Source organism: Desulfosporosinus lacus DSM 15449, from assembly GCF_900129935.1.
Taxonomy (GTDB): Bacteria; Bacillota; Desulfitobacteriia; order Desulfitobacteriales; family Desulfitobacteriaceae; genus Desulfosporosinus; species Desulfosporosinus lacus.
The window spans coordinates 1-57,671 of sequence record NZ_FQXJ01000022.1 but is presented as its reverse complement, the minus strand read 5'-3'; the positions used below and the strand labels follow the sequence as shown (position 1 = coordinate 57,671).

Here is a 57,671-nt window from a genome sequence, read left to right as displayed (position 1 = left end):
GCGCTCTATTAGGTCTGTTATAGCGATTATACCTTCGTTTTTCATTCTTTCAACTGTTTCAGCTGAATTATTTAGATCACTCAAATATTGTTGATCTAGTTCAATAATCTTACCTAACTCCGAAATCTCATTGACGCCGTTTTCTGTTTCTAAAGCCTGGGTGGTTGCACTAGATGCAATTTGTTCGATAGTTTTAGAAATTTCTTCAACAGCTCTGGCTGACTCTTGTGATATGACTGTTAGTTCTTTAGAAGTTATCGTAACCTGGTTCGTTGTTTGCAACAACCGATTCAAGATCTGTTTTTGACTGACATTTGTCGCTTTGATTGCTTGTCCGAGAATACCAAACTCATCTTTTCTATTGACCAAACCCTTGACGATTGTTTCGGTTAGTGTATTTTTGAACCTATTTTTATACAATACGACATCCGTTTGTATTTCTTCAATCTCGTTCAAGACAATGTCTGTAGGAATAACTCCCAGAAACTTACCTTTAAAAATAATCGGCATAACAACACTCGCCATTAAAATCTTCTTGCCTTTAATATTTTCCTCATAAGGCTCAGTTATTGTGATTTTGCGGGTCTTCTTTGGCACACTGTACCATGGCTGATTATAGATATCACCGAGAGTAATGACCTTAATGCCTTCATCCTCATCACGGTAAATATAGGCTGTAAAAGTACCTTTATCATAGCAATCTATATTTTGGAAACTGCTGTCTCTCTGGTCAAAAGCATTGGGTTCCCAAAAAGAACTTAAAGCCATAAATTCGTGATTTTCCATTAACAATTTTTTTTGCATATTTATAAGCATTTCACGGTCAAATTTATTACTTTGAAGAATTGCCATTATTTCGTCATTTAACTGCTCAACCAATTTTACTCCTTTTTCTAAAACCATGTAATCCCCTAGTGATCCCCGCTTCAGATATTCTATAGAGTAATCTAATAACTCGAAGGTTTTTCTTATATGTAATAAGCAAATAGTCATGAAGCCGCCGATACTAACTAAAAGTAATGGAAAAGTAAAATTGCTTTTCCTAAATATGAGCCCTAAGAGAAGCATAACCCCAGAAAATACTATAGGTACAATGTAACGTTTCAACCAATTACTCAAAAAACTCCCCCCTCTTAATCTTTCATAATTAAAAAAGAGCTCTTCATATAACCCCGTCTACCAGGGTTGAATGAAGAGCTCTATTGCCCACTATTCCTTTTTATATTTGTGTAGTTTGACGATCGAAAGTAACCTTTTCAGCTACGTTCCTTGTATACCCATGAATATCTTCGTTAGTTTATAAATTCTTTCGACATGTTTTACGAAATTCCTTCAAATGTTGAAAGTATACACTTTTAAGTGACCACCCTATTGGCAGTACAGCAGTTCTTGACCTAGGGCATTCTCATCGCAATGTTTCAATTGCCTGCTTCGCCCATTGCGAATCCTGAAGTACCGCGCGACCGACGCCGATGAGGTCAGCTTTTTCATCTAACAGCAATTTCTCAGCCGCTTGGGGTTCAGTAATGCCGCCAGTTAGAATGACTGGGATGGATACTACCTTTTTAATCGCTTCAGTCAGAGGGGAGAAATAGCCTTGCTCAGAAATTCCCGGAGATTTATAACCTAAAAAGCTACCGGAAATATCGAGAATGGTGATGCCTGCTTTCTCGAATTCTTTGGCCGCTATCTGGCTATCTTCAATCGTGATTCCGCCTTCCTTATAATCGCAAGACCCTAACCGTAAGAGTAGTGGGAAATCATTGCCCACAACAGCTTTGACTGCTGCGATAACCTCCAGATGGAGGCGAAGGCGATTATGAATAGTTCCACCATACTCATCGGTTCGCTTGTTGCTCAAGGGGGAGAAAAATTGGTTAAGTAGGTAGCCGTGGGCAGAATGGATCTCCACTCCGTCAAAACCTGCTTCCTTTACACGACGAGCAGCATCCTGAAAAGCTTGGACGATACCGGTAATTTCCTGTTTGGTAAGCTCTTTAGGGGTATTTCCATTCCAAGGATGGGGAACTGGGGAGGGAGCAACCGGAATCTCTCCAATGACTTCCTGAGTGGTGGCGCTTCCAGCGTGATTAATTTGCATCACAGCCTTTGAACCATTGCTGTGAATAACCTGGGCTAAACTTCGTAATCCTTCCACCAGATGATCATTAGCGACACAGAGTTGATTCTTGCTAGCTTTACCTTCGGAGCTTATGAAGCTGTGTTCAACTATGATGAGCGAGAAATAGCCGCCCTTCGATTTTTCTTGATAATAGTCGAGGACCGCCTTGCTTACACCACCGTCCGCTTCGGACTTGGCAGTGGCCATGGGAGGCATAATCAGACGATTATGCAGGGTCAACGAGCCCGCGTGCAATGTATCTAGTAAATGAGCCATAAAAAACCCTCCTTAAATTTCAAACTTCATTCCCATTGAGAAGGCCTATCCTATCTGATCTCCTATACGATAATACGATTGATACATTTTTATAATTTCGACTGCAACGGGAATTAATGTGAATGATTAGTGTTCATTAATTCAGTATGAACTGTTTTCAATAATTCTGGAATTTCTAAAGTCTGAGGGCAATTTTCTGTGCAAATTCCACAAGACACACATTGATCCGCGCCGGTACCTGCAGGTACCAAATTACTTTGATATACAATTGCGTCTATTACATGTGATTTCATAAGCTGTTGGCTGTTATATAGCTTAAATATTTCAGGAATTGCTACACCTTGTGGGCAGGGCATACAGTATCTACAACCAGTACAGCCAATGCTGTTTTTGGCTTCATAAGCCTCACGAATCTTTTCAATCAAATTCAAGTCCTCTTCTGACATAACATTTGGAGCTGCATCTTCAAAAATTTTCAGATTATCCTTTAATTGCTGTAGAGTGCTTGTACCGCTCAAAATTACGGATACTTCTGGCATGTTGTAAAGCCACCTAAAACACCATTCTACCAAAGAACGCTTTTCTGGATATTGATTAATTAAATCCTGTGCTTCCTTTGGAACAGTATTTAGGATATAACCCCCTCTAAGCGGTTCCATTATAACTGTAGCTAAGCCTTTATTGGCAGCATATTTTAGGCCTTCGAGACCCACTTGTTGTTTCACATCCAGTATATTAAGCTGAATTTGAGCCATCTCCCATTCATAGCTGTCAACAATTTCTTTAAATGCCTCTAAGGTATTGTGAATAGAAAAAGCTTTATGAGCTATTTTCCCCTTTTCAATCATTTTATCTAAGAAAGTCAGACCATCAAATTTCTTAACCTTCTCCCAATGACCATGATTCATATTATGCAGAAGATACACATCAATATGATCTGTTCCAAGTCGTATTAACTCTTCATCCAGATACTTTTCGAAGTCATTATAGTTCTCGATATTCCAAATAGGGCTTTTAGTCGCTAAATAAATTTTATTTCTATAGCCATCTTTTAAAGCTTTTCCTGTTATGATCTCGCTATCTTTGTAAACAAATGCGGTATCAAGGTAATTCACTCCATTATCGATAGCGTAACGTACCATTTCAATAGCTTCTTTTTCATCAGAAGGAAACCGCATGCAACCAAGTCCAAATCTAGATACTTTCATCCCTGTTTTCCCATATTGTACGTATTCCATCTTTTCAACTTCTTTCCATTTTATTATGTGTATTCGTTTTGAAAATTTATCTGCCGTCATATCCTGACCAAGTATGCAAGACATGCTTTGCAAATCATGTCATTTTTCTTTTAGTTAGTATATCTCCACTTTCCCAGAATTTTAAAAACTCCTGTTAAGATAGTTTGATTGTACATCTTAGAGTTGACTCGAAGTCAACAATTTATTTGTTTCCTAATTGTTTCCTAATTGTTTCCTAATTGTTTCCTAATAACTACATAACTACCCAATTTAACAACCTGAAGTAATTCTTCATAATACTCCAGAAAAATTCTTTCATTTGTATAGTCCTTCAATAAAGCTTTATCATATTCGTAGGTTCCGTTAACCCAGTGGACACCAACTTTGTCTTTCCCAATATAGTGAATAGCTGCCATTACTACATCAAATTTTTCCTTTACAATTTTCTCAAATTCTTTTGGGTAAACGTATGGCTCTCCAAATTCAATTCCTGATAAAACATAGGTTTTATCTCCAACCTTTTCTCTAGTGCGCTCACCGAACGTTAGCCCAAATTAGAAGTATAAGAAATAACCTCACCTTGTGAACGGTAGCTTACTCTTTTACAGACAAGAATTAACTCCCATATAACCCTATATAAAATGCCTATTCCAAATTGGCCTGCGCAGGCTATTTTAGAATAGGCATAACTTATCTTATTTCAAAATGGCCTGGGTTCTGACCTTGGCGTATTGGGCTTTTCCAAGGCCCTACGCGCTACGCCAACTGCTGCCGCTCCCTGTTCAATAAGCAATATCAAAGTTTATTTACAAAGCAGCAAAAACCGGATTAAGATCAATTATCAAGTCAGGTAAAGCGCTCACGGTTATTTTTTCTTCATCTGAATAAACATCTGGCCGTCCATAGCGCTTATTCTTCTGTAAGGTAAATACGCTCACGAACTTACCATCTGGTTCAATGATCCAATACTCTTTAACCCCGGCCTTTTCAAATTTATTAAACTTCAAAAGCTTATCTTTCCTTGCCGTTGAAGGAGATGATATTTCCATAATTAGGGTGGGAGTACCATAATACCCAGTACCTTTTAAACCAGCATGATCACAAATGACGATAAGATCAGGCTGACATACAAACGTTGTTTCTTCGTCTTCTTCATTTAATTCAGGTATCCTTAAATCGAAAGGCGAAGCAAAAATTCTACAGGGCTTATTCCGTAAGTATTCACCAAATTGCAGCACAAGTTCACTGGATATGGCTTGATGCTGCCATGTAGGAGCAGATTGCATATAGGGCACGCCATCAATTATTTCCCATCTTTCTCCATCATTCCAGGTAAGATAATCTGCATAGGTATATTTTTTATCACTACCATGCGGAAATATTGACATTAAAACTCGCCCCCATAAGATCAACTATTCGATTATCTAAATAATTTTAAGCATTACCATATTATAACACATCATCAGTGGAGCCTCAAAGAGCAGTCTGTTCAGAATGGAGTTTAGACTCACCGGGGAGTTAATTCTCTTTGACATAAGGAACTCCCAATTTAGCAGGTACACTAAAGGATTTTCTGGAAATTGTTAAAACAATCGTCATAATATAGGGCAGAGCAATAAATAATTCATTGGGAAATAAGGCACTGTTTCCTGTCGACTGCATATAAATTGCAATTGCTTCGGCAAATCCGAAAGCCAGGGTACCAATAACTGCTCCTTTGGGATTCCAATTGCCTAAGAAGCAAATGGCAAAAGCAATCCAACCACGACCACCAATAATATTCGTCGTAAACATGCCCAGAAAACCAATGGAATAAAAAGCACCGGCTACTCCGCCCATAACCCCAGCTAAAAGCACCGTAAGAAAGCGAACCCTAAGAACATTGATACCTGCCACATCCACCGCTTCAGGATTTTCCCCGGCGGACCGGATGGTTAAACCGATAGAAGTTTTATAGAGCATGAAATAGGAGAGAGGCGCCAACACATAGATAATGTAGGTCAATATGTTTTGATTAAACAGGATTGGCCCAAGCAGCGGAATTTCTGAAAGCAGGGGAATGGGAATCGTTGCTAAAGGATTAACGGTTAGCGGAGTTATAGGAACTCCAAAAATGACCCGGTACAAAAATGAACAAAGGCCTACTACCAAAAGATTGATGGCCACCCCGGTCACCACTTGATGCTGCTTTAAATAGATGCAGATCCAGCCATATAAACTTGCCACCAATAAACCGGCCAGCATGGCCGCTAAAAATCCTACGATCAAACTGCCGCTTAAATACCCTCCCACAAAACCGGCCCAGGCTCCCATTAAAAAGATCCCTTCAATCGCCGTTACCATCATCCCTGTTCGTTCGGCAATGACTTCTGCTAGAGCTCCAAAAAGCAATGGCGTCCCCATCATAATTGTTGCACTTAACAAATAGATCATTTTGCCACCGCCTTTTGTAATTTGCGTTTTTCCCGGTTATTTTCCAACCAGGTCCGAACAAAATACGAGAGAATGACAAACACCATCACAAAGCCTTGCATCAATTCAATGATACTTGAGGGAATCCCTGACATCTGCCCCATAATAGTACCGCCAACCTTCAAGGCACCAAATAAAATAGCGGCAAAAATTATGCCTATGGGGTTGCCATTGGCTAAGATTGCAATTCCAATCCCAGCTGCTCCAAGGTCCGGATTAAAGCCCTGAACCAGCATATGCTGCACCCCGTTAACTTCCGTAAATCCGGCCACTCCGGCTAAGGCTCCACTGATAAAAAACGCCAGCATATAAAGTTTCTTGGCATTGATGCCTGACATTTCCGCAGCTCCCGCATTATACCCGACGGCCCGGATGCGATAACCCAGCGGGGTCTTGTAAAGCAGAACCCAAACCCCAACACAAGCCAGCACTGCCAAAACAAAACCAATGTGCAGCCTGGTACCGGGGATGATACGAGGCAGCCAGACAGAGGCAGCCAGCGCATCCGTTTGAGGGTATTCAGCTTTCCCTTCTATGAGAAAGGTTCGCAGCAAATAATTCATAATGGCCAAAGCCACATAGGTGGACATCATACTCACTAAAAATTCATTGGAATTGTACCTGGCCTTGACAAAACCGATAAATGCCCCCCAGAGGCCGCCGCCAACAATGGTTAGAAGCAAGGTAATAATCAGGACCAGCCAACCGGGCAGGATGTTCTGAAGCAACAAGGATCCAGCGGCGGCAATTACCGCACCAATGTAAAACTGCCCCTGGGCACCGATATTGTATAAATTAGCTTTGTAGGTAAAAGCAAAGGCTAAAGCAGTGAACATTAAGGGGGTTGCTTTCACAAAGATGTCAGCAAAGGTATAGCCGTCGCGCACCACCGAGGTGATTAATACGCTATAGGCGTTAACAGGATTTTTGCCCAAAAAAAGTAGCATCAACCCACTGGCAACGAGTCCTAAGACAATGGCCAGGATATTGGTAATCAGGAGATCTCTTAGCTTAGCCTGCATCATTGCTCACCTCTCCTTCGCGAAATCCTGCCATTAACAGACCAATCTTTTCCGTGGTAAGCTCCGCACTGTTAAATACCCCTTGTATTTCCCCCTTATACAAGATCGCAATCCTGTCAGAAAGGGCAAAAATCTCCGAAAGCTCAGTGGAAACCAGTAAAACACTTTTTCCTTTGGCACGTTCCTTAAGAATAACTTGGTGAATGTGGTTAACCGCACCCAGATCTAACCCTCTGGTCGGTTGATCGAAGACGATGACCTTCTCTCCATTATCCACTTCCCGGGCTAAAACCACTTTTTGTTGATTGCCCCCTGATAAACCACGGGCAATGGTCTCCGGTGAAGGAGCCTTAATTGAATAGTCCCGGATCTCCTGTAAGGCGTATTGATTAAGCTTTTTCTTGTCAATAAACCCACGCTTTTGCCATTTTTTATCGTAACTACTCTTCAGCAGCATATTCTCGGCAATGGACATATCCATAATCATGCCATCACTGCTTCTGTCCGCAGGAACATAGCCAATTCCCAAGTCAATCCTGGCTCTGATTTTTCGTTCAGTAATATCCTCCCCATCCACCAAGACTCTTCCCTTTGTCGGCAAAATAGCACCACACACTATTTCACAGAGTTCCCGCTGGCCATTGCCGCTAACCCCTGCAATCCCCAGAATTTCTCCTTTGTGCAAGGTCAAAGAAATATCCTTCAAGGCCGGAACCCCGGTTTTCTCCTGCAGGGTAACTTGTTTAATTTCCAAGCGAACTTCCTGATCAAGAGATTCCTGCCGGTCATCTTTAGTTACCCAATTTAAATCTCGGCCGATCATCAATTTAGATAATTCCAGTTCATTGGTCTCAGCCCGTTTTATATCTCCATAGACCCTTCCTGCCCTCATGACAATAATCCGATCCGCAACACTCATGACCTCTTTTAACTTGTGGGTGATAAAAATAACCGAATTACCTTGGGCGGTAAAATCTCTGACAAAGCCCATGAGGTTTTCAGCCTCTTGAGGGGTGAGAACTGCCGTTGGTTCATCCATGATTAAAAGATTGGTTTTTTGATACAGGGCCTTTAAAATTTCGACTTTTTGTTGAACACCCACGGCCAAGTCGCGGATATAGTCATTAGGATTAAGCTCAAAGCCATAAAGCTCAGCCAGCTTTTTGATTTCTTCCCGGAACAATTTATAATCAATTACTCCCTGGACATTACCCAGGATAATATTTTCGGTCACAGTGTGAGCAGGCACCAGAGAAAAATGCTGTTGGATCATGGAAATCCCCAGCTCCATGGCCTCCTTGGGCGAATCTATTTTTATCTCTTTCCCATCTTTAAATAGCTTCCCTTCGTCAGCCTTATATAGTCCGTAGAGGATCTTCATAATCGTACTTTTACCCGCTCCGTTTTCTCCCAACAAAGCTAAAACTTCACCTCTTTGAATGGAAAAGGAAACATCTTGATTAGCAATAACTTTGGCAAAGTATTTACTGATCCCCCTAAGTTCAAAAAAAGCTGTCCCCACAATTTCACCACCTATTCAAAAAAATAGAGGCACCTCTCGGAACCGCTATTTTTTGCTTTATTCATTTTATCCCTAAGTCTTTATAACTAAAACCACTTCTACCCTACTCTGAAAAAAGACTCCAAAGACATGCTGAAGTATCCCGAGACCCGCAAGAAGGGCAGATTCGTCCACAGGAGCGAACCCATTGCATGGAGAGGCATTTAAGCCCATAAGCGGCTGCGGGGATTGCGAAGCCATGGTTAACATCAGGTACTACCCGGAGGTTTGGCGTAGCTCCCGTAGCCGTGAGTGGGCGAGCCTCGGAATGCTGCGGTGACGAAGACACTGTCTTCGCACGAATTAGCTTTCTTGCAGGATGTGGCGAAACTGCCCGACCCGCTTGACCCGAAAGAGCGCCCATTTTCATTCATCAGTGGTGCCGCATAGCAGCATAAGGGTCTATTTATTGACAAACATAGCGTTAAAATCAACTTCACCTTTTTTGGCTTTCTCCATACCTGCAGCTACTTTGTCTTGAACATCTTTACTGATGTTGGCTGTATAGACCGGCTTAAAGATATTCTCCGCAATTCCTGCTTCATGGACTTTGTTGCCATCTAAACTGCCATCCAGATATTTTTGAATAGCCCAGACATAAAAGGTTTCAAAATCAAACACCACAGAACTGACTACTGTATTGGGATCAATGGTTGTCTGATCTCCCGAGAAACCGATGAACTTAACCCCTTTTTCTTTGGTAGCCTGGATAGAGCCTAAGCCAACCTGATTGGCATAAACAAACATCACATCGGCGCCATTATCAATCATTGTAGCGGCCATTTGTTTGCCTAAAGCTACATCATCCCAGCTGTTAGCATAGGCACGAACTGCTTTGGCACCTGAAATTCCGCGCTCTTTGGCGAGATCCACAGCAACCTTTTCATAGACATCCAGCAAATGCTCCATAGCCTTATTGGGGAAACCGCCAATTGTGGCAAACTGACCGTTTTTGCTGACTTCTCCAGCCATTAAGGCAGCTATATAACTTGCCTCATATTCTTTGGGGAAAATCGGAGCGACATTTGAACCCTTACTAACCATACCATTGACAACACAAAAGGTTGTTTTCGGGTAGCTCTCCGCAACCTTATTGGCTGCTTCATCAAATTGAGTACCTGCTGCCATAATCAGGTTATACCCGCGCTCGGCATAATTTCTAAAGGTAGACTCATAATCAGCCGCCTGTACGTTTTCCACGTATTCCATTTTTGTGCCCAGAGTTGCATTGGACTTAACCAGCCCGGCGTAGTTTGTGGCATTCCAGCTTTGATCGTTAATAGGACCGGGTAATATCAGAACCATTTTGTAATCGCTTGCACCTTTTTTACCTGAATCTACTGTGGTGGTGCCACATGCTGTCAGCAAAAACAACATTAAGACGGCCAAGACAGCTGCTGTCAATTTGGATCTTTTCTTAATCATTTCTCTTACCCCCCAATATAATCTAGTTGCCTGCCAAAGGATTAGGATCAGCCCTTCAAATCTTAGCCTAATTGTAACAAAAATAAGCCGCTCTGATAGTAACGGTCATGTCGAGTTTCTAGCACTATCTTGCTGCAGTACACCAGCCCTTGTCACTTTCTTAACATTTAGCACTATTTTGCTTTAAGGCTGTTTTTTCTCCGCTCATCCTCCGGAGTAATTCCCATATACTTCTTGTAAAGTCTGGAGAAATAACTTGGGTTCTGGTACCCTACCCTATAGGCTATATCTGTAATTTTAAAATCTGTATTGATTAATAGTTTTCGCGCTTGGGTCAGTCGATAATTAATCAGGTAAATACTAAAGTTTTCGCCGGTTACCTCTTTAAACAAGCGGCTAAAATACTCAGGAGACCTATACACCTGGCCGGCAACATCCGCCAGGGAAATGGCTTTGTCGAAATGTTCATGAATATACATTAAGGCCTTTTCAATAAATTGGTTGTTGGTATCAATATGCTCACCGGAATACTCTATCAAGGTTTTTTGGGCCGCACGTTCTAACTGATCCGCAATTTTTGGTCTGTCATATTGGGTATAACGATCCTCTTCAATCTTAGCCAGTATTTCAATTAATTCCGAGCTTCGTAATTCAGACTTTAAGATGTATTCCTTAGCACCGCAGGTAATTGCTTGTTTAGCGTAGGAAAAATCAGCGTAATTTGTCAAGATAACAAATTCCGTCTGAGGCAGTACTTTCTTAATATTTTTCATCGCCGTAATTCCATCCATTTTCGGCATCCTGATATCCATGATCACCACATCAGGCTTCTCTTTCACAGCCAGCTCTTGGGCCTGCAAACCATCAGAGGCGATTCCAACAATCTTTAACTTGGTATTTCTATCTTTCAGACAATAGTTCAGCCACTCCCGAATGGGCAGTTCATCATCTGCAATGACAATTCTTAACATAATTCCTCCTAAGCATAGTGTAATTTAAGTATCACTTTAGTTCCTTCCGGATCATTCTGTTCAATGGTCAAACCATAGGCACCTCCGTAAAGAATTCTAATTCGTTCATGCACATTTAAAATTCCTACTCTGCTCATTTGAACCTCTTTATTAAAGATCTCGGTAATTTTCTCCTGGCTCATGCCGATTCCATTGTCGGAAATCGTAATATATAAATCATCATCTGCTAATTCAGCTTCCACCTTAATCACAATCAATCGATTGACCTGCAAGCCGTAAAAAATAGCATTTTCAATAATTGGCTGCAGGATAAAGGAGGGGATCTGAGCATTTAAGGTGTTTTCAGCCAGTAAAAATTCTACGAGAAAGGCGTTGGCATATCTCATCTTTTGTAGAACTACATAGTCCTCCAGGTGCTTAACCTCATCCCTTAACAGGACGAATTCATCCCCGCGGGACAGTACCCTGCGCAACAGCTTAGAAAAATGATAAAGCATTTCCTCCGCTTCTTTGTTTTTCCCCATTTCCACATAAAAGCGAATGGAGCTTAAGGTGTTATAGATAAAATGGGGGTTGATTTGAGCTCGCAAAAAATCAAGCTCCAGCAAACGTTTTTGGCGTTCATTGTTGACATTTTCTTTAAGCAAAAAATTCACCCGCTGAATCAGTTCATTAAAGGAAATGGAGATTTCCGAAAACTCCTTATAAGTACTATCCTGAATTTGAATGGAAAGATTACCATCGTTGAATTCAGTCATTTTGTTTCTGAGTAAACTTAAGGGTTCAGCAATCTTTCTTGCAACAACGCATAGTACCACACCCGTTAGTAAAGTGCATAAAATCCCAAAAGTAATTAAAAACAACTCAATTTTTTCGAGAGGGAGCAAGGCACTTGCTAAAGAAACCGACTCCACAAGGTACCAGCCGCAACCGCTGATCGGTTGAGAAATAAAGAGCTTATCCTCTTGCAAATAATAGTTATTCAGCTTGTTTTTGCTGTTAGCTTCCACAAAGCTATTCAGTTTTTCATTGATTTTGCTTTTATCTTTGTGAGAAATGATCAGCCCATCCTGGTCAACGATAAAGAAATCTTTTTCTTCATTGGTCAAGCGAATATAATTATCACCCAGTAGTTTTTCATTGACGTTTAACAAGAGCACCCCATAGTCTTGTTTGGAAATATAGTCTTCAACTTTTCTGGCTACCTGGAAATAATAATTATATCCCCCTGTGGCAGTAAAGTAAGACTTGATGGGGAAAATTCCACTACCCTGTCCATTTTCCAGAGCTTTGTCAAAGGCTGCTAAGTCAGCTTCCTGATTGGAGGACATGGAATAGGAGGTGGAATAGGTATTGCCGCGCTTATCGATCAAATGGGCGTCGATGAGCATGGCCGTACTTCGATAAGACCAGATGTAACCGGACATAATTCCTTCAATTTTCAGAAGCTGTTCCTTGTTGGCACTCTCTCCGCCTGAGCTTTTTTTCAGGGATTCAATAATACTTGTATCATAGGCAATGCGGCTGGCTAGAACTTCAACATCCTTTAATTCCTGATTGATCCTGATGGCAATCTGCTGAAGCATATTCGTGTTCAGCTGAATCACCTCTTTAAGAATCACTGATTCCGCATATTTATAGGTTGAAAAAGCCAAAAAGGCAATGAGGCATTGGAGAATAAGAAACAGCATAATGAATAACTGCAGAATTAGGCTTCTTTTTTTCATCATAATAATTTTCCTTTAACCTGGAATTCTTAGAGTAACACTACTCAAGAAACAAATTCGACAAGGCTTAGAATTACCCTGCACCCCTTGGGGAAAAGCAGTAACTATTTAGGGCTCCTTCATCTTCCATGCAATGCTGACTGGTACTGAAGTAAGTAATCCTTCCCTCTTTGGAGCCTTACCATATGTGGTTCGGTTGCATATTTTACAATCTCTGGATATAATATAAGAAAAGGACTGACGTGTTGCAAGCACGCCAACCCAGCAGATTGTCTAACCGAAGGGTTAGCCCGAATTAGAGGTTATAAGAAATAGCTGCCATCCTGTGAACTGAACCCTGTCCAACGGACAGTATTAAAAAAGCCTATCGTAGAATTTCATTGATTTACGCAATTTGGCATCTTTTTCGAGCGGTGTCAGTTTCGTTTTGAGCTGAATACGTTCATGAATGAAAGAAAATAAGCATGGCCCAGAAACGACAACGTTGTCATTCTGGGCCATGCTTTACTTCTCCCCATCCCCATATGGAACGATACTCTATTCCAACAAAAAGATAAATCATATCTCTGACTATTCACAGGCTCAGGCCGCCTCATAACGAGGCGGCCTGTTTTGTTCCTTACAACAATGTGTTGGGAGTGGACTGTGGCTACGTGCATTACTCCTCTATTTTATCAGTTTAGAGAGTTCCTTGAACAGAGGTGTACCTGATTGCTTAATCAAATCAAATAATACCGTTTCTGTGTTAGTCTCTACTGCTCCCATAGATGTCATCAGGGATAATCCATTTAAGTAATTCTCCTTGGTTCTTGAACACACCGCATCACGCACTACAAAAACCTGATAACCATTGTCAAGTAAATCCCTTACCGTTTGAAAAACACAAACATGGGTTTCCGTTCCGGTAATAATGATTTTCTTTCGTCCCAGGCCCTTAAGTGCCGAAGTTACCTCACCGGTACAGCCTGAAAAGGTAGACTTTTCGTAGGTTAACGATCCCTCGAGATTGTTGCTTACCTCTGAAACGGTCTTCCCTAGGCCTTTGGGGTATTGTTCTGTGACGATGATAGGAGCACCTAATTTCTTGGCAGCGGAAATTAGTGTATTGATGTTTTGAATAACTTGTTCGCCGTATTTCATCACAGGAATTAATTTGTCTTGAATATCAATGACCAATAACACTACTTCGGACTCTTTTAAAAAATATTTGTTCAAGTTGGTACCCTCCACTCTACTTTCTTCAATAACTTCGTTGAAGTAAGTAATTCATCGATTTGCTTTATCTCGGAAATTATTGAGATATTGCCTTTTCAGGGGATGCCGGTATTCTTGAGTATCTTATTCGCCGAACTTTCTACTTTTCCTTCTACCGATCACTGAATATTTCAAAAATAATGTCAAAGGGCACCTGTCAGCACGAAACACACTAGTAAAGGAAATTACAATGGGTATGCATAACATAAGTGTACGCATACCCAGGTGGTCCAAACATTACTTCAGTTCTTTTAGTCCTTCGGTTGCCATAACTATGGCCGCCCGATCTTCCGGTCCACTGTAGGCTTCAGTGTCTATAATCCATCCCGACCGCTGTACCAAACTCTGTTTCCTTCACAAGCAATTTTCCGAACAAAGCACGAGCTAAGCTAAGGGTTGTTGCTATTCGACAACAATAAGGAGTTCTCCAGCCTTGACCTGCTGTCCTTCCTTAATATTTACCGACCTGACAACCCCTGAGATAGAACTCGTTATCCTTGTTTCCATTTTCATAGCTTCGACAACCACTAGGGTTTGATTTTGGGTTACCTGATCTCCTTCTTTTACCATTAACGTAACCACAGTCCCTGGGATAGTGGATCCAATCTCATTCTTATTGTCAGGGTCTGCCATCTCCGTCAAACTATATTCTCCGGACTGGCTAAGAATGTTGATGTCGCTCCAGTTCTTGTCCTTGATTTTGATTTCTCTTCTATTCCTGTTGACTTCAAACACCAGAGTTCTGTATCCTTCCAGATCCGGCTTTCCAATGGAGCGGAGCTTGATCATTAGACTCCTTCCTTCTGCGACCTCAGCCTCGATAATCTCTCCTTCATGTAGACCATGGAAGAACACGTCGCTCCCGAGCCTGCTCAGGTCTCCGTATTCGGCAACAATTTTCAAGAATCCTTCAAACACTTCCGGATACAAGGCATAACTCAGGATATCCTTCTTAGTTGGTTCAAACTCAAATTTATCCCTTAGGTGATTAGAGATTTTGTCAAAATCCTCATCTGGGAGCAGTTCACCCGGACGCTCAGTAATGGGTTTTTCCCCCTTCAGGACCAGCTTCTGAAGTTTCTCTGGGAAACCTCCCATGGGCTGGCCCATCATCCCCTTAAAATAAGCTACGACAGAATCAGGAAAGGTCATATGTTCTGCTTTCTCGTAAATATTTTCTGGAGTGAGGTTATTTTGGACCATAAATATGGCAAAATCTCCTACGACTTTCGAGGACGGAGTGACTTTCACGATATCCCCTAACATCTCGTTAACTGTCTTGTACATTTCCTTAATCTCGGTAAATTTATGCCCAAGCCCGAAGCTTTCCACTTGAGGCTTAAGGTTGGAGTACTGCCCTCCGGGAATCTCATACTTATAAATTTCAGCAGATCCCGATTTCAAGCCCGACTCGTATTTGCCATAAACCGGTCGTACTGCTTCCCAGTAGTCAGACACCTTTTGGATTCCTTTTAAATCAATTCCCGTGTCCCTTTCCATATTTTTAAGAGCTGCTGCGATGGAATTCAGGGCCGGTTGGCTGGTAAGTCCTGACATGCTATTAAACGCAGTGTCCACAATATCTACCCCCGCTTCCACAGCCATGAGTACGGTTGCCACCCCATTACCTGTAGTGTCGTGGGTATGAAGATGAATGGGAATACCGATCTCGTTTTTCAAGGTGCTGACCAGTTTATAGGCCGCATGAGGCTTTAAGAGGGCCGACATGTCTTTTATACACAGAATATGGGCACCGGTTTTTTCTATCTCTTTCGCAAGCTTGATATAGTAATCTAAGTTATACTTTTCCTTCTTACTGTCGAGGATGTCTCCCGTATAACAAATACAGGCTTCAGCGATCTTCCCGTTCTTTAAGACTTCCTCGATAGAAAGTTCCATGCCTCTCAGCTCATTTAGAGAGTCGAAGATTCTAAAGACATCAATGCCCGTGACTGCTGACTCTTTAATAAATTCTCTGATGACATTGTCCGGATAGTTCTTATAGCCTACCCCATTCGCTCCTCTTATGAGCATCTGGAAGAGGATATTGGGGACTCGTTTCCTCAGCAGTTCCAGCCTTGCCCATGGAGACTCTTTGAGGAATCTGTAGGCCACGTCAAAGGTTGCGCCCCCCCACATTTCAAGAGAAAATAGATCTTTGCCGTAGGCTGAAGTTGCCTTGGCAATCTTAACCATATCTTTGGTCCTGATCCTTGTCGCCATCAGCGATTGATGGGCATCCCGCATAGTCGTGTCAGTAAGCAATACCTTCTTCTGAGATTTTATCCAGTTGACAAGCCCTTCAGCACCTTGAGCATCAAGGATCTGCTTGGTCCCACTCAGATCGTTCAGACTGATACCTTCGGTTTTGGGTACCTTGGGAACGTCATAATCCTGCTTTAACCCCCTCGTCTCATTAACTACCACATTGCCGAGGAATTTCAGAAGCCGGCTTTCATCATCCGATTTCTGGGTAAGGGAGATTAAGTCAGGATTTTCCTCGATGAAACCGGTATGGCATTCTCCGTTCAGAAACTGCGGGTGATTGAGAACGTTGATCAAAAATCCCATATTGGTCTTGACCCCGGTAATCTGTGTCTCCGTTATAGATCGGATGGATTTCTTGATGGCATCCTGAAAACTCCTGGACCAGGAGATGTTCTTGACGAGGAGGCTATCATAATAGGGACTGATTTCAGCGCCATTGAATCCGCTTCCGCCGTCCAATCTGATCCCGAATCCCGAGCCCGTTTTGTAGGATTCGATCTTCCCAGTGTCAGGAGCGAAATTAGTCGCGGGATCCTCTGTCGTGATTCTGCATTGAATGGAATACCCATTGAGCATGATATCCTCCTGAGAGTTTATCCCAATCTCAGGAGAATTCAAGGCGTATCCTTGGGCGATCAGGATCTGTGCCTGGACGATATCTATTCCCGTAACCATCTCTGTAACCGTGTGCTCAACCTGGATCCGCGGATTCATTTCAATGAAATAATAATTTCCCTGGTTGTCTACCAGAAATTCAAGGGTTCCGGCGTTTCTGTATTTTACAGCCTTCGCAATCTTCAGAGCGTCCTGATAGATATTATTTCTAATTTCCTGAGGGATGGAAAAGGCAGGTGTGAACTCCACGACCTTCTGATGCCGTCTCTGGATTGAACAGTCCCTTTCAAACATGTGTACTATATTGCCATACTTGTCCCCGAGGACTTGTACTTCGATATGTTTGGGTTTTTCAATGAATTTTTCCATAAAAATATGATCAATGCCAAAGGCTTTTTTCGCCTCGCTTTTAGCGCCTAAGAAGCCAGACTCCAGCTCACTTTCGTCTCTGACGATCCGCATTCCCCTTCCGCCGCCTCCGGCAGTCGCCTTAAGCATCAGAGGATAACCGCATTCTTTCGCGTGCCTTCTTGCCTCAGCCACAGTTTTAATATCCTTCTCATAACCCGGAATAATCGGGACTCCGACTTTCTTAGCGACAATCTTTGACTTGATCTTGTCGCCCAGCGAGTCCATCATCTCTGCAGTCGGTCCAATGAATTCGATACCTTCCTGTTCGCAACGTTTGGCAAATTCGGGGTTTTCTGACAAAAAGCCGTATCCTGGATGGATTGCATCTACGCCCTTTTTGATTGCCAGACTGATGATTTCCTCAATATTTAGATAAGCGTCAACAGGACTTCTTCCTTCACCGATGAGATAAGCCTCATCGGCTTTGCTTCTGAAGAGGGAGTATTTGTCTTCGTTGGAATATATCGCGACAGTCCTTACTCCCAGCTCATTACAAGCTCTAAATACCCTAATCGCGATTTCGCCTCTATTGGCTACCATCACTCTTTTAAAACTACTCATAAATTTCTTCCTCCATACTTTTTTAAACACTCGACTTTGCCAAAGGTACTTGATACCAAGGGCTTTTCTTTGTGTTAAAAACAAATTTAATGTATTTATTATACTTTATTTTTCCGTTCTTCTTGCCATATTAACAAATGTATACACGAATACTTGCCAGCATCCCGAATATTCTCTTTTTGGCACCTCGGCTGCCCCATATTAGTGTTGTCTTTTGAGTGAAGATCGAACATGACCCTAACTAAGTTTGGTTTAGCTTTAACTTTAGGCTATATTTAAGAACTGTGTTGATAAAGGAACAATTTTAAATGGACCCCATTCTGGAGTCCATTAATTCACAATTTATTGTTTTCCATTGATTCCGCTATTGCTTCTTTTCAACGGGCAGCCAGACTTCGCATCGGTAATCCTCCGCCTGTTGATTCCCTTCAAAATAGACTTCGATATCGGGAGCATTGGCGTATTCGTAACCGGAATTGGGCAGCCATTCGCTCACAATACGCTTTTGCAGATTTTGTATAGCTTCGGGCATGGCCCCGATACATTCAAAGATAGCCCATGTGCATTCCGGGATATGATACTCCGCCATTTCTTCTGGAGTTTCCTGATCGGTAGCCACGGCAATGTAATAATCGAAATCCTTACCGTTCATGCACGTGCTTACTCCAAGGATGCCCTTCGGCTCTCGGTTCATCAGGGTGCAGAGTCTCGGGATAACGCCGCTTTGCGCAGTCTTTTGCCAAAACAGTGGCACCTTGGCGAAGGAGTCTTCAATGTTCATTGAATAATGCTCTCTGACACCTGCAATTTTGAATGGGCTCTTTTTCTCGATTCGGTAGTTCATCTCAGCCTCTCCTTTGATCGTTATTTTGAAGCTGATGGGTGGATAGGCTTTCAGCGTAACGCCTTCTGCCCTTGCCACGGACGGGGCCATACCGTGAACGCTCTGAAAAGCACGGTTAAAAGCCGTCGGCGATTCGTATCCATATTTGAGCCCAATGTGGATAATTTTTTCATCACTGTTTTGCAAATCGAATACCGCTCTCGTCATCTTTCTCCTGCGAATATACTCTGAAAGAGGTAGGTCCGCAAGATAAGAAAACATACGCTGAAAATGAAACGAGGAACAGCGAGCGATCTGCGCGACGCGCTCCAAATCGATTTCATCTTCCAGGTGTTCCTCCATATAGTTTATCGCTTCATTCAGGCAACTGAGCCATTCCATACCATCACCTCACAATCAAAGTATATTAAAACCCGTATCGGCCGTCCTCTCTTTTCCTGCACGGATATCAGAGGCCTGCAACATTGGAGTCCAACTAAACAGGATCAGAACTCATTCCCAATTCTCCACACTGAGCCGGCCAATTTTCCGAATTGTGGACCGTTTCGATTCCTATAGAGGAAAGCACTACTATTATTTATTGTACTGGTACGATAATCTTCTGCCCTGGAAAAATTAAGTGAGGATTTTTTAATTTATTAAGTTCCTGAAGTTTTTGCCAAGTCGTACCGAATTGCTTGGCAATCCGATAAAGTACATCACCAGGCTTAACGATATAAATGGTTGGATCTATAGTAGGCCCTATGCCAATGGCTTGTTTCTCGACAAATCTTCCCTCCACTAGGGGTTCTACGACTTGCTTAGCCTGAATGTAGTTTATTACAATCTCGTCTAAAGCTGGATATTCATTAACAATTGCGTCATCAGCTAGCATTGTATAGCCATCTCCGCCGCTGGCCATGAAATCATTGATAGCCAATATATAGTCTTGATTCAAATCTAAGGGGTTCCCTTTAAAAATAATCCCAGTCACTTTCTCTCCAGCCGACTTCGAGGGGTCAATAGTATACTTAATGCCAGATACGTGGGGGAAGCCGCCGCTAAGCTCAGGATAACTCTTTAGACCATTCTCCAAAGCAGCCTTGATATCCGCACCTTTCACTTTCTTGGTTACGATAAAATTACCAAAGGGTAATACGTTAATAATTTGACCCTTAGTAATAGTTCCTGCTTCAATGCTGGCACGTATCCCTCCACCATTGACAATTGCCACGTCCGCTCCAGACTCACTTATTATTGCATCAGCAATGAGGTTACCTAAATTAGTCTCACCCTTGCGGACACGTTCCCGTTCACCCTCTAATTTGACGGCGGTTTTTCCAATAACTTGAGACAGTATTAGTTTATGTTCAGCCAGTATCCCGTTAATAGTCTTTAGAACGTCTTGATCGTCTGAGGTTTGTTTAGCTTCTTCTTTGGTGACCAATTTAGCTTGTTTGCCAATTAATTTATTTCCTTCAAACGTTAGTTGGACAGTGCCCAGGTTCTTATCATATTCTCCTGCACTTACAATCAGAGTGTTGCCGACCATCATGCCCTCATTCAATGTAGTGTGACTGTGACCATCTACAATGAGATCAATCTCAGGTACTGCCTGGGCAAGTTTTATACTCGTGTCCTGGCTAGATGGATCCATACCGAGGTGCCCTAAGACAACCATAACATCCACCTTTTCTTTAAGTTCACTTGCCATCACTCTGGCCTCTTCCACCGGGTCTGTGAACTTAAGACCCGCGACATTCTTAGGATGGGTTTTATAGGCCGTCTCAGGGGTGGACAGACCAACAATACCAATCTTGATACCCTCTACCTCCTTAATGACATAGGGCGGCAGAACTCGCGTGCCATCAACCGTCTTCACATTGGCACTCAAGATTGGAAAGTTGGTGATCTCATCGAGTTCCAGTAAACGCTGATAGCCATAATTGAAATCATGGTTACCTGGGGTCATAGCATCGTAGCCCATGATATTCATAAGTTTAGCGATACTCTCACCTCTTACTAGGGTAGCAACCGTCTGTCCGTGAAAGGTATCCCCCGCATCAAGGACTAATGTATTGGGGTTTTGGGCTTTGAACTGCTTGAACATAGTGGAAAGTTTTGCAAAGCCGATCCCATCATACTCTCCTTCAACCACCCTGGAATGTGTATCGTTGGTATGCAGAATAGTAATCGTCTTCAGGTCCGCCACCCTCGTACCGCTGCTAGCCCCAGCGATTGTGCAAAAATTAATGATCAATAGCATTGAGATAATAATAGAACTAATTAGCCCTTTTGTTTTTTTCACTGAAACCTCTCCTCCTCAAAATTGCCTTCTGGATTATTTCCATATGATTCCTCCATTTCCTTCTATATTTAAATAACATTTTAAGAAACGTAAGATGGGTGAGGCTTACACAGCACCATAACGCTTAAGGCAGACAATATTACAATAGGTTATGGCTTTTCCAGTTATGCAATGTTTGGCGGCTCAAAGGGCGCCAGTCAGTTTTAAATCTGATTGGCGCCCTTCAAATTCGCAAATTAGTCTATTGTATCTTCCTAAGCCATAACCAATTCTTTGGCTTTTACGGCGGCACTACCGGCATCGGGAGCAAAACCATCGGCTCCAGTTGTTGCTGCGAATTCTGAGGATATAGGCGCGCCACCGACGATGACCTTGAATCCTGTCAATCCGCTGGCTTTGATCGTTTGAACGGAATCTTTCATAGCCACCATGGTTGTTGTAAGAAGCCCTGACAGTGCTACTAAGGTGACGTCATTATTTGCCTTGATGGCCTCAATAAATTTAGCGGCCGATACATCTACACCAAGGTCAACCACTTTAAATCCTGCACTTTCGATCATCATGGCAACCAGATTCTTACCGATGTCATGGAGATCGCCTTCAACGGTACCAATAATGCAGGTACCTAAAGTGGAGGCACTCCCGTCAACGAGTAACGGTTTCAATACTTCGACCCCCTTAGACATAGCTTTCGCAGCCATCAGCATTTCAGGCACGTAAACTTCCCCTGCGGAGAATTTGTCACCCACGGCGCCCATGGAAGCAATCATTGCCTGAAGAATGTCTTGCACTCCCTTTCCATCATTTAATGCTTCCTGTACCAAACCTGGTACGAGTTTCGCTTTTCCTGCCTCTAACATTGCTTTTACTTCTTCAATCTTTGACATTTCTTAAGTCCTCCCTATTTGTCTATTTTTACGAGAATATTTCAAATTCATTTGTTTGCAGGATTCTGGTAAAAACTCATTCCATATTTGAAATGTTCTTCTATAAAAGGTTCGGCAAAGGAAGCAAAAGCTACACCCATCGGAAAAGCTATATAGCTTCCTCCCTGAGCTAATAAATCAACCGCTCTTCTGTATTCTGCTTTTATCCCTTCGGGGGTTGAATCCGATCTTTCAAAAGCGTCTTGATTATTAAATCCGCCCACAAACGTTAATTTATTACCATATTTTTTTTTCAATTTCCCCGCATTTATATTGCATGCCTGAATAGGATCAAGGGCATCGACACCGATTTCAACTAGATCCGGAATGATTGGTTCAACAAATCCGCAGCTGTGATGTTCATAGATCATCCCGGCTTCATGGCAAGCTTTGACTATTCTTGCTAGTTCCGGTTTGATTAATTTCCTCCAGGTATCAGGTGACATGAACATTCTGTCATTTGTGCCATAATCATCATGAAACATAATAACATCCAAATCATAATATTTGCCTATTTTCTTAAGATACTCTATTTTCCAATCTGCCATGGCTTTAAAATATTCGCGGCACTCCTCCGGCTCGGCAGCTATCGCCATAAGGGCATTTTGAAATCCCATACAAGCATGCAGTCTTTCAAACGGACCGTTTAAGATCATAGCCAATCGCAGGAGATCTTTTTTATCTTCATCATAAATTGAAGAACCATCTTCATTGGGGGTAATACCTTTTCCTGTCAGCAAACCAAAAAAATCACTATGTACATCAATATCTGCCTGTTTCACCCAGTCAATCCCCTCAAGATCAGGAAATTTAAGTTTATCACGCCACTCGCTGATATCTTCGAATAAATGAACACCAGGTGTCGGCATTGGCGCATTTATGGGTGCCGGTTCAAATGTCCAATCGCATCCCCAATAATCTTTTCCTCTTGTAATACCTGTGTAGCGTTCCAAATCAGGACAACACTGGATCATTGAAAAATCCGTCAAAAAACAAGGAATATAATCTGGGGTTTCATGTCTATACGCCTTTAAAGCATTTTCACGTTTGGTCATCATTACAAATACCTCCTAAAACTAATTTTGTTATTTTCATAATGTTATAAAAATGGTAACATGTTGATATTCGCTAAACTATATTCAAAAGTATAGAATTAGTAAGCACGTATAGACTTCAATTTGTAACAAAGTAACAAATTGATAAAACAAGAGGATAAGTATATGAAATTAAGCATGTGGATTTTGTCTGACTGGCTGAAAGATTATGAGCCAAAAACAAGAATCATCCATGGAGATCCTGTTCTTAAAAATGTAAGATTGTTTTCCTGCGCTAAAGCTACCCAAAAATCAAATGTTTATATTGGCCGCGCCAGGGACATACTGGGCAGCGAGGAAAATAAGGTAATCTGTGTTAACGGACAAGATATGATTTTTCTTGAAACAGAAGACATAGAGCAAGTGTTAACTGATATATTAAACGCATTTGATTATTATAATGACTGGTTTGAAAAACTGCAGGAAAGTATTACGAGTGGTTGTTCACTGCAGTATCTTATAGATTGCGCAAGGAATTTCTTTGACGAAATAATTTCGATGGCTGATCCCGGTTATTCAAATATTACGTTAAGTATACCTGCGAACATGGACATGTCCGGTGATTTTTATAAGGATATGCTGCGTAATAAAGCAATGCAGCAGCTTGACATAATTATGGAGATAAATCGGGACAGCAGGATACGTGAAGTAAACAGAAAGGACGCCTACATCATTGACAGCAAGCTGTTGCCCTGCAGACTTATCTGCGCAAATCTTGTCTGTAATAACCAACATTTAGGCTGGATATCTATGCTGGAACGAAATCATCCTAACACCCAAGGCCGGATGGATATTTTTTCGGCTTATGCCAGGACTCTCGAATCGTGGCTTAGCTGCAACAAAACACAGAACGAATTTAAATCCTATCAACAATTCTTTCTCGATTTACTTAACGGACGCCCCGGAACAGAATCAACCATAAATCAACATTTTCAGGCTATTGGATGGGATCCTTCGGATGATAAAATGATTGTAAGTATCAATTGCATAATAAAAAAAGATATCATGCTAACGCTTACAAGACGTATAGAAAATTGGTTTCCTGCCTGTTTAGGTGTTTTTTATAAAGATTGGATCGTGGTCATTTGCAATCTTGCATTAATGAATAAATCTGATTTTAGGCGAAAATTTAAAGAGATAACCGAACCCAGCGATTGTTTCTGCGGAATCAGTTACATCTTTAATGATACTGCCCAAGCACCACTCTATTTTGAGCAAACAATAGTTGCCGCAAAATACGGAAGTCAGGAATCTGGCAGTCTGAACGAATGTTCCGATCACGCTGTTGCCTATGGGCTTGACATAATTAAACAGAATGTCCAAACTGATATCAAACACCCTGCAATTAAAATACTGCAAAAATACGATAAAGATACGAACTCTGATCTTTCCGGGACACTAAAAAATTTTCTTGAAAATGAACGAAATTACACATTAACAGCAAATATCCTCTCCATCCATAAGAATTCATTAAAATACAGACTTTCAAGGATTAATGACTTAACTGATATTGACTTGGATACTTATGATATAAGGTTACATCTGCTGCTTTCGTTTTATCTTAATTAAAATATACAATCAAACAACTAACCCGTAGACTACAACGTAAAACCGCCCCACAGCAAGGGCGGTTTTCATCTTTTTCATGTAGTTTTTTCATCATAAAAAAGCAAATTCCTAAAAAAAATCGCCGAGGTGCCCTATGACTCAAAATAACTTCAATTTGGATTTCGAAAGCTTTCAGCTATTGCTTCTACAGATGGCACAGCAGCGTTCGGTCGATGAATTGCTACAATTGGTTACATCATCTCTGGCATCGAACTGTAACGTGGCCCTGGCTAGGGTCTGGATGATCACCCCAGGGGATATTTGCAACACCTGCAATGAGTACGCGGTCTGCCAGGACAAAAGCAGCTGCCTCCACCTGATGGCTAGCCGTGGGCTCTCCATAGACAACACAACCAACTGGAACACAAGGTGAAGAGTTATGAGCTATAAAAAATTCTGTTTATCAATTCCGAGACTCCCACTTCTTTAAGTGGGTGTTCCGATTTCTACTTCGGTGGGGGTAGAATCCCCTACCGAAGCCCCGATGTTCAGCTTTAGCTGAACGAGTTCACTGTCCCTGTTTAGTCTAGTCATTTTTAATTATTTTCCGTTTTGTATATAACAAACAGCAACGCCTCCTTCATCTTCCTTGCATTGCTGACCGTTACTGAAGTAAGTAATCGTTCCCTCTTTGTAGCCTTTCCATATGTGAACCGGTTGCATATTTTACAATTCATGGGTATAATATAAGAAAAGGACTGACGTGTTGCAAGCACGCCAGCCCGGCAGATTATCTAACCAAACGGTTAGCCCGAATTAGAGATTATAAGAAATAACCGCCATCCGGCTAGGGGCGGTTATTTCTTCTTCATGATCATAACAATGAGTGTTGCAAATGCAATCATGAGATACATCGCCTCAACCATTGAGATCATCCTACCACCCCCTTTCTCTAAAGGGTGTGGCTATCCGTCCCTTGACAACCTGTTGCAACTATTATAGCATAATCTTCCAGACAAAAGCATGAAACTTATCCCTGACTATTCCAAGGTTCAGGCCGCCTCACAACACGAGGCGGCCTGATTTGTTTCTCATTCCTTGCAGGACTCCATTGTTCTGGCCCCTTGGTGAAAGACAATTTGCCACCTTCCCTCGATAAACTTCCAAATTGACTGGGCTAAAGTCTGTCCCGCGGGGCTGTAAGGGACTTTAATTTAGAAGGGTAGTTCGGGCAATTCTGTAATTGGAATCACCGGTTTGGGATTAGCAGAATGCTCTCCGATAATTTTCTCCATCCAAATCATGTCATACCAGTTTCCAAACTTGTATCCGCATTTTGTGAAATGGGCGACTTTCTTATATCCTAAACGCTCATGAAAATATGTACTGGCATTGCTAAGATAGGCATTCTCAGTCGATGCATAGGCTATACAGGCATTCAAGTTAAGGATATTTTGCCTTTTCAATATTTCTTCCAAAGCTAAATATAATTTTTTGCCTAACCCTTTCCCTTGACAATCCTGACTCATATAGACAGTAGTTTCAACAGCCCAATCATAGGCAACTCGCTCTTTAAATGCGGAAACATAAGCATAACCAATAATCCGATTGCTGTCTAACGCAACTATATAGGGATATTTTTTTAAGGTATTATTAATCCTTTCAGCAAATTCTTCAAGAGAGGGAATATCATATTCAAAAGAGATTGCCGTATTCTTTACATAGGGAGCATATATTTCCAGAATTTCTCGGGCATCCGCCTCAGTTGCCAGACGGATTGTAAGTCTTGTATTCATTAGTTCTACCTTCTTTTATTAAGTGTAAGCTCTATTCATTTATACAAATCTAGAATATCATAATTTAACAATCATCCAAACAATTCAATTAGCTCGACAAAGTTAACTTAAACTCACTCCAATATGTGAGCTGGTTGCATATTTTACAATCTATGGATATAATATTAAATAAGGACTGACGTGTTCGAGCACGCTAGCCCGGCAGATTGTCTAACCGAACGGTTGGCCAGATTTACAGCCTATAAGAAATAACCGCAATCCTGGTCAGGGGCGGTTATTTCTTCTTCATGATCATAACAACGAGTGTAGCAAATGCAATCATGAGATACATCGCCTCAATCATTGAAATCATCCTACCACCCCCATTCTGAAAGGGTGTGGCCAACCGTCCCTCGACAACCTGCTGCAAATATTATAGCATAATCTTCCAGACAAAAGCATGAAACTTATCTCAGGCTATTCCATGGCTCAGGCCGCCTCATAACACGAGGCGGCCTGATTTGTTTCCTTTAAACAACTGTTTAAATTCCACTTCCAAACCACGAATTCAAATTCCCCAACCCTCGCTGAATCAAACGCCGGGAACACTGGAAGTAGAGCACTGCTCTCTTGTTTACACGTCAGAACTTGATGAAGGTCTGATCAAGGAATCAAACTGGCATATCGGCAGCAGCGAGAAGCTAATAGAAGCGAAGTCGGAATCAACCGTAAAAAAGCTTCCTAATCTAATTAAGTTCGACAACCTTGGGACAGTGAGGAACATAAGTTTGAGAGCCAAAATCGAAACGGAAAAGGATAGCTCCTCGAATAATCAAGTCAACGTTTTTTACAGGTACCTTATAAATAAACCTGAAGCAGTACCCCATCTAAAAGTCATCTACAAAGGCCCGGCCACATAGTCTATCTATATAGTTATGGCAACGCCGTTGAGATAGGCCGGTGTCTGACTGAAGCGTATGCTTACTCAGTTACTCCCAAAGCACCGCCGCCAGACTCATGCAAATTATGCAACGTTGCACAATTTAACATACTCCCAACCCTTATCCTCTTAGGTGTTCCGGAAGAAGAGCGAGAGAAAAACTAAAGCTATATTTGGGGTAGCCAAACAATATATGAAAGGGTGAAAAAATTATGGACTTTCAGAACGAAGGTAAAATTAATGACTACCGCGTTAATTTCCATAATGGCGGCAAAATCATCAGCGTTGAAGTAACCTGCTGCGGCAGGCATATCGGGGAAATGCACTTCAAAGACGGTGAACATAAAGAATGCTTGGTTTGCGGGACGCTGCATACTTTAAAGCTGCAGCACAATCACTTTCATATTCGTCAGTCCAAGCCCAAGATCATGGAAACTGAGACTCTATAACCAAGAAGAATGTACAAATAATGGATTTGTGAAGCTATGACAAAATATAATTAATTTTTGCTTCTTTGGGTAGAATTAATAAAAACTCAAGGAGGTAATTTTAGATGAAGATTATTAAAAATGACCTGAAAGAAATCAGGGAAAAACTCATTTGTGAGCATTTGTTAAGCCTTAATGAGAATAACGATACATTTGCAGTTGAATTGGATGATCTTGATATAAGGATTTATTCAACGTCTGAAAATGACGACGCAATTATTTATTTGAAAAAGGAGTTTTTTCACAGAAGTACGTGTGAACCTGTAGGGCTTAATAGTTCTCTGATTATTTTTTACGACCTTAATGAAAGGTATCGACTAATATTCAATGCGGATGATACATTTACTATCAAGACATTGGATTAATAGTTATAGTAATCTTCTTTCCATGAACTTTCTCTTCTCTAAAGCCATTTTTAATTCCGTGTTTTTACAGATTTATCCACAGCAAACCTATACAATGATTATCAGTCTTCATTGAAGAAATCCCTGCCTTAAAAGCAACGCGAGACAAAAGTTGTCCCGCGTTGCTTATTTTTTTATGCTCAATATTAGTCACTATTTCGTTTTACAGCCCGAATTGCATCTGTGAAACTATATGGTGGAAGAAATCACACCGAATATATAATCGATCGGTAATCGGATAAACCTCTAGCTCTCAGGTTTTCTACAATATCATTGACGGTAACCACATTTGCAAACTCGTCATCAGTAATGGTTATCTCGAATTCATCCTCCAGATCTCCAATAATCATCGACATATCTATAGAATCCACAAATAAGTCTTCCCGCAAACGGCTCTCCAGGGTTATCTTTCTCTTCTTCCTTTGTAAAATATGATTTAAAGTGGATAGTACTCTGTCTTCCATTTTTAGTCACACACCTTTCCTCGACGCTTAAGAAACATTGTGTTGGCTGATTCAAATTCTAATTCACCTTTTAAAAACCGACTAGACTATGGTTCCATTTTACAATGAAGGTGTTATTTTTGGAAGAGTAACCATTTTCATATTTTACAATCTAGGATATAATATCAAATAAGGACTGACGTGTTGCGAGCACGCCAACCCGGCAGATTGTCTAACCGAACGGTTAGCCGGATTTAGGGGTTATAAGAAATAACCGCAAACCTTGCCAGGGGCGGTTATTTCTTTTTCATGATCATAACAATGAGTGTCGCAAATGCAATCATAAGATACATCGCCTCAACCATTGAGATCATCCTACCACCCTAACCGTCCCTCGACAACCTGTTGCAACTATTATAGCATAATCTTCCAGGAAAAGATGAAACTTATCCCTGACTATTCACAGGGTTCAGGCCGCCTCTAAAAACGAGGCGGCCTGATTTGTTCCTAGCCAAAGGTTAAACTTCAAGGGCTCTGTTCCTCACAGCGATGCGTATAGTTTCGTCGTTCAGTCTGCATTTCTTTTTTGCTTCAGCCCATTCTGCATCCTTTTTATATTACTGGCCATGCAGTGTTCCTTTCAATTCAACATTCCTTACTGCGCATCTCCGCCGGGACGAGCTTGCCTGAGTTCCTGTTTGGTCATTCCCTCGATATCCATATCGAGGATGAATTGCGCCCGTTCCTCCTTTGGGATCCCTAGAAGAAGCACAGCCTGGCTGTAGTTCAAATTCGGATCCGGATCCGAATTTGAGAAGGTAATCTGTCCGGCTCCCTACTCATTGACGATACGCATCAGTTTATTAGCCCTGCTCTGGGAGAAATCCACCGACTCCTCCAGCCACTTGCCACACTCTCCATATGGAATCAGATCCTTCTTCTCGCCAGTTATAATCCCAATTTCTCAATTGTGACGTTATCAGTTATGCCACCCAAAATTTTATACTTTCTGACTGGTACCCAAAAAATCGCCCCACACTTTTATAGTGTAGGGGATAGCTTTTTCTGATTCGACAGGCACCGGTGCTCCTAGGGCGGTGGGCAATTCGGCACCGGCCAGAGCTGACTGAATGTTGTTGAATAAACCAAAGCTGATCTCTGCCAACTTATACAACACCCTCAAACGTTGTTTTGAGAGTTTAAGTGATTGTAATTTACGAATATTGTATTAACCGCTTCAGCTGAGCAGCTAAGTATATGCCAAGATCGATACAGATCGCGCTCTGCAGCAGGAACTCTATGGAAGGATCGTAAAGGATAGTAGCATTGGCCTTGACTTCGTCATCTCCCTCCCAAACAATAACACACAAAGGTACTTCCGGAAATGCTCTGAACACTACGGATGTATCGCCAAAGGGACCCGCTTGACCGCCCAAGGAGCGTGCTGCTGTCATTAATCGACCAGCCTGATGTCCGAACGCCTCGATGACCACTGAGATAGCCGTTTTATGAAACGCTGTATAAAATATCATTCCGCCCGGTATTTCTTTAACGCTAACCCATCTCGGAGAGGATTCCGGCAACGGCTGCGAAAAAGCCAAGTAATTAAGGATAACAATCGTCGCCACCACATCAGGGACATGTCCGTCTGCTTTGCGGCAAATTGTCTCTTTAACGCTATCCGCGATATACTCCTCGTCAAAGAAGATTACATTGAACTGATGAGTGTCGCTACTGTATGAAACAGCCCGTACAGCGGTGATTTCGTCAGGGTCGCGTTTCTTGATATCCTGCCAATATTTTTCATAAACAACCCGGTAACCGGATTCAGTTTCAGTTTCAGTTTTCGTTTCCTTGTCGCCCATTTTTCCTTCACATCCTCGCCGTCTTTAACATCAATTTTCACCCTAAGCAATTTAATTAAGCATTCAATAATTTTTCTGAATATTCCTGCCCAAAAATATATTATTTTTCAGCTTGAAATATGCCCCTTCTATTTACCGCAACCAACCACCTGCGTCATTCTTAAACCGATAAATCCCCAGGAGCACAAAGCATCATTTACTTTATTAAGACTTGATGGACGGATTTGCCTCTTAACATTTAAACCCTCCAATCGTTGAGATATTGCCATTGCTTATACAATCTTAACAATCTGGTTCGAAGTCTTTAAAATTTCCATGGGCATCTTTTCGTCGAGCTTATAGGTAATGCTGATGGGGGCGGAACCTTGGTGGGAGACGTATTTGGCCAGGCCTAGCAATCGGTAAACTTCAGTGTTGCCGTAGGCGTCTGAGCGTTCTTCACGGACAAATAGGAGCACTCGTGATCCGTTTTCGCGCATGGTGATGTAGCGCTGACCAGTTGGGCTAATGTCTGAGGTACGACTTTGAGATTGCCAGTGAAAGAGTTCTTCATTAATCGCGTAATCTTCATATCTTGTAGACTCTTTATAGTGTTTTTCGGACTTGTTGAGTGTGACAAAAAAAACGTCCAAGTTATGACCGCTGAAATACTTGGCACCTTCTCTGAAAGCTTTTACTGAATTGATGGAATTCTCACCAACGGCTGCAAATACGTGGAGTGTTGAATAGGACGCATGCAGTTCAAGTGGGATGTCAGCTTCTATCGCAACTTGTTTAGGCAAATGGTCTATCTGTTCTAAGTTGTATCTGACCACATCTTGAATCTCTTCAATCATCTCGTGAGTAAACTCATAAACCCCGAGCATAAACTCTTGAATGGTGCCATGCCATTCCGTGTTGAAAAGAGTATAGTAAAACTGCGTTGCAAGACGAATATCTCGTTCCCTAACCAGTTCAAACGGACCATTAAAATAATTCTGGATAAACTGCAAAAGCTCGACAGCATTAAGCTTAGCCACCCTAACCAACGCTCCTTTTAGAGACTTAATGCTAGCGAGCGGACTTCTAGAATCCATGACATAAGCCTGATTTACTAGTTCCGAGAAGGTGGTAAAACGGTAAACCTCAAGCGGCTCAAGATCGTAGCGTTTTAAAAAGTTAAGAAAAGTGCACTCCAGAACGCTATTTACCCTAAAGTCTTTCATTAACAGCTGCAATTTTCTTCTATTAATATACGCCGATTCAACGTTCTTCAAGATTCGTTCTTTAGCCAGTCTTTCCAGTTGGATATGGCAATTATTCGGTAAGGTAGTAAAGCCCTCGTTTATCTCTGTAACAAGGGAGCCGCGGGTACGGCCGATGAGACTTTGGAATTTAATACGATAGTCATACTGCATATGCGCCTGTCCTATAAAGTCGAGAACGGTGAGAACTTCCTTATCTGGATGAAGCCGCAGACCCCTGCCCAACTGTTGGATAAAGACCGTAGCAGATTCAGTTGGTCTCAAGAACAAGACCACGTTGATTTCTGGAATATCGACGCCTTCGTTATAAAGATCCACGACAAAGATGACCTTAATTTCACCTTTGAGTAGCTTGCCTTGAACTATCTGCCTTTCTTCCTTGGAAGAATCGGCATCCAAATGCATCGCAGGGATACCACGCGTATTAAACACTTGGCTCATATAACGAGCATGGTCCTTAGTGACACAAAAGCCAAGCGCCTTCATCTTGACAGTCGAAATGACATACTGATCTATCGCCTTCAAAATCCCACTATTACGCTGCTCGTTGCCAATGAATTTAATACCGAGTTCTGCAAGATCATAGTGCCCACTCTGCCATTTAATTTGACTCAAATCCGTCTCGTCTGAGACTCCAAAATAATGAAAAGGGCATAGCAAGTTTCGATCAATGGCTTCTCTTAGCCTTATTTCATAGGCAATCCGATTATTAAAGTCCGCTAGAATATCCACACCATCCATCCGCTCTGGCGTCGCAGTAAGACCCAATAAAATCCGGGGCATAAAATGCTCAAGAACCTTGCGATAAGAACCGGCGGCGCCGTGGTGCGATTCGTCTAAAACTATGTAATCAAAGTGTTCCGGCTCAAATTTCAAATACTGTCCACTACTATTAAGGGTCTGAATCGAAGCAAAAACATGCTGATAATCTTGAGGTTGATACCCACCTACCCAAAGCTCACCAAAATTCGCATCCCTAAGAACACCTCTAAAAGCTGACAAACTTTGTTTTAATATTTCCTCTCTATGCGCCAAGAACAAAACTTTCGCCCCTGGCTTTTCTTTATAAAACCGCTTGAAATCAAAGGCCGCAACGACTGTTTTCCCAGTGCCCGTAGCCGCTACTATCAAGTTCCGATAAGACCCATAAACCTCACGTTCAATTTGCAAACGATCTAAAATAGTCTGTTGATAGGCATAGGGTATAATATCAAAATAGTACTGTGGACTATCAGAATCTTGTTTATTTGACTCTTCCTCCAGTGCTACTTTGAGTCTTTTGACATCCTCAAGTTTTTTCGGATCAAAGCTTTGAAACTCCCCAATATTCCAGTATGTTTCAAAGGTGATCCGGTATTTTTGAATCAGTTCGACTGAGGAATACTCAGACATCTTAAGATTCCACTCAGTCCCCTCACTAAGTGCTGCCTTTGAAAGATTAGATGAGCCAATATATGCCGTACTAAAACCCGATTCCCTATGAAAATAGTAAGCCTTTGCATGTAACCGTGTGCGGTTAGTGTCATAAGAAATTCGAACCTCTGTATTTGGAAGCTGTGCCAATAGCTGCACCGCCTTAAAATCCGTCGCGCCCATATAGCTTGTGGTAATAACGCGTAAAACTTTGGTCTTCGTATGTTCTACCAAATCATCATAAATCAGCCTTAGACCGCTATGCTTGATGAATGACACCAACAAATCAATCCGATCTGCCGATGCGATTTCTCGCTTTAGCTCCATATAAACAGGCGGTTCATGATCACCACCAGTAAACAAGCTACTTCTAGCAACGGAAGACACCGGCATAAGCTCCTTAAATCTATCCTTTGAAAGTAGTTTCTCGGTAATTCCCCTTAATAAATGATCCTCGATAATCTGAAACTGACTGAGTTCTTTATCTTTAAGAATCCCACCGAGGTGTTCAATCACTTGATTCACCACGTCTATTTGAAATGACAAATGTTCAGGCTTTTTATAATGCCGTAACCCCGATTCGAGGACAGTTTGTATGTACGCAGCTAAAATAGACCCTGAGCTAACAGGATCTAACTTATCTTTATGAACGCCCTTTAAAACTTCTAACTTATTAAGGGTTTCCTCTAAAGTTTTATTAATAATAGATTCGTAGAGTTGGATGTTAGACATAGAAAACTCCTTAGATGATGTGTTTTTTCCGAATTATTTATTAGAACGTCTTTTGCCCGACCATACTTTTTGACCGTTTTAGTATAAAAGTCAAGTTCTAAAGTCACACGAAATGAATAACTGGAATTAAAAGGTTTAATGATACGTTCAAAATATGGGTCTTAACGAATGTTCTATTTGACAGATAAAATATAAAGAATGCATACAAACTTATATATTTTTATACATGAAGATATTGCTTTCTTTTATCCTAAATCCATTGTTTTTGTAAAATATTACACTTGGATATCCACGCTCAGTATTTAGAACCAAACATGAATAACCTTCCTTTTTGAGTTCAATACCTACAAAGTTCATTAACTTGCTACCGTAGCCATTTCTTTGGTGTTTTGAAGATATAAAAAATTCGTCAATAAAAAGTTCTTTAGCCGCCAAAAAGATATTTCTTCTTCCAAATAATCCTCCAACAATAAGACCGTTTTCATCACATATAACATAACAAATTGATATTGGGCTTATTGTTAAGTCTGAAATTCTCTGTCGAACACTTTCAGGATGCCAATCCTCTTTCCAAGGTTCTTGAGCATATGTATCAATATAAACACCAATAATTTCTTTAGTATCTTCAGGCTTAAATTTTCGCACTCTTTCCATTTATCTCCCCCAGACCAAATGCACTCTTCATGGCTAAGTCAAAAATAACAAACTTAATGATGACATAGTGAAGTCTATTACGGTTCAATTTGTCGTTTAATTTCTCCTAGTACAATCCTGTACCCGACATTCGTAAGACAATACGTGTTATTGGTTCTAATGCCTCTTCAAAAGTATCAAACTCCATTTTGCCAGTTACTTTTCCTCTCTCTTGATAATGGAAATACCATTTTCCGTTTTCCTCGTAGAAACGAATTCCATCAAAATATGAATTTCTGGTTAGGAACGTTCCGGTGGGAAAGCCATTTTGCCTAACATAATGTACGACCTCCTCAATGGACACATCAAACACCTCGGAGTAATTGCTATACACCATCGAGGAGACTCCCAATTGTTTGCAAGCATATTTAAGTGGATTTCCTGCTAATAGAATTTTTACTTGTACTTCTTTAGGATCCATTATTACTTCCCCTTACACCACCACCAAATTATCAGTGAGCGGATAATCTGGCATCCTATTTCTAATAACTCGTAAAACTGCAAACACTTTCTATAGCCTGAATTCTCCTTAATTCTGTAAAAACCCTGCCAACAACTGTACCTTTTTACAATATTCTTTAAATTATACTCTATCAGCACAGACCTTCTGCTGATAATCAATCTTGCATAACTTACACTGCGTAAACCATAACACTCAGCTCAGACAATTCTATGTGAAAAGGATTCCATGCATTGCTGACCGTTACTGAAGTAAGTAATCGTTCCCGTTCCCTCTTTGTTGCCTTGCCATATGTGAACTGGTTGCATATTTTACAAGTTGAAGGACTCTGTTCCTCACACGATGCAAATCGTTGAACGGAAATATTGGCTACCATTCAATTTGTTCTGGGTAGCGTCAATCAGTCAATTGCATCGGTATTATTTGATGAAACAAGATGGATTTAATTGGCATTTGAGCAGATTCCCATAAACAGGAATAGTCCTGTTGAACAGATGAATCCTCAAGGATTATTTTGCCAAAAGGAAATATCATTCGCTAAAACGAATTAACTCCTGTCCTACGGATCAAAAATAAGCTGCAATAGAAAGAGAGAGTGACTATTTGAAAAAGAATAAAGGATTCTTCGCACTCATGATCATTGTTTTTATGTTATCTTCACTATTTACTGAACAACCAGTCTATGGAGCTGCCAATAATTTCATCGCGGCATCCGGTGGCTCACAGTCTATGCTGGCTCTTAACTCAGACGGAACCGTCTGGGGTTGGGGAATCAATCAAAATGGACAAATCGGAGACGGCACTACAAATACAATACCCTATCGAGTAAAAGTTACAGGACTGGCAGATGTTAAAGCCATTGCTTCCGGTACCGCACATTCGGTTGCTCTTCAAAAGGACGGTGAAGTTTTTACCTGGGGTTCGAACTTTAGTGGTGAATTAGGAAACGGAACCCTTACCGAAAGCCATCTCCCTGTCCAAGTAACCGGTTTGTCAGACGTAAAAGCGGTTTCTGCCGGCACTTTATTTACTGTGGCATTAAAAAGTGACGGAACCGTCTGGGCCTGGGGAAATAATAGCAGTGGAGAGCTTGGCAATGGCACCACCAAATCTTCAATAACACCCGTACAAATTCCCAGTCTGGCGAATATTAGCGCTGTATCTGCCCAAGGAACTCATGCTCTTGCCCTCACTGATGACGGATCTGTTTGGAGATGGGGAGACACTATTTCTTCTCCTGAAAGAGTTGAAAGTCTCTCAGACATTGTTGCAGTATCTGCAGGATATGATCATTTCGCTGCCCTTAAAGCCGATGGTACCGTCTGGGCTTGGGGAGAAAACCGTAGCGGTCAATTAGGGGATGGAACGATAACTTCTCGAACTAGTCCGATTCAAGTTCCGGGGCTGACTGAGGTCAAAGCGATTTCTGCTGGAGTTCGTAACACAATCGCCTTACGCCAAGACGGTACGGTTTGGGTTTGGGGGATCGATTTCACTAAACCCATGGATCAGCCGACAGATCTAGGTTATCACCTAAATTTAACTCCTGTTAACGTTCCCAACCTAACCAATGTCCAAGGGATTGCCGCCGGTCCAAGCAGTTATCTCATCATAACCACTGAAGGCTCCATGTTAACCTGGGGTTTTAACCACGGGATTTTGGGAGATGGCACTGCCAATAACCGTACAACTCCCAGCCCTGTAGTGGACTCCCTTCTTCCTGACAATATGCGGCTTGCTGGTTATGACTTAATTGATACTTCTATAGCTATTTCTCAAAAAACCTTCCCTGTTACTCACAGCGCAGATGCCGTACTGTTAGCCACCGGTTATAATTTTCCGGATGCTTTAGCCGGAGCAAGCCTGGGAGTGCTGGAAAATGCTCCGCTCTTACTGGTCAACCCTTATACTGATAATCAGAAAACAATCACCGAGATAAGACGAGTTCTAAAACCTGGAGGCACAATCTATATCCTTGGTGGAACAGCAGTGGTATCTTCGGCTCTTGAAGCCAAGTTAAACGATAATTCCTATCATCCCTATAATATTAAGCGTCTGGCAGGTATTACCCACTACGGGACAGCTGCAGAGGTTGCTAAACAAGTCAAGCCTTCCGGAGGCGGAGAAGTCATCATTGCCACCGGCGAAAATTTTCCGGATGCTCTGTCAATCTCCCCTTATGCTTCTGCAAACGGTATTCCAATGATTCTCGTTGAGAAAAACAACCTCCCTGCCGAAAGTCTATCTTATCTTAAAGACGTCAAGCCGACGGAAGTCACCATTGTTGGCGGCGTAGGTGCGGTGAGTGCTGGGTTGGAGGCACAAATCCAGAACCTTTTCCCAGAGTCGAACATCCGACGTTTTGGCGGTTATGACCAGTATGAAACCTCAGCTATGATTGCTAAGGCACTATTCGGCGACTCAAGTCCTAATCTTTTTGTGGCAACCGGAACAAATTTTCCAGATGCCCTCTCCGGCTCAGTAATTGCCGGCTCGACCCAATCCCCTATCGTTTTAGTAAAACCCAACGAGATTCCTGAGAAAGTAAGCTTGATCTACCTCAACTCCCTTTCAAAGAAGACCGTCGTTGTCCTGGGTGGTACAAGCGTCGTTTCCGAGTCTGTCTTTAACACACTTAAGTCCAGACGCGTCCTCGATCCCGGTAATATTCAAAGTAACCTGCATAACTCCGGACTAGCTGCCGCAAGTAATGGATGGATATATTACCGGAGCGGTCAAAATAATTCTCTATTATATAAAATGAAACCTGATGGCTCAGAAGCAACTAAAGTTCTGGACGATAGTTCAGAACATCTGAGTGCCATAGGCGATTCCATTTACTTCTCAAATGTTGTTGGATTATACAAAAAGGTCCTAAGTGAGGACTCCCCTAAACCTAATCTTATTTCGTCTGCAGCTATGCCTTATGTCTTCGCGGACGCTAAACAAATATACTATGCCAATGACGGGGGCCTCTTCATCGACGGCGATGGCTTTATGGCTTCAAAGCAAATTTTGAATAATTCCAGAAACGTCTTTATAAACTCCGGTTATATCTATTATCAGATGGCATCAGCAATGGGTCCTAATCCAATTTACAGAGCAACTATGGATGGGACAGAAGAAACGTTGATCGTTGATGATAATGTAAAATCCTTTAGCATCAGTGACAATAAGCTTTTCTATATCACTTATAACAATGGAAAAATATACACCACAAATATCGACGGTACGGAAAAAAGGGAAGTTACCAGTGATGCTGCCGGAGCTTTAAATGTGCATAATAGCTGGATCTACTACAGCAATAAAACAGATGGGTACAAACTTTACAAAGTTAAACTTGATGGTACCGGTCGGACAAAAATCACGGATAAGGATGAAGTATCGGCTATAACGATTGTAGGTGATTGGGTGTTTTTCACAAGAGGATTATCTGTCATGTCAATGGATCCATCGGTATATATGATGAAACAAGATGGATCTGAGCTTCAAAAGATATAGCCTCACTTAAACTATTCAAGCCACCGTCCATGAACGGTGGCTTGTTGTTCTATGTAGCATTCTCTTACAAAATTTCATTAAGTTTGGGATAAACCCTAAGCACATTTCGATAAAATACAGCTTCGTGATACTCTTCAGGTATAACATGCTTGATAAATTCTACATAAGGCTTAATAGGTACAAGTGGCCAATCTGATCCAAATAGAACTTTATTATAGCAATTCGAAATGACTAAGGCTTGTTGTATATACTCGACGTAAAGCCTTTTATCTTTGATTTTCATCACGTGCTCTTTATTCCCTGCGATGAGTCCGGATAAGTCTGTGTAAACATTATGATTCTTGGCGGTGACCTCTGCTGCATCAATCATCCACGGGACGCCCATATGACAGATCACAAACGTAACGTCCTCTTGTTTTACAGCTAACTCATCAATGGTTAACGGATGGGAATATTTTAAAAGCCCTTTTGGGGATTGTGTATCCCCACAATGAATCGCCACGGGAACTTGGTATTTGCGAGCAAGCTCATAGATGGGATCATAAATCGAATCATACACGTAATATGGAAAATAACCGGGATAGAGTTTAATCCCTGTCACTCCCCTTTTTTTAAGTTCTCCTTCAATATAATCAAGTTCTTTATGATCTTCCTTAAGCCTTTCAGGATTGACGCCTATACAAGAAAGTAAACCTTCTACAGTCCCATCTGCCAAAACAAATTCATCCGGACTTCCCGAAGGTTGGTTGGGCTCCCGACTGGGCGTTGACATGATGATTCCAGCTACAACACCTGCTTGTTCAAACTCTTGTCTTAGCCCTTGAGCACTAAATTCTACTTGTGATATATTTTTCGCCGTTTCATTAAATCCAGGGCGACAAGAAAAATGCAAATGGGCATCAATGATTTTCAAAATACCATCCCCCATATTTGGTTTCCTATCTTAATTTTAAATCTATTTTCTTCATTATATCATATCCTCGTTTTGTTATTGGTCCTGTTTAAATTTCGCTAAAGCATCAGCTAAGGCTGTGTTCACAGGGATATTGGACTTTTGGTTTTGCAATACTTAATGCTCATCGCAATGTTTCGATTGCCTGTTTCGCCCATTGAGAATCCTGTTGTACCGCGCGACCGACGCCGATGAGGTCAGCTTTTTCTGCTAACAGCGATTTCTCAGCCGCTTGGGGGTCAGTAATGCCGCCAGTTAGAATGACTGGGATGGATACGACCTTTTTAATCGCTTCTGTCAGAGGGGAGAAATAGCCTTGCTCAGAACTCCCCGGAGATTTATAACCTAAGAAACTACCGGAAATATCGAGAATGGTGATGCCTGCTTTCTCGAATTCTTTAGCCGCTATCTGGCTATCTTCAATCGTGATGCCGCCTTCCTTATAATCGCAAGCCCCTAACCGTAAGAGTAGTGGGAAATCGTTGCCCACAACAGCTTTGACTGCTGCGATAATCTGCAGATGGAGGCGAAGGCGATTATGAATAGTTCCACCATACTCATCGGTTCGCTTGTTGCTCAAGGGGGAGAAAAATTGGTTAAGTAGGTAGCCGTGGGCAGAATGGATCTCCACTTTAGAAACTGGGAATCCCAAACTGATCCGTCTTTCAATCCAAAAGTTGAAATGGAGCAATTTATTAATTTTTTGGGCGAAGCCTATTTGTTAAAGAAATAGTTTTTAAGACCTTTTTAGGTCTTATTCTGACGAAAATGAAAAATCACCCTGGACACAGAGACAAAGAAAAAACCCGACACAGCCGACAGACCTAAAATTCCTCCCGCTACCATAGCCCTGATCAAAAGGATTCATAGGAAAATCCGTTGCTTTCTCTCGAGAAAATTCATGAAAAGCTGGTAAACCTCGGCATTGCTGGCACTCCCGCCCAAATTACAATTGAAAAATATATCCCCAAGTCACTAGGTTTTCCAAGCGAAAAGCGAATTCCGTCTTGGAAAACCTTTCCAGTTACTCACAGCGCAGATGCCGTACTGTTAGCCACCGGTTATAATTTTCCGGATGCTTTAGCCGGAGCAAGCCTCGGAGTGCTGGATAATGCTCCGCTTTTACTGGTCAACCCTTATACTGATAATCAGAAAACAATCACCGAGATAAGACGAGTTCTCGAACCTGGAGGCACAAATCCAAGACCTTTTCCCAGAGGCAAACATCCGACGTTTTGGAGGTTATGACCAGTATGAAACCTCGGCTATGATTGCTAAGGCACTATTCGGTGACTCAAGTCCTAATCTTTTTGCAACATTTAAACTGTTGCCAGTAGCTGTAAAATAAAGTTCAGGCCGCCTCCAAACAACGAGGCGGCCTGATTTGTTCCTTGCCAAACGTTAAACTTCAAGGGCTCTGTTCCTCACAGCGCTGCTACCTATCTATTTCTTCCGGGTACTCCAAATTCAGACCCTCAACAAGCCACGGAACCCTCTTGCGGCATAGTATGATTCTGCACCGTTGTGATACACGAAGACATTGCCGTAACGGAAATCCGCAAAGATGGCACCACCGAGCTTTCTAATATCAGAAGGCGTTCTTATCCAACTCGATGTCTTAGTGTCGTACTTTCCATGTTTCTGAAAGTTCCGGTATTCTTCCTCTGTTAAAAGCTCGATGCCCATAGCAGCAGCCATATCAATAACGTTGTTTTTTGGTCTATTTTCTTTCCTTGACTCCAAAGCCTCATGGTCATAACAAAGGCTTCTGCGGCCTTTAGGACTTTCTTCAGAACAATCATAAAAAATGTATTGGCCGGTCTTTGTATCACGACCAAGAACATCCGGTTCACCGCCTGTTCTTTCCATTTCATTGAGCGACCATAGTTTTTCTGAATTATCTTCTATCTTTGCTTGTACTTTAGCCCATTCAATTCCTTCATGACGATTCATGTTTTTCTCAAAACGTACTTTTAAAGTTCCGAGTAGTTCTTCACGTTTTTCCGGTGATAAATCCATTTTATTTCTCCTTATCATAAAAATACTTTCCTATTATATATTCCATTTATGGGTCCATTTCAATCAAAAAGGAGTTGATGCTCATTCTATATAACCTCTACGTTGCAACAATTCTTTAGTTTCATTCCAGAGTTTATTTTGCATTGTAATATCTCTGCCAGGGTATGCAGGAATAATAGACTAGCCAGTTCCAACATTAAAATAGTCGCCGGTCACTCCTTGATATTGTGACTCCACAACTAAACGAATAATAATCTCAGCTCCTTTACGTGGATCTCCGATATGCAAAAATTTCAAAATTCGTTCTAGAGCAGAAGCAAACCAGAGCTCACGTCCGAGACCGGTCACATTAAACCCTGGATTTAATGCATTAACAGTGACTCCCGTTCCAGACAATTGAAGTGCCAGTTCTCCAGTAAACATAATATTCAGGAGTTTAGTTTTCCCGTATAGCGCAGAGGAACCTCTTGTAGTTTAATCTCTTTTCCAATCCGCCGGACATCTTCCATTAATGACAGGTCTCCGTAAAAAAAGAACCTCTGTCTTTGGCGCAACATCGTTTAGCATTTTTTTGGTCGTTTCTGCCCTCTGCTTACTCAGGCGATGTCCAAAAACATCAAAAAGTACGAACTGCACATCCATCAATAGTAGAAAGCCAAGAATCCAAACGTTTTAGAAGAGCAGTTTACCACTTATGGGTAAGCTGCTCTTCTTTTTTTGTTTATATATTTACTCTTTTTTCTTATATAGAAGGGAACACCGCACTCAGATCTACCGTTAAATCTGGAAATATTGATACGGTAATTTTTTCCTCTTCTGTGTAGATTTCTGGCCTGCCATACCTATCGTTGCTTTGCAATAAGAATACACTTACAAGCTTACCTTCTGGCTCTACAATCCAGTATTCTACCACTCCAGCTTTCTCATACTGATTAAACTTGGTAACCCTGTCATGTTTTATCGAGGATGGAGAAATTATTTCAATTATCAAGTCAGGTATACCTTTACAGCCTTGTTTATCAATTTTAGATTTATCACATACAATGGTAATGTCAGGCTCAAAAACATTCTTTATGTCTTCATCTCTCTTTTCGTCACCCTTAGGTAACCTAACAGAGAATGGTGCTGCATAAACTTTACAAGGTTTTCCCTTTAAGTAGACTGAAATCTGAGTAGATAAATTCATTGATATCTCCTGATGCTCCGGTGAAGGGGTTGCATGCATATAGGGAACACCATCAATAATTTCTACTCTTTCATCTTCAGGCCAAGCTAGGTAGTCTGCATACGTGTATTGTCTTTCTTCTTGGGGTACTGGCATAATAACACTCTCCTTTATTCAGGATAACTTTGTTCTGCATATAGTTACAAAACTTATATAATCATTAACTGTGACTCACTAGCCACGGAAGCCAGACATTTATCAATTGGACGATACCATTATACCATGAACAGGTAAATATTTCCGTAAGTAAGAAGACCAGAACTACACACGGCGGTCGGCATATTTACCACAATGGCAACTAACAGCAATATACACCTGTTGCATTGAAGAATCAACCCTTCTTAAGAGTCACTATAAAAAATTGAATAATCCCACCAAGCTCATATATTTCATTTGGAAAGTTAATTTGTGTCGAAGAACTGCTCTGCAAAGCGCCTGGCCTCCAAAAAACACAGACGGAAAAATTGCGCTTAGTTATTTGAGATAAGTAAAGTAATGGAGGCTTTCGCATCAACACGCGAAAGCCTCCATTACTTAAGCGGTAAAACATATAACGCAGGAATTATAGTTTCCCTTTATTAACTGGAACCAAGTAAAGCTGTACTCTTACGCGGCTCCTCGAGGATTGTGGGCAACTTAATAGCGCATCCATTTCCACATCTCGGCTACACTGGCTGATTTTCCATACATTAGCATCCCTACTCGAAATAATTTAGCGGCAGCTTTAATCACCAATAATGTCGTCACTAATAAGATGATTGCCGCAACAACAAGTTCCCAGGTAGGAACCTCCGCTAAACCAAGTCGCAGTATAGTAATGGTCGGGCTGGTTAAAGGGAAAAAGGTACCTATTTGAGCCGCCAGACCATTGGGGTTCGAAATCACCGGACCAACAAATATAAATCCCAGCATGGGTAACATAAAGACCATGCCTTGGGTATTACTGGCACTTTGCATATCGGTCATAGTTGAACCAATGCCCACAAAAAGCGCAGCAAATAGCAGATAACCCGTTAAGGCAAAGAATATCAAGATTGGTAATTGACCCAGAGAAATCATTGCCAAGATGGGCATATCCAGAAAATACCAAGCTGCCGACAATCCAATAGAAAGCCAAAGCGCCAGTTGGAAAATTCCCAAGAGAAAGTGACCGATAATCTTTCCTTGCATTAAGTTATCCGAGCTTACCGAGGAAAGGATGATCTCTGCCATTCGATTCTGTTTCTCTTGTAAGGCACTTTGCAAAAGCATGGCGCCTGACGTGAAAATCAAAAACAGAACGATTCCTGCTAGGGCTATTGATACACCAATTCGGTTGGGTTGATCTCCACTGCTCTCACCACCGATTTGAACTGATGACAGAAGGGCGGTCGAGGTTAAGTAGGCGACCTGCTCCCGTTCTATTCCTATTTCTTGAACCCTTAATCCTTGTAATAAATTACTTAATAAACCTTGTAGCTCCTTAAACATGACTCTTTTTTCAGCACTGTGAACTTGAACTTGACCTGTTTTTAGAAAGGCTTGGTTCAAGACAAAATATCCCGCGGCTTCTTCTTCTAAGACTAATTCATCTAATTTTGCTTGTTCCCCTTGATACAGCACAAACTCAAGATTTGTATCCGGTGCTACTTTCGCTAATTGCCCGAACTCAGAGATTTCATCAATGACATAAAAAACTTCCTGTTGAGGCTTATAGCCAGTCTTTCCAGTCGGATATGGCAATTATTCGGTAAAGTAGTAAAGCCCTCGTTTATTTCCGTAACAAGGGAGCCGCGGGTACGGCCGATGATACAGAACTTTTAACTCACGTTTTACGGTTGTTTCATAAGTTCTAAATCATATATATTGTCAAGTTGCTTGTAAGTTTCACAAATTACCCTATCGAATTCTCCCTTGTTGATGTAAGCCTCATTGATCCCTCTAAGTCCTTGGCTAATACCTTCTCTAAAGACAATTCGTGACTGATTCTTATCCTCTACCAAAAAGACTTTACTTTCATCAAAAATGTCGACACGCGGAACTATATCGAAACGTGCCCACATTTCCTGAAGTCCGACCTCTTCGTACTCGGAATCTTTGTAACCGTATAGAACATCATTTAATCTATTAAATAACTCGAACTTACTCAAGTGAAACAGTTCCTCATGTATTCGTTTTCCATTATCACGAATCATATTGTGTAGATGGAACATTACATCCCTCAATGAAGTGCCTAGCTCATAATCACCTATTTGCTTGCCTTTAATAAAATAACAAATTCCTCCAAACATCCATACGCCACCATAATCCGAAGCTAATTCGTATTCAATTGCAAATTCCGATTTGTCACCTATAATCATAAATCCTCCAACTTAAACAATACTTATATAATGCATTTATTTACCCCCAAAACCCTGGCTTTAATTCAATCCTCTCGTGAATCCGCTCTTATGACGCCAGCCCGGCAGATTGTCTAACGAAACCGTTAGCCCGAATTAGAGATTATAAGAAATAACCACATGGGCGGCTCGATCTACTGGTGTCGCCTTCTCTAAAGTTTTATTCTGCCCGCGTCAATTTTCCGGGGATTTTGAGCAATTCAGCCTTTTCCAGCTGCCCGCCGCAGGTATAATAGTAACCATTGACCTGCCAATCGAGCATGTATTTCACACCCGCTAAATCGATCTTGGTGAGTCCTCCGGTTGCTTTCCTGCCGTCAAACTCAAGTTCTACGGGTTCTTGGCTAGCATTTGGAGGTAGATTGGTATGCGGAACCGGCCCTTGGGTAACAATCAACAGCGGGTTCTGCTCACCGAGGACGAAATACATACTGAGCAGAGCACCTTTACCCTCTTTTACTTCAATCCATTGGTGTTTGATCTTATAATTCTGACCAGGCAAAAAATAGGGTACTTGATCAAAACGCTCTGCTGCCTCAGTCAGAGTTATATCCTGAGGAAGATTGAGGACTTGAGTGTTCTCCTCCTCAATAGTTACCCCTTCAGGAAGATCCAGTTCAAACAGGGAATCAGGCAGTCCCTGATTGAGGCGAAGCTCCCTCACTTCCCGGCGGTTTACCAGCTCTCCTTTGACATTATAATATTCCGTTCGTATCGGCATCCAGGTTTCTTTGTCCATCCAGTGATGAGTATTCATTTCCCCCAGCCCGGGAACTTCTTCACTGAATTGCACATGAAGAACCGGCCGACCTTGCAGGTATTCCGTACCTAAGATCCGGCTGGATTTATTCTCGGCCATGGCCTTGAGGCTGTCCGGAAAATTAAAGTTGCCGCGTTCTCTGTACTCCTGGCTTAAGATGAGTTTTCTGACTTGGCGCTTATCGGCAAGCCAACTCAGCATCATTCCGTCTTTCATAATGACCGTTATGGGCCCGGTTGCCCCACTGTCCCCGTCTGTCCGATAGCAATCAGGCTTCTTGAACCAGATATGGGAGGTCATGGTCGTCGGTTTTCCCTGCTCAAAGGACGTAGCATCCACGATTTCCTCGTAATCCTCTGTTTTCTCTATCACCGCCTGCACCTTATCCTTAATCTCGGCCACAGAAAGAGTTATTTTACCGGTCAGGGAATGCAAGAATGTCAAAAAGTCTTTCTGCTTTTTCATCTCCTGTTGCCATGCAGGGTTTTGCGACAGTTCTTGTTCAAAGGCCTTTCTGTCCGCTGCTTCCATGGTTCCTTCCAAATAGTCGCAAATTCGGTCCTTTATATCTGATGACTCTAGCATCATGTCTACTCGCTCCTTTGGCTTTTTTCTATAATCTTTCAGGGTCTCCTGCAGACGGACCCGGGCCCGAAATAACCGGGACTTGACTGTTCCCAATGGAAGATTGTATTCTTCCGCAGCTTCCCGTAAATTCAATCCTCTTAGATCAATGTCAAGCAGGATTTGCTGTTGTTCCAGAGGAAGCCTTTTAATCGCCTGCCCCATTTCCAACCTCAGCGTGACAGCCTCCTCGACAGGCAGTTCCCCGGTGTTCAGCAGTTCAGCTGTTATCCCCGGCATTACCCTGCTGCTGAAACGCAGCAACAGGTACACTTCATTGGTTAATATCCGCCGCCACCAACCGGTAAAAGCAACCTCATCTTTTAAGCCAGACAGGTTATTAAAAACCTTCAGCATCGTGTTTTGTACGGCGTCCTGGGCCAGATCTTTATCTCTCAGCAGGCAGAAAGCCTGTTTGGAAGCCTGGGGATAGATTTCCCGGATTAATTCTTCCCAAGAGTCAAGGTCACCCTGCCGAGCCCTCCCAATCAGATCTTTTTTCACGCTTTGATCCTCACCTCAACTATTTCAATTTGAAATGCATTTCAGTACTTAGGATTCACAATGGGGTTAAAAAGTTCCACTGTTTTAAAAAAATAACAAAGTAATGTATAATAAAAATAGCAAACGCACGTTCGATGGTCAAGCTTAATCTTGGATGCTTGCCCTGGTTAAACAAACCTATTATTGAATTTAGTTGAAGAAAGTGGTGACTAACAGGATGAGTGACATCTTGGCGGGACTTAATGAACAGCAGCGACAAGCAGTAACTGCCACGGAAGGCTTCATACGCGTAATTGCGGGTGCTGGGTCGGGTAAGACCCGCGCACTGTCGCATCGGTTTGCCTATCTTGTCAATGAGATTGGCATTATGCCGTCCAACATCCTCTGCGTCACATTTACCAATAAATCAGCCCATGAGATGAAGCATCGCATCCGCCGGCTCTGTGGCGACAACGATACCGGCTATATCAGCACGTTTCACAGCTTCTGTGTGACTGTTTTGCAGGAGGACATCAACGCTGTCCACTATCCGAAAAGCTTTCTTGTCCTTGACAATTCTGATATCAACGACATGCTGAAGATCATTTATGAAGAACGCGGCCTCACCTTGCGGCATATGACCTTCTCTAAAGCGAGAGACATGATCGAAATCCGCAAGTTGTTTAAAGATCCGGAGTACTACAAATTTATGGTCTCTCTTTCCCTTGAAGAGCTGCACCTCAAGTATCTGAATGCCGCAGAAGCGGAGGACATCATCTTCTGGGGATACCTGTATCAGGAAAAAAAATGTTTCGGCCTGGACTACAACGACCTGATTAAATATGTACTTCACATCTTCAGCGTGGACGAAAGTGTCCGGCTGAAGTGGCAGCAGCGGCTGGAATACATCATGATCGACGAGTATCAAGATATTGACGAGCTGCAGTATCGGCTGATGAAGGTGCTGTGTGATTATCACAAAAACCTTTTTATCGTAGGCGACCCGGATCAGACGATCTACACCTGGCGCGGTGCCAAGCTGAAATATTTACTGGACTTTGACCAGGAATTCCCCCAGGTCCGCACCATCATGATGATGGAGAATTATCGCTCGACACCGCAGATTCTCGCTGCAGCTAATTCTTTAATCGGAAACAACAAAAACCGCATCAACAAGGTCTTGCTTCCTATGTTGCCGGGCGGGGCTCCGGTTGTTTACCATCATGCCAAAACAGCGGAGGAGGAGGCCAAATGGATCGCCCTTCACATCCAGGAACTGGTTGCTCAGGGCGTAAAGCTGAGCGACGTGACAATCCTCTATCGCGCCCATTTCATCTCCCGTACGCTGGAGGAAGTATTTCTGAAAGAAAAGCTCCCCTACACCATCTATAGCGGTGTACAATTTTTTGGCCGGATGGAGATCAAGGATACTCTCTCTTATCTCCGGCTGATTGTCTATAAGGACGATCTGTCCTTCCTGCGGGTTGCTAACGTGCCTAAACGCAATATCGGCCTGCGGCGCATGAAATTTTTGAAAGATTATGCCGCCCAAAATCAATGCTCCCTTTACAGCGCTCTCGAAAGAACCATCGACCAGGAAATTTTTAAGGGCACGAAGGCCAAGGGGTTTCTCGATTTAATCGAGAGTTTTTCCGCAGGTTATCAGAATGTGCCGATTTCCGACTTGTTCAATTCGCTCCTTGACCAAAGCGGCTATGAGGCAATGCTCCGGACGGAAGGAAGTCAGGAGCGGCTGGACAATTTGGCAGAGCTCAAACAATCGGTTTATGAATACGAGACCACAAGCGGAGAGGAAAACACCTTAGAAAACTATTTGTCTCATATAGGGCTGCTGACCAATACTGATACAGCTGCCAACAAAAATACGGTTAAACTGATGACCATCCATACAGCAAAGGGCCTGGAGTTTCCCTATGTCTTTCTTTGCGGTCTTGGGGAAGGCGTGTTCCCCTCTAAAAAGACCGCGACGCTTGAAGCCATGGAAGAAGAGCGGCGGCTGGCCTTTGTTGCCTTCACCCGTGCGGAAAAAGCTTTGTACCTGACTGATGCGGAAGGACGGAACTTGGACGGCTCCTATCGGTATCCCTCCCGTTTCATTTTCAATGTAGACAAGGACCTGCTTGTTTACACGGCAGAACTTGATGAAGGTCTGGTCAAGGAATCAAATTGGCATATCGGCAGCAGCGAGAAGCTAATAGAAGCGAAGTCTTCTGAGTTTACTTTTCGACCCGGCGACCGTATCGTACACGGCATCATGGGCGCCGGCGAAGTCATCGGAATCAACCGTGAGAAAGCTGCCTACTTAATTAAGTTCGACGACCTTGAGACCGTGAGGAACATAAGCCTGAGAGCCAAAATCGAAGCGGAAAACGGGAGGAATTAACTAAAAACTAAACGGCAGCCAATTAGACAAGATACCTCTGCCCTGTCAGAGATTCCACCGTCGTCCGACTCTGAGACTACCAATAGATCAAATCCGAAAGGCTTACTCTAGCCACCTTAGATGTGATCTGATATACTTAATTTGGGCAGTATCATTAGAACTGCACCTCTTCATAGGAATCATTTAAATACTGCCTGTATCCATCGCGGACCGGGACAGAGGGATAAAACAATTCTATGTTTGAAAAGTCCCTTCTGCTAAAGGGACTTTTTTTGATGCCAAGCTTGTTTTGTCACCTCTCCTGAAAAAAGGAGGAAAAACAATGAAATCCACCAAAGACTTCTGGGAACTGAAAAATCAGAGCAAGAAAATTGTAATGGTTACAGCCTACGATTATCCCTCAGCCAAGCAGGTTGAGCAAGCTCAGGCGGACGTGATTCTTGTTGGTGACTCTCTGGGCAATGTTGTGCTGGGTTATGACTCAACAATTTATGTAACAATGGAAGATATGCTTCATCACGCTAAAGCGGTCAGACGCGGGGCTCCCAATACCTTCATCGTCGTAGATATGCCATTTATGAGCTATCACCTTTCAGTCAGAGATACACTTTTAAACGGTGCAAGGCTTATTCAGGAAACAGGAGCTAATGCAGTGAAAGTGGAAGGGGCTGATGAAGTACTCCCGCATATAAAAGCACTTGTCAAAGCAGGTATACCTGTGGTATCCCATCTGGGGCTTACGCCGCAATCCGCTGCTGTTCTCGGCGGATTTAAAGTGCAGGGCAAAGATGCCGAAGCCGCCAAGAAAATGTTAGAAGATGTAAAACGCTGCCAGGAAGCAGGAGCCTTTGCAATTGTTCTTGAATGTATTCCTCAACAGCTTGCCCAGGAAATATCAACGTCCTTATCAATTCCTACTATCGGAATCGGGGCAGGTGTCCATACCGACGGACAAGTTCTTGTTTACCATGACATTCTCACTTATGGCGTGAATCGAGTTCCCAAATTTGTCAAATCCTATGCAAATTCGGATGAACTAATGACTGAGGGCTTACGGACATATGTAAGTGAAGTAAGAAACAAGCTTTTCCCTGGCGACCAGCACAGTTATACGCTGAAAGAAGAAGAATTAAAAACTCTTTACGGAGGCAGGCAATAACATTTACCTCTCCCTAAATTAATTCAATTACTCCTTCATTTTTTATATCTGCGAATATCTAAATGCCCATCCTTTTGTTATCTTCCTCCGGTCTTACCTATATGTGAGCCGGTTGCATATTAACAATCTCTGGGTATAATCTAAGAAAAGGGCTGACGTGTTGCCAGCACGCCAGCCCGGCAGTGCCTCAACCATTGAGATCACCCTGCCACCCCCCCTGACTATTCACAGGGTTCAGGCCGCCTCTAAAAACGAGGCGGCCTGATTTGTTCCTAGCCAAAGGTTAAACTCCAGGGGCTCTGTTCCTTCACTATCAATCCTCCAACTGCTTTTATCCGATTCCTTTTTTAGAATAATAAATCTGGTTTGCTTCCCGCTGTTAGAGGTTATGTCTTTTTTAAATTTAAAATCTATTGTTGCTGCATACTCCACAGCCCCCTTTGGATTACCCAAGCCGCTTACTTCTCGTAAACTAATAAATTTTGCTGATTTTACATTCTCTTCACTGATTCTTTTTGTTGAGTTGAGTTATGCTCTAAAAAAACATACCATCTGGCATAGACATTAATATGTGGGTCCAAGTTAAGGTACAGTTGGTCTTTTCATGAACGTCATCATTATGTGGGTTAAGATTCCTCTTTCGATATAATCAGATTGCTCCAAAGGAAAGGTACATTATAAAAAAATATCCTGCAACATCAAATTTGCAGGTACATGTTTAACTTTTCTAGATCAATGATAAACCCAGCATTTAGCAGCATATCCAATCCTAAAAGTCCATTAATATCTTCGTAAATGTAGCTTGTAAAATCCAAGGAACAATTATTAAGGCAATATTCTCCGACCTCAACTTTGTCCACTTTCTTTACAAAAGAATGTTCTTTCCCCCCTATGCCATAAGAGGTAACAATTTCATCCTCACCACTTACTAGTATACCTATTTCATCAACACAATCTTGGGTTAACAGAGAATGTGAGGCACCTGTATCTATTACAACATTGCTTATTTGCTTCGTTTTCCCTCTATATGTAATTTTAATATTAGTAAAAAGCAATCCATTTCTATATTCAATGCGCATTCCTTAATGCTCTCCTCAATCCAATTCTCGTTCTCAACTTTATCACTGCTACTTCATTTGCAGTATGATAAATCAAAACATTATCCTTAGATTCCAAAAGCTCACGCGTTGCTTTATCATCCGCTATAGGCCCAATTACGGCTATTTCATCCACATACTCCTTGTCATTTTCAATATGTGATTTCAAGACTTCAAACTTTACAAACTGATTGGGATAAATATTTCTTACCTCATTCCACTTCATATAAAAACACCTTCCCAAAATTTAGTATAAATTAGTATATCATAAAAATCAGAGCTTCAATAGCCAACATCCAGGCCAGCATAAATGAGGGTTGTGGTTATTCTGAGCTCGGGTGTCATGATGAAAGACCATTTGCCACCTGCCATCGAGGAACTTCCAAATTGAACTGCGCAATGAATTCCTCATTTCTTCTCTAGATTCATTGGTCTTAACTGCCCGATAGGTAGCTAGTACCACATCCGGCGCTAAGACTTTCACTTGAAAATCCTCAATAATCACTGGAGCTGCAGGAGAATGAGGTAATTCCTCGACAACTTGTAATTTATCTAATGTGCGCCTGGAAACTCCAAATTCAACAAAGTCGTCAGCTAGAAGCAATGAAATTTCCTCTCTAGAGCCACGAATTATTGTGACCGCAAATATATTCCGACCAATAGAGAAATTGTCGAAGTCAAACATAGCATCATAGCCTATTATGACATTCCGGTATATTAATACTACATCCATATGACTATCTCCTTCTAAGTTGGTAAAACTAACCATACAGTATTGAAACAGCATTTGGAAGGTGATATGATATGGACAAGAAGATCGGTATTGATACAGAGATCAAGGCAAATAAAGTAATTAAATTCTTTAGAGGAGGGAATAGACATATGCATGCCGTAAAAGCAAGTCCTATAAAAGCAACTGTCATAGAAGGTCATTACGCTCAAGATGTGATAAAAGAGCTGATGAGTAAGCCCTCTCCTAATGCTATTATTAAAAATAAAAGGGCTTCAGATCTAGTTAAAAAATTAAGGAAGTAAATTTGATGTTGCAAAATATATATAATTTGCAAGACATGATTAAATTGGTTGATTTGTCTAAAGGTTATAGATTGAGTGATTTTGTTTGTGAATTTGAAGAGTATAACGAATTTTTAAGAGATGAAGCATTGGGATTGCAGGAAGCTGAAATTTCAAAACTTCATCTCTTAATTAATAAAGAAAACGCTGATGTTATTGCATTTATGTCGCTGTCGACTGACTCAATCAAGCTTTCTAATTCAGAAAAAGATGTACATAAGATTGGGTTTGTTAATTTTGAAGCAATACCTTCAGTGAAGATTGGTAAGTTAGCCGTTGATATAAATTATAAAAAGAAATATAAGGGCATCGGATCTATAATGGTTGAATTAGCTAGAGGTATAACTGAGGATTTGAGGGAAATCGGAGTTGCATGCCGATTTATTACTGTAGACGCAGATACTAAGAACAATCCTAGTGTTGTTGACTTCTACTTAAAACAAGGATTTAAACTTAATGAGAAATATAAAAGAGACAACACAAGTATGAGATTAGATATTTTCTCAGATATTGAAAATTTAGAAGAGACCGGTACAAAATAGCTTGGCAAATAAGATCTTCGAGAAATCGGGGGTCTTTGCTCGTTCCCAAAAACAGTCATATCCACATTCACAAATTTGCTCATATCTCATATCTCTGGTCATTTTCAGGGTTTCGTCGTTCAAGTCTGCATTTCTTGCTTGCCTGCTCCACGTCTCGTCCTTAAGTCACACATTCAAACGATCGTAAACTTTATTCTTATAAGTGATATACGCCTCCTTGTCATTGGGGGCGATTTGGAGCAGCTCATGCTTTACTTCCTTAATGGTTTTATCCAAGTTTTCACAGAGGAAGGCGATATGGTTGGCCCTGACCTTGAGCGACGTATTAATGAAGTTCGTTTTCATCCTTGACGTTCTCCAATTGGACCTTTAGATTGGCAAGCTCCGTAGTAGCTCGGTGATGATACCTCTTTGGTCTTCCACTGATTTCTGGAGGTCTGCATTCTCCTGCAGGGCCTGGTCTTTTTCTTGCCGGGTCTGCGTCCGTTCATTGACCGCTTGCCTGAGTTCCTGTTTGGTCATTCCCTCGATATCCATATCAAGGATGAATTGCGCCCGTTCCTCCTTTGGGATCCCTAAAAGAAGTACTGCCTGGCTGTAGTTCAAATTCGGATCCGGATCCGAATTTGAGGAAGTAAGCTGTTCGGCTCCGTACTCTTTGAAGATACGCATCAGTTTATTGGCCCTGCTCTGGGAGAAATCCACCGTCTCCTCCAGCCACTTGCCCCACTCTCCAATATGGAATCAGGTCCTTGTCCTCGCCAGTTATAATCCCAATTCCTCAATTGTGACGTTATCACTTATGCCACCCGAAATTTATACTTTCTAACTGGCACAAAAAAAATCGCCCCACACTTTTATAGTGTAGGGGATAGCTTTTTCTGATTCGACAGGCACCGGTGTTCCTAGGGCCGCCTATAGGGGGCAGCCCCCCCTCGATCAGTAGTCTCAATCTTTTAGGACTTTAACTTCGTCTTCCGTCATACCTGTTGCTTTAGCCACCTTAGAAATCTCCATTCCCAAGTCCAGAAGATTCTTCGCAACTTCTGCCTTTCCTTCTGCTCTACCTTCTGCCCTACCTTCTGCCCTACCTTCTGCCATTCCCTTCTGGATTGCTTCCCTCAAACGGAGTTCTGCTTCTCTGACGGCCGCCTTCTCATCTAAAACTGCCTTGCGTCTCGCAAAGTACTCTTCTCTCACATTGGGATCATCACTTGATTTTTCCCAAGCAGCTATGGCCTGGTGCAAAATGGGATCTTGCATTGCAATCTCCTCCAGTGTTTTTAAAATTTCCTGATTTTCTGAACCCTCCAGAAGCAATAACCATCGAACTAAACCATTCTCCCAAGGGCTAACCTCTCTTCGTCGCCACTTGGAGACCAATTTTGGCAATTCCATGAAGTGCATTTCTAAGGCTTCCGTAAGTTGGAATCTCTCTTCGTCTTCGTAAAGATGAAATACACTGTGGTAGTTCTTCGTCTGATTCAAATAGTTAAAATCTAAAATGTTGATTGTGACCGCCTTCGCCAGTTCCTTGTAGGCCATCCCTTCACGCATCTGCCTGGAGTACATTTGCGCCCAATAATACAGCGAGCGTTTCTCTATGTCGTATTGATTGCTTAATTGGATTTCTATGTTAATCTGCATTCCTTCAATCGTCACAGCACGAACATCAAGAATAGACTTCTTATCGTCATGGTATTCTTTGTTCAATTCCGGATTCTTAATCGTTATTCCTTCAATCCTACTTTTCTGTGGCAACATCAGCGCAGCATTAAGAAATGCAATGAGAATTGCTTCATTCCCCTCTTTGCCGAAAATAAGCTTAAAGGCGTAATCGATCTTAAGATTGATAAGCTCTTTCACATTTCTCTCCGTCCTAACTCACACTTCATGGTACCCTGATATTATAATTAGAGTCGGCCATTAAGCTCGCACCTATAGCCATATTATACCATAGGCATTAAGGCCTTTAAACTAGTAATTAGATATTCCCAGCAACCCGTTGAACCTGACTGAGGTCAACATTATCTGTCACACCAAAATAATGAAAGGGACTGAGCAATTTCCGTTCTATGGCTTCCCATAAGCGGATTTCAGCAGCAACCCTGCCCTGGAAATAAGTATAGATGCTTCGTCCGTCCGCTCTCTCAGGCGTTGCCATCAGTCCGAGTAACACCTTCGGTTTATAATACTCTAAAAGTTCTTGGTAGGACCATCATGGAGCCAAAGTTGAGATCCTGCTCAAATGATATGTGTTCAGCAGAAACGATAAATTCTATTAACCCATTCTTATTTCGAAGCATTACATGCAATTCATATTTTCCGTTTGTTTTATATATTCAGAACTCCATTGTTCTGGTTCCTTGATGAAAGACCATTTGCCACCTTCCATCGATGAACTTCCAAATTGAACTGCGCAATGAATTCCTCATTTCTTCTCTAGATTCATTGGATTTAACTGCCCGATAGGTAGCTAGTACCACATCCGGCGCTAAGACTTTCACTTGAAAATCCTCAATAATCACTGGAACTGCAGGAGAATGAGGTAATTCCTCAACAACTTGTAATTTGTCGAATGTGCGCCCGGAAACTCCAAACTCAACAAAGTCGTCAGCTAGAAGCAATGAAATTTCCTCTCTAGATCCACGAATCTCAGGTTGTAACAGCCTATCTTCTAGATTATAAATTTGTTCGAAGAGTGATGATTCCATTTTCAATGTCCACCTTTCATCATGAAAAAAACTAATATAGTTTCTCCGCGTAGGATTTAGCCAATTGCTGATCTTCCGTGAGAAGTTTGGCCGAAGGCCCCCAAACGGCAGCCAATTAGAACATCTTCTGGCTATCATCAAGGCCTTAAAGACGACTTAAGAAAGGCAAGCAAAAAAGAACTGACTGTATTTTTTTACCTTCCTTCAGTTTTTACCCTATGTGAGCTGGTTGCATATTTTACAATCCATGGGTATAATATTATAAAAGGACTGACGTGTTGGAAGCACGCCAGCCCGGCAGGTTGTCTAACCAAACGGTTAGCCCGAATTAGAGGTTATAAGAAATAGCCGCCATCCTGGCCGGGGGCGGTTATTTCATCTTTATGATCATAACAACGAGTGTAGCAAATGCAATCATTAAATACATCGCCTCAACCATTGAGATCATCCGACCACCCCCTTTCTAAAAGGGTGTGGCTAACCGTCCCACGACAACCTGTTACAAGTATTATAGCATAATCTTCCAGACAAAAGGATGAAACTTATCCCTGACTATTCCAGGGTTCAGGCCGCCTCATTGAAACGAGGCGGCCTGATTTCTTTCCTTTAAACAACTAGTTTCTTTTCAATCAAAGATTTCTTCAGTTGGTAGTAGAAGGTCAACGTTTACAACTGCCGGCGGCAATACGTTTTCCATCACCATCCCTGATCCGAGGGAAGACCTGGATAAGGCTGAAGCCGAGGCTGTTATGGACACGATCATTCAGAAGAATGTATTCCTTACGTCCAGCGATGAGCTGACCGGAAAGCGGGATATAAGGTTGTTGGAACCACGACCAACGACTTATAAGACCCGCCGCAAGCTTAGGTGGAACAAAAAAAGAAAGGCGGCCTCTTGGCCGCCACTTCTCGCCTAACTTAACTATAATTCCTCATAAATATGCCCATTCTGCCTGAGATAATCATACAGGGGAAGTGCAAATTTATAAACATCATCCGGAGTTCTAACTATAAAAGACAGTCCACATACCTCACTTCAAATTTTAAATTTAAACTTTTATAACATTATCTCACTGGTTGTGATGTCACCCAATGTTTCCCATAAACCTTGTTCTTTCCGAATGTGGACGATTCACAATGCCAAGATTTATTTACATAGAAGGGACTTGAGAAATAAAGGATTGTTACAATGGGTAATCCAAAATATCCCATAGATAAATTCCCTGCCTTTTTAATCATCATCAAATTTAAAAAGCAAAAGAGTACCACTCGCAAGTTGGTCACTCTTTTGCTTTGATACACTTATAAGAACTCAGATTAATGCTTTCCACCAATCCGCGTTTGCTGTAATTTTCTACAATTGGACATGCGTTCATCCCCTTGGAATTGGCTGATTGCCGCACTAAATGCGATCAATTTGTTATGGGTACACCAAATTAAGACGATTATCCATAGTGACTTTGAAAATCAGCAAGGGGCATCAATAGGCCATCTGTATGGTCTAAAATCTTCACCTTCCCTGGCCCGGCCACATATTTTATAAATAAAGTTATAAAAAGGACGGGCAGACAACATGAATAACTCAATTGCTGAACGCACGCCGCTCGTTATCGCGGCTGAAATCAACACCATTAAGCAACAAACTTCCAAAGTCCTGCTT

Annotated in this window: 49 protein-coding genes and 6 pseudogenes (1 of these 55 running past the window's edge); 12 read left to right on the top strand and 43 right to left on the bottom strand. The window is 41.9% G+C overall.

Annotated features, from left to right (window positions below; genetic code table 11):
• The 19 genes and pseudogenes from BUB11_RS22105 to BUB11_RS22020 all read right to left on the bottom strand — a co-directional run.
• Positions 1-1,119 carry the 5' portion of a methyl-accepting chemotaxis protein gene (locus tag BUB11_RS22105; RefSeq protein ID WP_073032324.1) on the bottom strand. Its footprint begins 627 nt before the window's first position, so the window shows 1,119 of its 1,746 coding nt (coding positions 1-1,119); it begins with the start codon at positions 1,117-1,119; its stop codon lies beyond the left edge, outside the window.
• 286 nt (positions 1,120-1,405) lie between these two features.
• On the bottom strand, positions 1,406-2,398 hold the full coding sequence (locus tag BUB11_RS22100) for an oxidoreductase (RefSeq protein ID WP_073032322.1): 993 nt from the start codon (positions 2,396-2,398) through the stop codon (positions 1,406-1,408).
• A 113-nt stretch (positions 2,399-2,511) separates the two neighbouring features.
• Positions 2,512-3,636 carry an aldo/keto reductase gene (locus tag BUB11_RS22095; RefSeq protein ID WP_073032320.1) on the bottom strand — a complete coding sequence of 375 codons (1,125 nt, stop codon included), beginning with the start codon at positions 3,634-3,636 and terminating at the stop codon, positions 2,512-2,514.
• 224 nt (positions 3,637-3,860) lie between these two features.
• Positions 3,861-4,052 (bottom strand): hypothetical protein, encoded by a 192-nt coding sequence (locus BUB11_RS22090; protein ID WP_073032318.1) that lies wholly within the window; start codon positions 4,050-4,052, stop codon positions 3,861-3,863.
• Positions 4,053-4,442: 390 nt separating this feature from the next.
• Positions 4,443-5,024 (bottom strand): Uma2 family endonuclease, encoded by a 582-nt coding sequence (locus tag BUB11_RS22085; RefSeq protein ID WP_073032316.1) that lies wholly within the window; start codon positions 5,022-5,024, stop codon positions 4,443-4,445.
• Between the two features lie 130 nt (positions 5,025-5,154).
• Positions 5,155-6,069, bottom strand: a complete 915-nt coding sequence (locus BUB11_RS22080) for an ABC transporter permease (RefSeq protein ID WP_073032314.1) — start codon at positions 6,067-6,069, stop codon at positions 5,155-5,157.
• On the bottom strand, positions 6,066-7,133 hold the full coding sequence (locus tag BUB11_RS22075) for an ABC transporter permease (protein ID WP_345788594.1): 1,068 nt from the start codon (positions 7,131-7,133) through the stop codon (positions 6,066-6,068). The genes BUB11_RS22080 and BUB11_RS22075 overlap by 4 nt, the downstream gene beginning before the upstream one ends.
• Complete coding sequence (locus BUB11_RS22070) at positions 7,120-8,652, bottom strand: ABC transporter ATP-binding protein (protein ID WP_073032312.1); 1,533 nt, start codon at positions 8,650-8,652, stop codon at positions 7,120-7,122. Before BUB11_RS22070 ends, BUB11_RS22075 begins: the two co-directional genes overlap by 14 nt.
• 103 nt (positions 8,653-8,755) lie before the next feature.
• A complete protein-coding gene (locus tag BUB11_RS27225; RefSeq protein ID WP_143187691.1) occupies positions 8,756-9,061 on the bottom strand; it encodes a hypothetical protein in 306 nt (101 codons plus the stop codon).
• Positions 9,062-9,093: 32 nt separating this feature from the next.
• A complete protein-coding gene (locus BUB11_RS22065; protein WP_073032310.1) occupies positions 9,094-10,116 on the bottom strand; it encodes a BMP family protein in 1,023 nt (340 codons plus the stop codon).
• A 173-nt stretch (positions 10,117-10,289) separates the two neighbouring features.
• Positions 10,290-11,087, bottom strand: a complete 798-nt coding sequence (locus BUB11_RS22060; protein ID WP_073032309.1) for a response regulator transcription factor — start codon at positions 11,085-11,087, stop codon at positions 10,290-10,292.
• A gap of 8 nt (positions 11,088-11,095) precedes the next feature.
• Positions 11,096-12,817: a cache domain-containing sensor histidine kinase gene (locus BUB11_RS22055; RefSeq protein ID WP_242947658.1), complete on the bottom strand. Its 1,722-nt coding sequence runs from the start codon at positions 12,815-12,817 to the stop codon at positions 11,096-11,098.
• A gap of 663 nt (positions 12,818-13,480) precedes the next feature.
• Positions 13,481-14,029: a hydrolase gene (locus BUB11_RS22050; RefSeq protein WP_073032307.1), complete on the bottom strand. Its 549-nt coding sequence runs from the start codon at positions 14,027-14,029 to the stop codon at positions 13,481-13,483.
• Between the two features lie 211 nt (positions 14,030-14,240).
• Positions 14,241-14,309 (bottom strand): annotated as a pseudogene (locus BUB11_RS28510) (hypothetical protein); the annotation flags it as partial.
• Positions 14,310-14,470: 161 nt separating this feature from the next.
• Complete coding sequence (locus BUB11_RS22040) at positions 14,471-17,923, bottom strand: pyruvate carboxylase (RefSeq protein ID WP_073032305.1); 3,453 nt, start codon at positions 17,921-17,923, stop codon at positions 14,471-14,473.
• Between the two features lie 364 nt (positions 17,924-18,287).
• Positions 18,288-19,148 (bottom strand): AraC family transcriptional regulator, encoded by an 861-nt coding sequence (locus tag BUB11_RS22035; protein ID WP_073032303.1) that lies wholly within the window; start codon positions 19,146-19,148, stop codon positions 18,288-18,290.
• Between the two features lie 196 nt (positions 19,149-19,344).
• Entirely contained in the window at positions 19,345-21,054 is a 1,710-nt protein-coding gene (locus BUB11_RS22030) for a 5'-nucleotidase C-terminal domain-containing protein (protein ID WP_200797971.1), read from the bottom strand.
• Positions 21,055-21,308: 254 nt separating this feature from the next.
• Entirely contained in the window at positions 21,309-21,941 is a 633-nt protein-coding gene (locus tag BUB11_RS22025) for a cobalamin-dependent protein (protein ID WP_073032301.1), read from the bottom strand.
• Positions 21,942-21,988: 47 nt separating this feature from the next.
• A complete protein-coding gene (locus BUB11_RS22020) occupies positions 21,989-23,038 on the bottom strand; it encodes a uroporphyrinogen decarboxylase family protein (protein WP_073032299.1) in 1,050 nt (349 codons plus the stop codon).
• A 162-nt stretch (positions 23,039-23,200) separates the two neighbouring features.
• On the opposite strand from BUB11_RS22020, the gene BUB11_RS22015 reads away from it, so the two are divergent.
• On the top strand, positions 23,201-24,643 hold the full coding sequence (locus BUB11_RS22015) for a PucR family transcriptional regulator (RefSeq protein ID WP_073032298.1): 1,443 nt from the start codon (positions 23,201-23,203) through the stop codon (positions 24,641-24,643).
• A gap of 1,193 nt (positions 24,644-25,836) precedes the next feature.
• Here BUB11_RS22015 and BUB11_RS22005 read toward each other — a convergent pair.
• Positions 25,837-26,418, bottom strand: a complete 582-nt coding sequence (locus BUB11_RS22005; RefSeq protein ID WP_073032296.1) for a GNAT family N-acetyltransferase — start codon at positions 26,416-26,418, stop codon at positions 25,837-25,839.
• A 500-nt stretch (positions 26,419-26,918) separates the two neighbouring features.
• Between BUB11_RS22005 and BUB11_RS28505 the strand changes: the two genes are divergently transcribed.
• The 3 genes from BUB11_RS28505 (at position 26,919) to BUB11_RS21990 (ending at position 28,190) form a co-directional block, all read left to right on the top strand.
• Positions 26,919-27,317, top strand: coding sequence for a hypothetical protein (locus BUB11_RS28505; protein ID WP_073032294.1), 399 nt, complete (start codon positions 26,919-26,921; stop codon positions 27,315-27,317).
• Positions 27,318-27,549: 232 nt separating this feature from the next.
• Positions 27,550-27,786, top strand: coding sequence for a hypothetical protein (locus tag BUB11_RS21995; protein ID WP_073032292.1), 237 nt, complete (start codon positions 27,550-27,552; stop codon positions 27,784-27,786).
• 104 nt (positions 27,787-27,890) lie between these two features.
• Complete coding sequence (locus tag BUB11_RS21990) at positions 27,891-28,190, top strand: hypothetical protein (RefSeq protein WP_073032290.1); 300 nt, start codon at positions 27,891-27,893, stop codon at positions 28,188-28,190.
• A 245-nt stretch (positions 28,191-28,435) separates the two neighbouring features.
• Here BUB11_RS21990 and BUB11_RS21985 read toward each other — a convergent pair whose 3' ends face one another.
• The 7 genes and pseudogenes from BUB11_RS21985 to BUB11_RS21960 form a co-directional block, all read right to left on the bottom strand.
• Entirely contained in the window at positions 28,436-28,693 is a 258-nt protein-coding gene (locus BUB11_RS21985) for an acyl carrier protein (protein WP_073032288.1), read from the bottom strand.
• A 658-nt stretch (positions 28,694-29,351) separates the two neighbouring features.
• Positions 29,352-29,633 (bottom strand): annotated as a pseudogene (locus BUB11_RS21980) (DUF3102 domain-containing protein); the annotation flags it as partial.
• Positions 29,634-29,672: 39 nt separating this feature from the next.
• Positions 29,673-29,837 carry a hypothetical protein gene (locus BUB11_RS27660; RefSeq protein WP_159436963.1) on the bottom strand — a complete coding sequence of 55 codons (165 nt, stop codon included), beginning with the start codon at positions 29,835-29,837 and terminating at the stop codon, positions 29,673-29,675.
• 49 nt (positions 29,838-29,886) lie between these two features.
• The gene (locus tag BUB11_RS21975; RefSeq protein ID WP_073032286.1) at positions 29,887-30,537 is read right to left on the bottom strand and encodes a DUF3786 domain-containing protein; all 651 of its coding nucleotides are present in this window, start codon (positions 30,535-30,537) and stop codon (positions 29,887-29,889) included.
• Positions 30,538-30,809: 272 nt separating this feature from the next.
• Positions 30,810-33,926, bottom strand: a complete 3,117-nt coding sequence (locus BUB11_RS21970) for a DUF3427 domain-containing protein (protein WP_073032285.1) — start codon at positions 33,924-33,926, stop codon at positions 30,810-30,812.
• A 210-nt stretch (positions 33,927-34,136) separates the two neighbouring features.
• Positions 34,137-34,580: a GNAT family N-acetyltransferase gene (locus BUB11_RS21965; RefSeq protein WP_073032283.1), complete on the bottom strand. Its 444-nt coding sequence runs from the start codon at positions 34,578-34,580 to the stop codon at positions 34,137-34,139.
• 106 nt (positions 34,581-34,686) lie between these two features.
• Complete coding sequence (locus BUB11_RS21960) at positions 34,687-35,040, bottom strand: hypothetical protein (RefSeq protein WP_073032281.1); 354 nt, start codon at positions 35,038-35,040, stop codon at positions 34,687-34,689.
• 642 nt (positions 35,041-35,682) lie between these two features.
• Between BUB11_RS21960 and BUB11_RS21955 the strand changes: the two genes are divergently transcribed.
• Positions 35,683-38,580, top strand: a complete 2,898-nt coding sequence (locus tag BUB11_RS21955) for a cell wall-binding repeat-containing protein (protein WP_073032279.1) — start codon at positions 35,683-35,685, stop codon at positions 38,578-38,580.
• Between the two features lie 64 nt (positions 38,581-38,644).
• On the opposite strand, the gene BUB11_RS21950 is transcribed toward BUB11_RS21955, so the two are convergent.
• Together BUB11_RS21950 and BUB11_RS21945 are read right to left on the bottom strand one after the other, a co-directional pair.
• A complete protein-coding gene (locus tag BUB11_RS21950) occupies positions 38,645-39,493 on the bottom strand; it encodes an amidohydrolase family protein (RefSeq protein WP_073032347.1) in 849 nt (282 codons plus the stop codon).
• Between the two features lie 163 nt (positions 39,494-39,656).
• Positions 39,657-40,163, bottom strand: a pseudogene (locus tag BUB11_RS21945) (oxidoreductase); the annotation flags it as partial.
• A gap of 248 nt (positions 40,164-40,411) precedes the next feature.
• On the opposite strand from BUB11_RS21945, the gene BUB11_RS21940 reads away from it, so the two are divergent.
• A complete protein-coding gene (locus BUB11_RS21940; protein ID WP_073032276.1) occupies positions 40,412-40,780 on the top strand; it encodes a cell wall-binding repeat-containing protein in 369 nt (122 codons plus the stop codon).
• Positions 40,781-40,999: 219 nt separating this feature from the next.
• On the opposite strand, the gene BUB11_RS21935 is transcribed toward BUB11_RS21940, so the two are convergent.
• The 6 genes from BUB11_RS21935 to BUB11_RS21905 form a co-directional block, all read right to left on the bottom strand.
• Complete coding sequence (locus tag BUB11_RS21935; RefSeq protein ID WP_143187690.1) at positions 41,000-41,551, bottom strand: DUF4256 domain-containing protein; 552 nt, start codon at positions 41,549-41,551, stop codon at positions 41,000-41,002.
• Positions 41,552-41,731: 180 nt separating this feature from the next.
• On the bottom strand, positions 41,732-41,974 hold the full coding sequence (locus BUB11_RS28500) for a Rossmann-fold NAD(P)-binding domain-containing protein (RefSeq protein ID WP_242947656.1): 243 nt from the start codon (positions 41,972-41,974) through the stop codon (positions 41,732-41,734).
• A 319-nt stretch (positions 41,975-42,293) separates the two neighbouring features.
• Positions 42,294-42,872, bottom strand: coding sequence for a Uma2 family endonuclease (locus tag BUB11_RS21925; protein WP_073032272.1), 579 nt, complete (start codon positions 42,870-42,872; stop codon positions 42,294-42,296).
• Between the two features lie 540 nt (positions 42,873-43,412).
• Positions 43,413-44,498 carry an ABC transporter permease gene (locus tag BUB11_RS21915; protein WP_073032268.1) on the bottom strand — a complete coding sequence of 362 codons (1,086 nt, stop codon included), beginning with the start codon at positions 44,496-44,498 and terminating at the stop codon, positions 43,413-43,415.
• Between the two features lie 89 nt (positions 44,499-44,587).
• Positions 44,588-45,115: an Imm42 family immunity protein gene (locus tag BUB11_RS21910; RefSeq protein WP_073032266.1), complete on the bottom strand. Its 528-nt coding sequence runs from the start codon at positions 45,113-45,115 to the stop codon at positions 44,588-44,590.
• 199 nt (positions 45,116-45,314) lie between these two features.
• The gene (locus BUB11_RS21905) at positions 45,315-47,042 is read right to left on the bottom strand and encodes a sigma-70 family RNA polymerase sigma factor (protein WP_073032264.1); all 1,728 of its coding nucleotides are present in this window, start codon (positions 47,040-47,042) and stop codon (positions 45,315-45,317) included.
• Positions 47,043-47,259: 217 nt separating this feature from the next.
• Here BUB11_RS21905 and BUB11_RS21900 point away from each other — a divergent pair, with 217 nt between their 5' ends.
• Together BUB11_RS21900 and panB are read left to right on the top strand one after the other, a co-directional pair.
• Positions 47,260-49,425: an ATP-dependent helicase gene (locus BUB11_RS21900; RefSeq protein WP_073032262.1), complete on the top strand. Its 2,166-nt coding sequence runs from the start codon at positions 47,260-47,262 to the stop codon at positions 49,423-49,425.
• A gap of 322 nt (positions 49,426-49,747) precedes the next feature.
• On the top strand, positions 49,748-50,584 hold the full coding sequence (gene panB / locus BUB11_RS21895; protein ID WP_073032260.1) for a 3-methyl-2-oxobutanoate hydroxymethyltransferase: 837 nt from the start codon (positions 49,748-49,750) through the stop codon (positions 50,582-50,584).
• Positions 50,585-50,818: 234 nt separating this feature from the next.
• Here panB and BUB11_RS21890 read toward each other — a convergent pair whose 3' ends face one another.
• The 4 genes from BUB11_RS21890 to BUB11_RS21875 form a co-directional block, all read right to left on the bottom strand.
• On the bottom strand, positions 50,819-51,061 hold the full coding sequence (locus BUB11_RS21890) for a DUF4829 domain-containing protein (RefSeq protein WP_427846328.1): 243 nt from the start codon (positions 51,059-51,061) through the stop codon (positions 50,819-50,821).
• Between the two features lie 221 nt (positions 51,062-51,282).
• Positions 51,283-51,663: a retropepsin-like aspartic protease gene (locus BUB11_RS21885; protein ID WP_073032257.1), complete on the bottom strand. Its 381-nt coding sequence runs from the start codon at positions 51,661-51,663 to the stop codon at positions 51,283-51,285.
• A complete protein-coding gene (locus BUB11_RS21880) occupies positions 51,653-51,907 on the bottom strand; it encodes a hypothetical protein (protein WP_073032256.1) in 255 nt (84 codons plus the stop codon). The genes BUB11_RS21885 and BUB11_RS21880 overlap by 11 nt, the downstream gene beginning before the upstream one ends.
• A 48-nt stretch (positions 51,908-51,955) precedes the next feature.
• Positions 51,956-52,414, bottom strand: coding sequence for a nuclear transport factor 2 family protein (locus tag BUB11_RS21875; RefSeq protein WP_242947654.1), 459 nt, complete (start codon positions 52,412-52,414; stop codon positions 51,956-51,958).
• A gap of 71 nt (positions 52,415-52,485) precedes the next feature.
• Between BUB11_RS21875 and BUB11_RS21870 the strand changes: the two genes are divergently transcribed.
• Together BUB11_RS21870 and BUB11_RS21865 are read left to right on the top strand one after the other, a co-directional pair.
• Positions 52,486-52,716, top strand: coding sequence for a hypothetical protein (locus BUB11_RS21870; protein WP_073032254.1), 231 nt, complete (start codon positions 52,486-52,488; stop codon positions 52,714-52,716).
• Positions 52,717-52,721: 5 nt separating this feature from the next.
• Positions 52,722-53,297, top strand: a complete 576-nt coding sequence (locus BUB11_RS21865; RefSeq protein WP_073032252.1) for a GNAT family protein — start codon at positions 52,722-52,724, stop codon at positions 53,295-53,297.
• Positions 53,298-53,462: 165 nt separating this feature from the next.
• Here BUB11_RS21865 and BUB11_RS29130 read toward each other — a convergent pair.
• The 4 genes and pseudogenes from BUB11_RS29130 to BUB11_RS21845 all read right to left on the bottom strand — a co-directional run.
• Positions 53,463-54,032, bottom strand: a pseudogene (locus tag BUB11_RS29130) (DUF3102 domain-containing protein); the annotation flags it as partial.
• A gap of 213 nt (positions 54,033-54,245) precedes the next feature.
• Positions 54,246-55,163, bottom strand: a complete 918-nt coding sequence (locus BUB11_RS21855) for an Rpn family recombination-promoting nuclease/putative transposase (protein ID WP_073032251.1) — start codon at positions 55,161-55,163, stop codon at positions 54,246-54,248.
• A 139-nt stretch (positions 55,164-55,302) separates the two neighbouring features.
• Positions 55,303-55,512: pseudogene (locus tag BUB11_RS21850) on the bottom strand (hypothetical protein); the annotation flags it as partial.
• A gap of 127 nt (positions 55,513-55,639) precedes the next feature.
• A complete protein-coding gene (locus BUB11_RS21845; RefSeq protein ID WP_073032249.1) occupies positions 55,640-56,011 on the bottom strand; it encodes a nuclear transport factor 2 family protein in 372 nt (123 codons plus the stop codon).
• 635 nt (positions 56,012-56,646) lie between these two features.
• Here BUB11_RS21845 and BUB11_RS21840 point away from each other — a divergent pair.
• Together BUB11_RS21840 and BUB11_RS21830 are read left to right on the top strand one after the other, a co-directional pair.
• Positions 56,647-56,861: pseudogene (locus BUB11_RS21840) on the top strand (DUF2922 domain-containing protein).
• Between the two features lie 723 nt (positions 56,862-57,584).
• A partial coding sequence (locus BUB11_RS21830) for a DUF3102 domain-containing protein (RefSeq protein ID WP_143187693.1) occupies positions 57,585-57,671 on the top strand: 87 nt, incomplete at its 3' end.

What these genes read in the sequence shown, in the direction of transcription:
- BUB11_RS22100 (WP_073032322.1), bottom strand. Translation starts at nt 2,398, where the DNA reads ATGGCTCATTTACTAGATACATTGCACGCGGGCTCGTTGACCCTGCAT.
- BUB11_RS22095 (WP_073032320.1), bottom strand. Translation starts at nt 3,636, where the DNA reads ATGGAATACGTACAATATGGGAAAACAGGGATGAAAGTATCTAGATTT.
- BUB11_RS22090 (WP_073032318.1), bottom strand. Translation starts at nt 4,052, where the DNA reads ATGGCAGCTATTCACTATATTGGGAAAGACAAAGTTGGTGTCCACTGG.
- BUB11_RS22085 (WP_073032316.1), bottom strand. Translation starts at nt 5,024, where the DNA reads ATGTCAATATTTCCGCATGGTAGTGATAAAAAATATACCTATGCAGAT.
- BUB11_RS22080 (WP_073032314.1), bottom strand. Translation starts at nt 6,069, where the DNA reads ATGATCTATTTGTTAAGTGCAACAATTATGATGGGGACGCCATTGCTT.
- BUB11_RS22075 (WP_345788594.1), bottom strand. Translation starts at nt 7,133, where the DNA reads ATGATGCAGGCTAAGCTAAGAGATCTCCTGATTACCAATATCCTGGCC.
- BUB11_RS27225 (WP_143187691.1), bottom strand. Translation starts at nt 9,061, where the DNA reads ATGAAAATGGGCGCTCTTTCGGGTCAAGCGGGTCGGGCAGTTTCGCCA.
- BUB11_RS22065 (WP_073032310.1), bottom strand. Translation starts at nt 10,116, where the DNA reads ATGATTAAGAAAAGATCCAAATTGACAGCAGCTGTCTTGGCCGTCTTA.
- BUB11_RS22060 (WP_073032309.1), bottom strand. Translation starts at nt 11,087, where the DNA reads ATGTTAAGAATTGTCATTGCAGATGATGAACTGCCCATTCGGGAGTGG.
- BUB11_RS22055 (WP_242947658.1), bottom strand. Translation starts at nt 12,817, where the DNA reads ATGATGAAAAAAAGAAGCCTAATTCTGCAGTTATTCATTATGCTGTTT.
- BUB11_RS22040 (WP_073032305.1), bottom strand. Translation starts at nt 17,923, where the DNA reads ATGAGTAGTTTTAAAAGAGTGATGGTAGCCAATAGAGGCGAAATCGCG.
- BUB11_RS22035 (WP_073032303.1), bottom strand. Translation starts at nt 19,148, where the DNA reads ATGGAATGGCTCAGTTGCCTGAATGAAGCGATAAACTATATGGAGGAA.
- BUB11_RS22025 (WP_073032301.1), bottom strand. Translation starts at nt 21,941, where the DNA reads ATGTCAAAGATTGAAGAAGTAAAAGCAATGTTAGAGGCAGGAAAAGCG.
- BUB11_RS22020 (WP_073032299.1), bottom strand. Translation starts at nt 23,038, where the DNA reads ATGATGACCAAACGTGAAAATGCTTTAAAGGCGTATAGACATGAAACC.
- BUB11_RS22015 (WP_073032298.1), top strand. Translation starts at nt 23,201, where the DNA reads ATGAAATTAAGCATGTGGATTTTGTCTGACTGGCTGAAAGATTATGAG.
- BUB11_RS22005 (WP_073032296.1), bottom strand. Translation starts at nt 26,418, where the DNA reads ATGAATACAAGACTTACAATCCGTCTGGCAACTGAGGCGGATGCCCGA.
- BUB11_RS21995 (WP_073032292.1), top strand. Translation starts at nt 27,550, where the DNA reads ATGGACTTTCAGAACGAAGGTAAAATTAATGACTACCGCGTTAATTTC.
- BUB11_RS21990 (WP_073032290.1), top strand. Translation starts at nt 27,891, where the DNA reads ATGAAGATTATTAAAAATGACCTGAAAGAAATCAGGGAAAAACTCATT.
- BUB11_RS21985 (WP_073032288.1), bottom strand. Translation starts at nt 28,693, where the DNA reads ATGGAAGACAGAGTACTATCCACTTTAAATCATATTTTACAAAGGAAG.
- BUB11_RS21975 (WP_073032286.1), bottom strand. Translation starts at nt 30,537, where the DNA reads ATGGGCGACAAGGAAACGAAAACTGAAACTGAAACTGAATCCGGTTAC.
- BUB11_RS21970 (WP_073032285.1), bottom strand. Translation starts at nt 33,926, where the DNA reads ATGTCTAACATCCAACTCTACGAATCTATTATTAATAAAACTTTAGAG.
- BUB11_RS21965 (WP_073032283.1), bottom strand. Translation starts at nt 34,580, where the DNA reads ATGGAAAGAGTGCGAAAATTTAAGCCTGAAGATACTAAAGAAATTATT.
- BUB11_RS21960 (WP_073032281.1), bottom strand. Translation starts at nt 35,040, where the DNA reads ATGGATCCTAAAGAAGTACAAGTAAAAATTCTATTAGCAGGAAATCCA.
- BUB11_RS21935 (WP_143187690.1), bottom strand. Translation starts at nt 41,551, where the DNA reads ATGGATTTATCACCGGAAAAACGTGAAGAACTACTCGGAACTTTAAAA.
- BUB11_RS28500 (WP_242947656.1), bottom strand. Translation starts at nt 41,974, where the DNA reads ATGTTTACTGGAGAACTGGCACTTCAATTGTCTGGAACGGGAGTCACT.
- BUB11_RS21925 (WP_073032272.1), bottom strand. Translation starts at nt 42,872, where the DNA reads ATGCCAGTACCCCAAGAAGAAAGACAATACACGTATGCAGACTACCTA.
- BUB11_RS21910 (WP_073032266.1), bottom strand. Translation starts at nt 45,115, where the DNA reads ATGATTATAGGTGACAAATCGGAATTTGCAATTGAATACGAATTAGCT.
- BUB11_RS21900 (WP_073032262.1), top strand. Translation starts at nt 47,260, where the DNA reads ATGAGTGACATCTTGGCGGGACTTAATGAACAGCAGCGACAAGCAGTA.
- panB (WP_073032260.1), top strand. Translation starts at nt 49,748, where the DNA reads ATGAAATCCACCAAAGACTTCTGGGAACTGAAAAATCAGAGCAAGAAA.
- BUB11_RS21885 (WP_073032257.1), bottom strand. Translation starts at nt 51,663, where the DNA reads ATGCGCATTGAATATAGAAATGGATTGCTTTTTACTAATATTAAAATT.
- BUB11_RS21880 (WP_073032256.1), bottom strand. Translation starts at nt 51,907, where the DNA reads ATGAAGTGGAATGAGGTAAGAAATATTTATCCCAATCAGTTTGTAAAG.
- BUB11_RS21875 (WP_242947654.1), bottom strand. Translation starts at nt 52,414, where the DNA reads ATGGATGTAGTATTAATATACCGGAATGTCATAATAGGCTATGATGCT.
- BUB11_RS21870 (WP_073032254.1), top strand. Translation starts at nt 52,486, where the DNA reads ATGGACAAGAAGATCGGTATTGATACAGAGATCAAGGCAAATAAAGTA.
- BUB11_RS21865 (WP_073032252.1), top strand. Translation starts at nt 52,722, where the DNA reads ATGTTGCAAAATATATATAATTTGCAAGACATGATTAAATTGGTTGAT.
- BUB11_RS21845 (WP_073032249.1), bottom strand. Translation starts at nt 56,011, where the DNA reads ATGGAATCATCACTCTTCGAACAAATTTATAATCTAGAAGATAGGCTG.